Below are 56,874 nucleotides of genomic sequence, written 5' to 3' on the forward strand. Positions count from 1 at the left end.
GTACGACCGTGACCAGGATCGGCACCCGGTCGTCCAGCTCCCGGCGGATGTCCTCGGTGGCCCGCCGCAGATACGGATCGTCGGGCGTGAGCCCGGTGAGCTGGACGCTGACGTCCTTGCCCTCGTCCAGCAGCCGCCGCAGGACGCGCAGCACGGCGGCGCGCGGCACCCGGCGTTCGTGGAAGGCGTCGACGCTGGCCGCGAAGTGGTCCACCGCGTCGACGGCCCGCCGCACCGGTGCGGGCACCCGGCCCCGGGCCGCGAAGAACATCCCGGACAGCAGCTGGGTCCGGCCCCCCACCTCCCGTACCCGCTCCGCGATCTCCCGCACCAGCTCCGGCCGCAGCAGCGGTTCACCGCCCGTCAACAGGACGTACGCGGGGCGGTCGCCCGGGGTGAATGTCCCGACGAAACGCTTCAGCACGGCGGCGTCGATCTGCTCGCTCCCCATCGTGGAGGCGGTCGAGCAGTGCGCGCAGGCGAGCGGGCAGCGCCGGGTGACGGTCAGCAGGACCGCGGCCGCCGGTTCGGCACGGGCCGCGAGCAGATCGAGCAGATGCACGGGACCACTCCCCCCGGTTCCGGCCTGTGGTGTCTCCCCCGAAGACAGCTTGGGCCCGGTCGCTTGGGCGCCGGTTTGCGGGCGGTTGCACACCTCTTGCGCCCTCCGGTGCGGCCTCGGAGAGCCCCGATTCCTCAGACGTCTGAGGACTTCTGTTAGAGTCCACGACGCCATCGGACCTGATCAACAGCCCGCCGGGAGGGACGAGATGGCGAAAGCCCCACAGCTGCGGCACGGGCGCGTGGTGCCGCAGGTCGAAAGCGCCCTGCGCGCGATGCTCGCCGAGGGACGCTGGCGACCCGGCCGGCGTCTCCCCAGCGAGGTGACCCTCGCCGCCGAACTGGGCGTCGGCCGCTCCTCCGTGCGCGAGGCCGTCCGGCTGCTGGCCCACGACGGCCTGCTGGACGTACGCCACGGCTCGGGCACCTTCGCCGCCGAGGAGCCGCCGGAACCGCGCGACGTACGGCAACTGCTGCGCCGCGCCCGGCTGCTGGAGGTCTACGAGGTCCGCCGGGCCCTGGAGGTGGAGGCCGCCCGGCTGGCCGCGCGGCGGGTGCGCCCCGAGGACATCACCCGGCTCACCGAGGACCTGAAGCGCCGCCAGAAGGCCGCCGGAGCCGGGGCCGCCGCCTTCGTCGACGCCGATCTGGACTTCCACCGCACGGTCGTGGAGCTGTCCGGCAACGCCGTGCTGCTCGGCCTGTTCACCTCCGTCCTGCCGGTGCTGCGCGAGGAGCTGGTCGAGATGGTCGTCCACGAGACCGGGCTGCCCGATCTGACCTGCGCCCACACGGCGCTGCTCGACGCCCTGGCGGACGGCGACCCCGACGCCGCGATCGCCGCCACCGTGAAGAACCTCGAGTCCGTCATGACGCTCATCGCCGAGGAGGCACGATGACGACCGGCGCCCCCGTCCTGAGGGCCGACGACGTCGATGTGGTCCGCGACGGCACCCCGCTGCTGCGCTCGATCTCGCTGACCGTCCGCCAGGGCGAACACTGGGCCCTGCTCGGCCCCAACGGCGCGGGCAAATCGACTCTGCTCGGGCTGCTCGGCGCGCACGCCCACCCCACCCGGGGCACGGTGGAGGTGCTGGGCCGCACCCTGGGCCGGGTCGACCTGCGGGAGCTGCGCGCGTACGTGGGCCACGTGGACCCCCGGCATCCGCTGCGCTCCCCGCTGCGGGCGCGGGACGTCGTCCTGACCGGGCTCACCAACACCGTCGAGCCGGTCCCCCGCCGCCATCCCGGCCCCGCCCAGCGCGAGCGGGCCGAGCGGCTGCTGTACACCCTGGGCATGGCCGGCAAGCTCGACGCCCGCTGGCCGACCCTCTCCCAGGGGCAGCGCGGCCGGGTGCTGATCGCCCGGGCCCTGATGCCCCGCCCCCGGCTGCTGCTGCTCGACGAACCCGCCACCGGCCTCGACCTGGCCGCCCGCGAACAGCTGCTGGACAGCCTGGACGCCCTGCGGCTCGCCCACCCGGAACTGGCCACGGTCCTGGTGACCCACCACCTGGAGGAGCTGCCCGCGTCCACCACGCACGCGATGCTGCTGCGCGGCGGACAGTGCCTGGCGTCGGGCGACGTGGACGAGGTGGTGACCACCGACACGATCACCGCGTGCTTCGGCCACCCGGTCCGCATCACCCGCGCCGACGGCCGCTGGACGGCCCGTACCGTGCGGCCCCGCAGCGCACCGATGAGTTCGGGCACGGCCGGGAGTCGGTAAGGGTGAGCACTCCGCAGGCAACGAGAGGAAGGCCCTGTCATGGCGACATTCGTGACCATCGGATACGGGGACCAGGACGGCTACGACCGCACCGACCCGGCGGTACGGGACGAGGCACACGCGCATGACGCCCGCATGGCCGAGGCCGGGGCCGTCATGGGCATCGCCGGCTCGCCCGTGCGGGTGCGCAACCACGACGGCGCCCGCACGACCGTGGAGGGCGGTTCCTTCATGTCCTCGGCCCTCCCCGTGGCCGGGTTCGGGATCATCGAGGCCGCGACCCTCGAGGAGGCCGTCGAGCTCGTGTCGAAGACCCCGTGCGCGGTCGCCCAAGGCGTGGTCGAGGTCTGGCCGTTGCGGGAGACACCATCGCCTCGGTGATGCCCGTGCCGACGGGACGTCGTGGTGATGTTGCGGTGGCACCGGGCAGGCCATGGCCGGTCTGCCGTCCGGAGGGGACGGGGGCGGCAGACCGGCTTTGTGAGGTGCACCTGACAGATTGCGAGCGGATCAGGGGCACGCGGTCGGTGCTTCGGGGCGGGTCAGTGCACCATGCACACCGGGGCGGGCGCGGTGTCCGGGGAGCCGCCGCTGGCGGCGTAGCCGAAGGTGGTCGAGGCCCCGGCGGACAGGGAGCCGTTCCAGTCGGCGTTGGTGACCGAGGCCGCCGTGCCGCTGGTGGTCAGTTTGCCGTTCCAGGCGCTGTCGACCCGCTGTCCGGCGGGCAGGGTCCAGTCGACCATCCACGAGGAGATGGGCGTGGCGCCGGAGTTGGTCACCGTCACCTCCGCCTGGTAGCCGCCGTTCCAGGCGCTGGTGGTCTTCTGGGTCGCGGTGCACTTGGAGGTCGGCGGGTCGGTGGGGTCACTGCCGCCGGAGGTGGCGCCCGGGACCGTCACTTCGCCGTTGCCGCCGTCGAAGACCACGTCGGAGCAGCTGTAGAAGGTCTCCTGGCTGTCCGAGCGGGTCCAGACGGTGTAGATGATGTGGCGTCCGCTCTTGCCCGAGGGCAGGGTGGCGTTCCACGTGTACTTGCCGTCGACCGTGCCGACCGGGCCGGACTGCGGCGGGTTGGTCACCGTGTCGAACGGCTGGTCCTCCAGGTCGTTCCAGGTGAGCGGCTTCGTCGGGTCGATCGGGTTCTTGGTGACGTAGCTGCGGAACGAACCCGGGTGCGCGGCCCAGGCGTTGTACGAGAACTGCATGGTCTTGCCGGAGGTCAGATGGGTCACCGGCCAGTCCTTGCTGCCCAGGTCGAAGCCGGAGAAGTCGTAGACGGTGGCGGCGCCGCTGCACAGCTTGCCGTCGGGGATGAAGCCCTTGGTCCGGCCCGCGCCGTCCGAGCGGAGCACCGCGAACCAGTTGTAGAACGGGGTCGCGCCGCTCTTGTTGAACGCGGCCTTGCAGGCCGGGTTGGTCGGCTTGACCTCACCGCTGCTGGACAGGCTGTACTTCCAGCACAGATAGGTGCGGCTGCCGGGCGCCATGGGCGCGCCGTGGGCGGAGGCGCTGCCTCCGGAGAAGAAGACGAGGCCCAGGGCGGGCAGCACGGAGAGCAGTACCAGCAGGACGGATCTGCGGGCGCGAGGGCTGCCCGGCGGGCGTGGGGGGCGTGCGGGGGCCAGTAATCGTCGAGCCATTGCGCTGGTCTTCCCTTCGACGTGACCGGGTGAGGAACCGTCGGCATGGGAGCGCTCCCAATTTCCTTGTGAACGTAGCGCGCGGGGGTGTGACTGTAAATGCTTCAGGACACGAACACGCGCGCCCCGGCCTCAGTCACGGACCAGGAGGGCCACCGGGAGCCGGTCCAGCAGCTCGGCCAGCGGGGTCGCTCCACCGGCCGCCCGGCCGGTCAGCAGGTCCCGCCAGTGGCCCGGGGGCAGGGGCAGCCGGGTGCGCGGGTCCCAGCCGCCCGCCTCGGCCAGGCGCCGGGAGAGGCGGGTGGCGACGGTGATCGCGCCACCGCCCCCGCCGCTCGTGCCGTCGTGACGGAGGAAGGCCACGCAGTGGGGGGACGCCGGTCCGGCGGCGATCAGGGGGGTGTAGTCGCTTCCGGGGCCGAACCACGACGGGTGGTCCCGGCGCAGCCGCAGCGCGGCCCGGGTGAGCAGCAGCTTCTCGGCGGACAGCTCGTCAGCGGCGTGGCCGTCCAGCGCGGGCGGGCGGCGGTTGTCCGGGTCGACCAGCGCCCGGTAGGCGCGCTCGGTGTCCATGTACAGGTCGGGCACGCCCGGCATGGTCAGGTGCAGCAGGGCCGCGCCGAGCGTGTTGACCCGGGCGGGGGCGGCGATGTCGGACGCGAAGGCGTCCAGCGCCGCCCACGGCGCGGCCTCCAGGTAGGCCGTCACGGCGTCCTCGTAGGCGGCGTTCTGCTCGGTCCAGGTCGTGTGCAGCCCCGCCTCCCGTACCGCCTTGAGCATCGCCGGTACGAGCCGCTGGGCGTCCGCGGTGCCCAGGCCGAGCGCGGTCTGCCAGGCCGTCCAGGCGAGCTGCGGGTCGGGGGCCTGCGGCCGCGCCGGATCCGCCGCTTCCGCCAGCAGCCGGCCCCACCGGGCCGGGGACTCGGTGAGGGCGGCGATCCGGGCCCGTACGTCCGCGCTGCGTTTGGTGTCGTGGGTGGACAGCACGGTGCCGGTCGTGGGCCAGTCCCGTAAGAGGCGGGCGGCGAAGGCGTGGAACTCCTCGGGGGAGACGGCCGGGTGCCCGGGGTCGCCGCCGACCTCCGCCGCCGAGAGCAGCGGGGTGTAGCGGTAGAAGGCGGTGTCCTCGACGGACTTGGCGCGCAGCGCGGCGGCGGTCTGGGCGAAGCGGGCCAGGAAGTCGCGGTGGTCCGGGCCGTCGCCGAGCCTGCCGAGGGCCGCGTCCCGTACGGTGTCCACCGCCCGGGCCTCCGCCTCGACCGTGCGGGCCGTGGCCGTGAAGGCCGTACGGGCGTCCCGCGCGGCCCGGTGCAGCATCGCCGCGTCCGCCTCCGCCGCCGGGGCGCCGACCGTGGCGTACGGGCGGTAGACCGGCAGCCGTACCAGCAGCGCGCGGATCGCCGTGCGCAGCGCCCAGGGCGCGTGGTCGCGCAGCGGGGGCGAGGCGGCGCAGATCCGGGAGGCGGTGCGGGTCAGGCGCTCCACCTCGGCGGCCAGTTCGTGGCGGACGACGTGCCGGGCGGCGCTGCGGACCGTGGCCGCCCAGTCGCCGCCCTCGTCCGGCGGGGCGGCGGTGAAGGAGCGGTAGGTGGCGGTCAGCTTCTCCAGCCCGTCCGGGTCGACGAAGAGGCCGTCGATGTGGTGCAGCGCGTCGTAGCCGGTCGTTCCGGCGACGGGCCAGTGGGCGGGCAGCGGTTCGTCCCGGGCGAGGATCTTCTCCACGACGGTCCAGCGGCCGTCGCCGCCCGTCGCGGCCCGCACCGCCTCGTCCAGCGTCCGCAGATAGCCCTCGGGGTCGGCGAGGCCGTCCGGGTGGTCCACCCGCAGCCCGTCGAGCACCCCGTCGCGCACCAGGTCCAGCAGCGTGCGGTGGGTCGCGTCGAAGACCTCCGGGTCCTCGACGCGCACCGCGATCAGCTCGGAGATGGTGAAGAAGCGGCGGTAGTTCAGCTCGGTGCGGGCCAGCCGCCACCAGCCGAGCCGGTACCACTGGGCGTCCAGCAGTGCGGCCGGCGGCAGCCGCTCGGTGCCGGGCCGCAGCGGGAACTCGTGGTCGTAGTAGCGCAGCACCCCGTCGTCCCCGGGCCGCAGCCGCTCCCACTCCTCGCCGAGCGGCCCGCCGAGCACGGGCAGCAGCACCTTGCGGCCGTGCTCGGCCCAGTCGATGTCGAACCACCGCGCGTAAGGCGATTCGGGCCCGTCCCGCAGCACCTCCCACAGCGGCCCGTTGAGCCGTTCGGGCACGGGGACCGCCATGTGGTTCGGCACGATGTCGGCGATCAGCCCCAGGCCGTGCGCCCGGGCCGTGCGGGCGAGGGCGCGCAGCCCCCGCTCGCCGCCCAGCTCCGCCCGTACGGCGGTGTGGTCCACGATGTCGTAGCCGTGCGTCGACCCGGGGCGGGCCTCCAGCACGGGGGACAGATGCAGATGGGAGACGCCGAGCGAGGCCAGATACGGCACGGCCCGCTCGGCGGCCGCGAAGGGGAAGCCGGGCTGGAGCTGCAGCCGGTAGGTGGCGGTGGGCGCGGTGCGGTCAGCCGTCATATGAACGTACGTACCCACAAGGGGCCGCTCAAGAGATGCCGGACCCCCATCCGGGCGCACGCGCTCGCCGGCATGACAAGCCGACCGGGCCGGTGCGGCGGCTCGCCGGGGAGACGGCCGGTGGCCTCAGGCCGGGCGCTGGAGGACCATCAGGCTGCGGTCCACCAGGGTCAGCCGGTCGCCCGCGGCGACCTTCTGGCCGCTGCCGGGCTCCACGCCCTCGGGGACCGCCGTGTCCACGATGACCTGCCACTGCTTGCCGTGGTCGACGGGCACGACGAAGTCCAGCGGCTCGTGGTGGGCGTTGAAGAGCAGCAGGAACGAGTCGTCGGTGATGCGCTCGCCCCGCACGCCCGGCTCGGAGATCGCGCTGCCGTTGAGGAAGACCGCGAGGGACTTGGCGTGGGCGGCCTGCCAGTCGCGCTGGCGCATCTCCTCGCCCTCGTGGGTGAACCACGCGATGTCGGACAGCTCGTCGTGGGTGCCCTCCACCGGGCGGCCGTGGAAGAAGCGGCGGCGGCGGAAGACGGGGTGGTCGCGGCGCAGCCAGATCAGGGAGCGGGTGAAGCGCAGCAGCTCCTGGGCCTCCCGGTCCTCGTCGGTCGCGTCCTTGCCGGTCAGCGGCCACCGCACCCAGGAGGTCTCGTTGTCCTGGCAGTACGCGTTGTTGTTGCCGCCCTGGGTGCGGGCGAACTCGTCGCCGTGGCTGAGCATGGGCACGCCCTGGGAGAGCATCAGGGTGGCGATGAAGTTGCGCATCTGACGGCGGCGCAGGGCGCGGACCCCGGGGTCGTCGGTCTCGCCCTCGACGCCGCAGTTCCAGGAGCGGTTGTAGCTCTCGCCGTCCTGGTTGGACTCCCCGTTGGCCTCGTTGTGCTTCTCGTCGTAGCTCACCAGGTCGCGCAGGGTGAAGCCGTCGTGGCAGGTGACGAAGTTGACGGAGGCGAGCGGGCGGCGGCCGTCGTTCTGGTAGAGGTCGGAGGAGCCGGTGAGCCGGGAGGCGAATTCGGCCAGGGTGCGGGGTTCACCGCGCCACAGATCGCGCACGGTATCCCGGAACTTTCCGTTCCACTCGGTCCACAGCGGCGGGAAGTTCCCCACCTGGTAGCCGCCCTCGCCGACGTCCCACGGCTCGGCGATCAGCTTCACCTGGCTGACCACCGGGTCCTGCTGCACCAGGTCGAAGAACGACGACAGCCGGTCCACCTCGTGGAACTGACGGGCCAGGGTCGCCGCCAGATCGAAGCGGAAGCCGTCCACCCGCATCTCGGTCACCCAGTACCGCAGGGAGTCCATGATCAGCTGGAGGACGTGGGGGCTGCGCATCAGCAGGGAGTTTCCGGTGCCGGTGGTGTCCATGTAGTACCGCCGGTCATCGGTCAGCCGGTAGTACGAGGCGTTGTCCAGCCCCCGGAAGGAGAGCGTCGGCCCCAGGTGGTTGCCCTCGGCGGTGTGGTTGTAGACGACGTCGAGGATGACCTCGATGCCCGCCTGGTGCAGCGCCCGCACCGCCGACTTGAACTCCAGCACCTGCTGTCCCCGGTCGCCCCAGGACGCGTAGGCGTTGTGCGGGGCGAAGAAGCCGATGGTGTTGTAGCCCCAGTAGTTGGCGAGGCCCTCGTCGACCAGCCGGTGGTCGTGGACGAACTGGTGTACGGGCATCAGCTCCAGCGTGGTGACGCCCAGCTCCGTCAGATGCTCGATGATCGCCGGATGGGCCAGCGCCGCGTAGGTGCCGCGCAGCTCCTCCGGAAGCCGCGGATGGCGCATGGTCAGGCCCTTCACATGGGCCTCGTAGATGACCGTGCGGTGGTAGTCGGTGCGCGGCGGCCGGTCGTCGCCCCAGTCGAAGTACGGGTTGACCACGACCGAGGCCATCGTGTGGGGGGCCGAGTCCAGATCATTGCGCTTGTCCGGCCGGTGGAAGTGGTAGCCGTAGACCTCCTCGCCCCAGTCGATCTTCCCGCTCATGGCCCTGGCGTACGGGTCCAGCAGCAGCTTGGCGGAATTGCACCGGTCGCCGTTCTCCGGTGCGTACGGGCCGTGGACCCGGAAGCCATAGCGCTGGCCCGGCATGATGCCGGGCAGATAGGCGTGGCGCACGAACCCGTCCGTCTCGCGCAGCTCGACGGCCGTCTCCGAGCCGTCGTCGTGCAGCAGACACAGCTCGATGCGCGTGGCGGCCTCGGAGAACACCGCGAAGTTGGTTCCGGCGCCGTCGTACGTGGCGCCCAGGGGATAAGCGTGTCCCGGCCAGACCTGCATACGACGACTCTTCCACTTCTCCTCCCGGGGCCGCGAGCACCGCCCGCCCCGGACCGAACCGACCGACGACGCATCCTTTCCCAACTTCACTGGGAGAACGGCCGTTTCAGCGGAACTTCCTCAAACGGGAGGCAACCTACGGCCATATCGGTTCGTCCTACCGAGTGACCTTGACGTATGCGATATCCCGCTATGGCGGGGCATACAGCTGGATGGGATCGCCGGGGGGATTGGGGAAGAACGGTGCGCAAGTTGAACCATCGCCATCTGGGAAGAGTGATGGCGGGTGTGGCCGTGGCGGCCACGGCCACGGCGGTCATGGTCGGGGTGACGCTGCCGGACAGCGCCTCCGGCAAGGAGGGGCGCGGCGGCGGACCGCAGGGTTCCGCCGCGGAGCAGGGCCAGGCGGCCCGGCAGCTGCCCGGCGTCGTCGAGGACGCGCCCGTCCAGCGGAAGACCGGCACGGGCCGGGACCCCCTCACCGACGCCGAGCTGAAGCGCGCCCGGACGCTCGCACTCGGCCGCGGCCTCCGGGACAGCGGCAAGGACGTCACGGGCGGCAAGGGCCCGGAGCAGCTCTCCACCGACCTCGCCGAGCTGACCCCCGACGAGGTCGGCTCCGCCGACCCGCCCCGCCGGGCCGACGTCACGTACTACGACTACAGCGACAACACCTATGTGACGAAGACCGTCGACCTGGGCTCGGGCAAGGTCGAGCACACCGACACCCAGCGCGGCGTCCAGCCGCCGCCCAACCGGGACGAGGCGCGCGAGGCGGCCCGGCTGCTGATCGCCGACAAGCTCGGCGAGGGGCTGAAGAAGGACTTCAAGGACGCCACCGGCAAGACGCTGACCAGCCCCGACCAGCTGGTCGTCACCGGCTTCGTCTACCGCACGGGCGTGGACGCCCCGGGCCCCGCCGCCACCCGGGACTGCGGCAAGCACCGCTGCGTGCGGCTGTTCACCAGGGTGGCGGGCGGCCCCTGGATCGACACCCGGCAGCTGGTCATCGACCTGAGCGCCCGGTCCGTCGCCCGGCTGGGCTCGTAGGACACCCGCGTCCGCCCCTCCACCCCCTTTGTGACAGGAGCACACCTCCATGCGTGAAAGAAGGCTGGGCCGGGCCCGTACCCGGCTCGCGGCGGCCCTCGGCGCCTCGGCTCTGATCGGCTCGGTGGCGGTCGCCGCCGGACCGGCACAGGCCGCGCCGCAGGCACCGGCCAAGGCCCCGGCGGCCGCCGCCGACTGCAGCGCCGCGTACAAGATCCAGGAGACCCTGGACGGCGGCACCGTCTGGCGAATGTGCTGGCACTACGAGAGCAAGGCCGGGCTGGTGCTCGACGACATCTCGTACCAGCCCAAGGGCGAGGCCCGTCCCATCAAGGTGCTGACCTCGGCGAAAATCGGCCAGATCCACGTCCCGTACGACGACGGCAAGGCCGAGTACGACGACCTCACCGGACAGGGCTTCGCCCAGGGGCTGCAGCAGCTGGCTCCGGCCGAGTGCCCCGGCGGCACCATCAAGACCGTGCGGGTGCCGGACGCCTGGGACCCCACCCACCCGGACATCAAGGGGCTGTGCGCCACCACCCGGGCCCGCGGCCACGCCTACCGCATGAACGACGGCCAGAAGCTCTACCAGGCCCAGGGCAAGGACCTGCTGGTCTACACCGTCAACCAGGTCGGCTGGTACGAGTACATCACCGAGTGGCGGTTCGCGGGCGACGGCACCATGTCCATGCAGGTCGGCGCCACCGGCACGCTCTCCCCGATGGACTACGACGCGGGCGACGGCCGCGGCTGGCCGATCGGCAAGGGCGCCAAGGACTACGCCACCAGCCACGCCCACAACGTCTTCTGGCGGCTGAACTTCGGCCTCGACGGCTCGCCGAAGAGCAAAGTCGAGCAGTACGACTCCACGACCACGGCCGTCGCCGGCCGGATCCCCACGACCAAGACCACCCGCACCAAGGTCACCAAGGAGCTGGCGGGCGACGCGGCGGGGTCCCGGTGGTGGCGGGTGGTGAGCACGGCGGGCAAGAACAAGGACGGCCATCCGCGCAGCTACGAGATCGTGCCCGGCCACACCACCAAGTACCAGGGACGCAGCTTCACCAAGCACGACGTCTACTTCACGCAGTACAACAAATGTGAACAGTTTGCGAGCAACAACCTGGCGAACTGCGGCGCCCGGGCCGGTAAGAGCGTCGACACGTGGGTCAACGGCCAGACCCTCACCCACCCGGTCGTGTGGGTCAACATCGGGTTCCACCACATCGCCCGTGACGAGGACCAGGAACCGATGCCGCTGCACTGGCAGGGTTTCCAACTCGCACCCCGCGACGTGACCGCGATGAACCCGCTCACGCCTCCCGCACTCGCCGGTCACAACGGCCACACGGAAGATTAAGGTTGGCCCTCGGGCCGACCGGAGTGTCGCACCGCCCCCCGCCTGAGCAGTAGTCTGCGGTGATCGTTGGAGCGGGGGCGGAAGGCGGTGCACAGGTGAGCTCGGGCGGGCTGGAGCTGCCCCCTGGTGACGGAGGTCCCGGGGGTGACGGCTCCACCGAGGCACCCCCCGGTGCGGTGTCCCTGGTGCGTCCGATGGAGATCGGAGCGGAACTGGACTGGGGCGCGGACGCCTGGGACGAGGTGCGGACGCGCGCACGCCGGGCCGGGCGGGCCTACATCTGGCTGAATCTGGTCGAACAGCGGCTGCGCGCGGTCGTCGGCGCGGTGCTCCGGCCGATCTACGAACCGGTCCACGGCGACGACTGGGTCATCGCCGCCGCCGGACCGGCCGGCCAGGAGTGGGTGCAGCGGGCCGTGGCGGTCCGGGAGGTGAGCCGCCGCAAGGGCTATCTGCTCGACCCGGCCGACGACAACACCCTCAGCTTCCTCACCCTGCCCCAACTGCGCGAACTCCTCGTCCAGCACTGGCCGTGCTTCGAGCCCTACCTGGACGACCGGCGCGAGGTGGAGCTGGCCCTGGACGAGCTGGAGGTCGCCCGTAACGTCGTCTCCCGCAACCGCGCCCTGTCCGGGACCGTGCTGGCCCAGGCCGAGCGGGCCTCGGCCCGGCTGCTGGAGATCCTCGGCAGCGGCACCGGAAACCCCGCCACCGACCGGCTGCCCATCGACGCGGTCGAGGACCTGGTCGGCGACCGCTACGCGGACGTGGTCGGCGTCCACCCCGACCGGGTGCGGCTCCAGCGGCAGCTGCCCGTCGAGGACCTGTTCGGGGGCGCCCGGCGGCTGGACGCGGTCGGCATCGGGCTCAACCTCCTGGTCCAGAACTACTCCGGCCGCCGCCTGGTCCGCCTCGCCGAGGCCGGCTGCCGGGCCCGGCTGCTGTTCCTCAACCCCGCCAGCAGCGCGGTACGGCGCCGGGAGCGCGAGCTGGGTTTGAAGAAGGGCGAACTGAGCCGCTCGGTGGAGATGAACATCCTCCACATGCGCCGGGTGCGCGCCGCCCTGCGCGACCCGGGCGCCTTCGAGATCCACGTCTTCGACGAGACCCCCCGTTTCACCGCCTACCTGGTCAACGGCGACGGCTCGGACGGGCTCGCGGTCGTCCAGTCGTACCTGCGCAAGGCGCGCGGCATGGAGGCCCCCGTCCTGGTCCTGCGCGGCGGCGGCCGGGGGCGCGAGGTGGTGCGCGAGGGGCGCGACCCGAACGAGGGCGACGGCGGGCTCTTCGGCACCTACCGGGAGGAGTTCGAGAGCGTCTGGTCGGACTCCCGCCCGGTGTCCTGACCAGTCCGCCGACGCATCGCGTACCCGGGAGGATCACCATGACCGATCTGGTCATCCGCGCGCTCACCGAGAGCGACGCGCATCTGTTTCACGCCCTGCCCGGCCCCGCGCTCGTCGGCCGGGGCCGTTTCGGGCACACCTACGCCACCGTCGGCCAGGGCGGCGACTACCGGCCCGAGTGGTCGTGGGTGGCGCTGCGCGGGGAGCGGGTGGTGGCCCGTGCCGCGTGGTGGGGCGGGCCGGAGGACACCGCTCCGGTGGCGCTGGACTGGTTCGACTTCGCCGAGGGCGAGGGCGGGGCCGCCGCGGAGCTGCTGCGCGCCGCTCCCCTGCGCGCCGAGTACAGCCTCCTGGCGCCGCCCGGCTGGCGCGACCGGCCGGAGGAGAGCGCGGCGGTGCGGGCCCGGGTCGACGCGGCCGTGGCGGGCGGGCTCAACCCCCTGGTCGAGCGGTACCGCTACGAGTGGACGCCCGCCCTCGGGCTGCCCGAGCGGCCGGGGCGGCTGGAGTTCCGGCCGGAGCCGGACGACGCGGTGATCGCCGACGTACTGCGCCACGTCCACCGGGGCACGCTGGACGCACACGACCGGCGGACCATCGCCGAGAGCGGCATCGAGGCCGCGGTCGCCGAGAACCTGCGGCTGTTCCACTGGTTTCCTTCGCCCCGCGACTGGTGGCGGCTGGCGTGGACACCGGGCGGGGAGGTCGTCGGCATCCAGGTGCCCGCGCACAATCCGGCCGGGCCGTGCGTCGGCTTCATCGGGGTCGTCGCCGGGCAGCGCGGCCACGGCTACGCGTACGACCTGCTCGTGGAGTGCACCCACGACCTGGTGGAACGCGGCGCGACCAGGATCGCGGCCGCGACCGACCGGGACAACCGGCCGATGGCCGCGCACTTCGCCAAGGCGGGCTATCCCGTCACCCAGGAGCGCATCGACCTGGTGTGACACCGTCACCGGCCGGTACCGCCCTGCTGCGCGATCGGTGCTCCGTCCTCCAGCATGGTCCCGGACCCGGTTCGCATGACGAGGTGAGGAGAGGTCAGTGCTCTTCGAGGTGTGGGCGCCGCATGCCGAGCGGGTCGGGCTGCATGTCGCCGGATGCGGGCAGGGCCGTACGCGTCCCATGGAGCGCGATCCCGCGCGGGACGGATGGTGGCGGGCCGAGGCCGAGGCGGGGCACGGGACGGTTTACGGCTTCGCGCTCGACGACGGCCCGCCGCTGCCCGATCCGCGCTCCCGCCGCCAGCCGGACGGGCCGGAGGGGCTGAGCGCGGTGGTGGACCCCTCCCGCTTCGGGTGGGAGCGGGAGTGGTTCGGGCGGCCGCTGCCGGGCGCGGTGCTGTACGAGCTGCACATCGGGACGTTCACCCCGGAGGGCACCTTCGACGCGGCCGCGACGCGGCTGCCGCACCTGGCCGGTCTCGGCGTCACGCACGTGGAGCTGATGCCGGTGTGCCCGTTCCCGGGGACGCACGGCTGGGGGTACGACGGGGTCGCGCCATGGGCCGTGCACGAGCCGTACGGCGGGCCCGAGGGGCTGGCCCGGTTCGTGGCCGCCGCGCACCGGCACGGCCTCGGCGTCGTGCTGGACGTGGTGCACAACCACCTGGGGCCGTCCGGCAACCACCTGCCGGAGTTCGGGCCGTACTTCACCGACACCCACCACACCCCGTGGGGCGCCGCGGTCAACCTGGACGCGCCCGGCTCCGACGAGGTCCGCGCGTACTTCATCGGCAGCGCGCTCGCCTGGCTGCGCGACTACCGGCTGGACGGGCTGCGGCTGGACGCCGTGCACGCGCTGCACGACACCCGGGCCCGGCACTTCCTGGCCGAGCTGTCCGCCGCGGTGGACGCGCTGGCGGCCCGGGTCGGGCGGCCGCTGTTCCTGATCGGCGAGTCGGATCTGAACGACCCGCGCACCACGACGCCGCGCGAGGCGGGCGGCCACGGTCTGCACGCCCAGTGGAACGACGACTTCCACCACGCCCTGCACACGTACCTCACCGGCGAACGGCAGGGCTACTACGCCGACTTCGCCGACTTCGGCGCCGGGGGCCCCGGGGCCCTGGCGAAGACGCTGAGCGGCGGCTTCTTCCACGACGGCACGTACTCGGCCTTCCGCGGCCGCCGCCACGGCAGCCCGCTGCACCCGCCCACCACCCCGGCGCACCGGCTCCTCGGCTACGCCCAGACCCACGACCAGATCGGCAACCGGGCCACCGGCGACCGGCTGTCCGGGCGGCTGTCCCCCGGGCTGCTGGCCTGCGCGGCGGCCGTCGTGCTGTGCGCGCCGTTCACCCCCATGCTGTTCATGGGCGAGGAGTGGGGGGCGAGTACGCCCTGGCAGTACTTCACCGACCACCGGGACCCGGAGCTGGCCGAGGCCGTACGGCGCGGCCGCCGCCGGGAGTTCGCCGCCCACGGCTGGGCGGAGGCGGACATCCCGGACCCCCAGGACCCGGCGACCCGGCTGCGGTCCTGCCTGGACTGGACGGAGCCGGACCGGGAGCCGCACCGCGCGCTGCTGGACTGGCACCGGCGGCTGATCGCGCTGCGCCGCGCCGAGCCCGCCCTGACCGACCCCGCCTGGTCGTGCGCCGTGGCGCCGACCGGGCCGGGCGGCTGCTTCGCCTTTCGGCGGGGCCCGCTGTGCGTCGTCCTCAACCCGCACGGCCGCCCGGCGGACGCCCGGCTGGCGCCGAGCCCCGCCGGGGTCACCGAGGTGGTCGCCGCCTGGCGGCCGGTCGAGCCGCCGGGCCCGGACGGCACGCTGCGGCTGCCGCCGGAGACGGCCGTGGTGCTCAGGTCGGCCTGAGGGCCGGTCAGCCCTCCTGGGGGGCGAGCCGCAGCGAGATGGAGTTGATGCAGTACCGCTGGTCGGTCGGGGTCGGATAGCCCTCGCCCGCGAAGACATGGCCGAGGTGCGAGCCGCAGCGGGCGCACCGCACCTCGGTGCGGACCATGCCGTGCGAGCGGTCGTCGATCAGCTCGACCGCGGACGAGTCCGCCGGGTCGTAGAAGGACGGCCAGCCGCAGTGGCTCTCGAACTTCGTCTCGGAGCGGAACAGCTCCGCGCCGCACGCCCGGCAGGAGTAGACGCCGGTCGTCTTGGTGTCGGTGTATTCACCGGTGAAGGCGCGCTCGGTGCCCGCCTCGCGCAGGACGTGGTACTCCTGCGGGCTCAGCTCCGCGCGCCACTGCTCCTCCGGCTTGTCGATCTCGTACGCCATGGAAGGACCCTCCTCAGCTCTCCCGGCTCGCCGGGCTCCTCAGGGCGCTCCGGGCTCGCCGCGTCTGCAGACGGGCGAGGATCTCCGGACCGAGGTCGGTGACATCGCCCGCGCCCATGGTGAGAACAAGGTCACCGGGCTCGGCCATTCCGGCGATCAGCTTGGGGATCGCGGACCGGTCGTGCTCGGCGGTCACCTCGGCGCCGTGGCGGGCGGCGGCGTCGATCACCAGGGCGCTGGTGATGCCCGGGACCGGGTCCTCGCGGGCCGGGTAGATGTCGAGGACGACGGAGGCGTCGGCCAGCGCCAGGGCCTCGCCCATCTCGGCGCCCAGCTCCTGCGTACGGCTGAACAGATGCGGCTGGAAGACCACCAGGACCCGGCCGTCCCCGGCGCCGCCGCGGATGGCCTCCAGGTCGGCGGCGATCTCGGTGGGGTGGTGCGCGTAGGAGTCGATGACCTGCACCCCGGCCGCCGTGCCCTTGAGCTGGAGGCGCCGCTTGACGCCGGTGTACGAGGCGATCGCGGGGGCGAGCTCGCGGGCGGGCACGTCGAGGGCGGCGCCCGCGGTGAGGGCGGCGACGGCGTTGAGCGCGTAGTGGCGGCCGGGCACGGAGACGGTGAAGGTGATCTCACCGTCGTCGTCACCGCCGTCGATGCCCTTCGCGAGCTGGACGGTGACCTCGCTGGTCAGCCCGTTCGGGACGACGTCCAGGACCCGTACGTCGGCGTCGGCGGCCTCCCCGTAGGTGAGCACCCGCAGACCCTCGTGGCCGGCGACCATGCCGGTCAGCTCGCGCGCCCCGGGGTGGTCGGCGGAGATCACCAGGGTGCCGCCGGGGCGGACGCGCTCCACGAAGGTCCGGAACGAGTCGTAGATCTCCTCCATGGAGGCGTAGTTGGCGTGGTGGTCCAGCTCCACGTTGAGGATGATCGCGACCTCGGGCGCGTACTTGTGGAAGCTGCGGTCGCTCTCGTCGGCCTCCGCGACGAAGATCTCGCCGCCGCCGTGCTCGGCGCTGGAGCCCGGCACGTCCAGGTCCCCGCCGATCACGTACGACGGGTCGCGGCCGAGGGTGCGCAGCGAGACGGCGAGCATCGAGGTCGTGGTCGTCTTGCCGTGCGTACCGGCGACCGCGATCGGGCGGTGGCCGTCCATGAGGGCGGCCAGCGCGTCGGAGCGGTGCACGACGGGGATGCCGCGCTCGCGCGCGGTGACCAGTTCGAGGTTGTCGGGGCGGATGGCGCTGGAGACGACGACGCTGGTGGCGTCGGGCGCGACGTTCGCTGCGGCGTGGCCGAGGTGCACGGTCGCGCCCAGCTCGCGCAGCGCCGCCACGATCGGGGAGTCCTTGGAGTCACTGCCCGCGACCCGTGCGCCGCGCTGGACGAGGACCTTCGCGACGCCCGACATACCGGCGCCGCCGATGCCGATGAAGTGCGGACGGTCCAGCGCGTCGGGGGCAATGCCGGCCGGTGCCATGTACGGGTCTCCCCTGAGTGAGCGGTCTTCTCGGTTCTGTCGGCCCCGATTCTCGCACCCCGCCGGACCGCGCCCCTACGGTTCCCCCACCGGTGCTCAGCCGCCCGTGGGCGTCCGCCCCTCGCCGACCTCGTCATCGGTGTGCGAGAACAGCTTCAGCACCGGGACGCCGACCTTGTGGCGGGCCCGGGAGGCCCAGTCGCGGTGGAAGAACTCCTCCACGAAGTGCGGCGCGGTCAGGACGATCACCTCGTCGGCGCCGGTCTCCTCCACCACCCCGCGCAGGACGTCCAGGGGGCGCCGCTGCACGACCTGGCCGCGGGCCTCGCCGCCCGCCGCGCGCAGGGCCGCCACCGATTGGCTCAGGGCGCGCTCGGCGGGCTCCAGCGCCTCGCTGCCCTCCGGCTCCTCGCCTTCCTGGGCGGCCTGTTCCAGCTCGCCGAGGGCGATGTCGTCGATGGCGCGCAGCAGCCGGTCCTTGCTGCCCCGGGGTTGCATCAGCACGACGAACGAGACCGGGTCATCGCCGTGCAGGGTGGTGACGAACTCCACGTCGGCGGCGGTCAGCGGCTTTTCGATCATCAAAATGCTCGTGAACACGACGTGCGCCCTTCTCGTTCCGTCGAGGAAGCGGTGGAAAACAGGGGGAACAGGGTCCGTTTAGCGTAAAACTATGGGTAAATCCGACAGTAGCGGGTGAAAAGGAAACCGGCGTCCTCCAGCACGGAAGCGAGAGCGAACCGTTCCGGTTCCGCGGCCAGGGGCCCGTTCGCGATCCGTGCCGCGTCGCCCGCGACCATCAGCGGGGCCACCGCCAGGCACAGCTCGTCCAGCACCCCGGCGGTCGCGAACTGCGCCAGCAGCCTGGGGCCGCCCTCGGTCAGCAGCCGGGTGTAGCCCAGCTCGGCGAGGGCCGTCGGCACCGCCGCCACGTCGACCCGCCCCGAGGGCCCGGCCCCCGCGCGCACCACCTGGGCCCCGGCCGCCTTCGCCGCCGCGACCCGGTCCTCCGCGGCCTGGGCGCCGGTGATCACCACGGTCGGCACCAGGGGCTCGGTGAACAGCGGCAGCGAGAAATCCAGCTCCAGGCTCGCGCTGACCACGGCGATCGCGGGCGCCGGGGGCTGGCCGAGCGCCGCCCGCCGCGTCGAGAACGCCTCCCGGGCGCGGGCGGGCCGGTAGCCCTCCTTGCGCACGGTCCCGGCACCGACCACCACCGCGTCGGCGAGGCCGCGCAGCATCCCGAAGATCCGCATGTCGGTCTCGGACGACAGCGGCTTCGACCGGCCGTCGTGGTGCGCCGCGCCGTCCAGCGAGGACACCATGTTGGCCCGCAGATAGGCCCCCGACGCGCTCTGCGGCCGCTCCGGATAGGCGTACGCGTCGGCCAGCTCGTCGAGCCCCCACTCGCGGTCCCGGACGGGATCCGCGGCGGCCGGGGGCCGGGGGGACGGTTCGGTGGGCGAGGCGGGCAAGGGGAACAGGCGTCGCATGGCCGCAGTGTGACATGGCTCCCTCCGGGACGGTCCACTCGGAAAATGCGACTACCCTGGACACCCGTGTCCGCACCAATCACCACGTCCGGCTCGGCAGGCTCAATAGCCGCCGAAGCCCCCGTCGCCCTCACGGCCCGCGCGCCGCAGGTGCCCGCCGAGCGCCTGGTGGCCGAGATGGTGCCGCCGCCCCGGTTCGCCACGGTGAGCTTCGACAACTACATCCCGGACCGCGACCAGCCCAGCCAGGCCGAGGCCGTCACCGTGCTGCGCGGCTTCGCCGGGCGGCTGGGCTCCGGTGCGGGTACGGACAAGGGCGGCCGCAGACACTGGTTCCGCCGGGCGGCCAAGCCCGCCGCCCCCAGCGGCCCGCGCGGGGTGTACCTCGACGGCGGCTACGGCGTCGGCAAGACCCATCTGCTGGCCTCGCTGTGGCACGCCACCCCGGCCGCGCCCGAGCGGAAGGCGTTCGGCACCTTCGTGGAGCTGACGAACCTGGTCGGCGCGCTCGGCTTCCAGCAGACCGTGAAGACCCTGAGCGACCACCGGCTGCTGTGCATCGACGAATTCGAGCTGGACGACCCGGGCGACACCGTCCTCGTCTCGACCCTGCTGGGCAAGCTGGTCGAGGCGGGCGTGGCGCTCGCCGCCACGTCCAACACCCTCCCCGGCAAGCTCGGCGAGGGCCGGTTCGCCGCCGCCGACTTCCTGCGCGAGATCCAGGGCCTGTCCGCCCACTTCCAGCCGGTGCGCATCGACGGCGAGGACTACCGCCACCGCGGGCTGCCCGAGGCCCCCGCCCCGCACTCCGACGAGGTGGTCGCCCGCGCGGCCAAGCGCACGCCCGGCGCCTCCCTGGACGCCTTCCCCGCCCTGCTGGAGCACCTGTCCCGGGTGCACCCGAGCCGTTACGGCGCGATGTGCGACGGCGTCCAGGCCGTCTGCCTGACCGGGGTCGGGCCCGTGCCCGACCAGTCGACCGCGCTGCGGCTGGTGGTGCTCGCGGACCGGCTCTACGACCGCGAGGTGCCGGTGTTGGCCTCCGGGGTGCCGTTCGACCAGCTGTTCAGCGAGGAGATGCTGAACGGCGGCTACCGCAAGAAGTACTTCCGGGCGATCTCCCGCCTCACCGCGCTCGCCCGCGACGCGCGGCAGCTGGCCGAGGCGTAGGCCGGGGGCGCGGCCCCCGGCTGGGGGCGAGCCGAATGAGTGCCTATTGCGTTCGGGTGCCCCCATTTCTCCGGCGAGTGAGCCGAAGGGGCGCGCCGCTGTCGAAAGGGAGAGCGCGCGGAGGCCCTGAGGAACGAGGGGCCGAGCACGGTCGACCGTCGACAGCGGCTTTTGCGCCCCGGAGGCGAACCGAGCCTTCAATAAAAAGGGGATGGTTCCCGGGCGGCCCGGGCGCGTGATACACACGTGCGGTCATCTTTCCTGTCCGCCAGCAGGGAGTTACCGCATGTCAGCGACACGACGTCAGATCCTGGGCCGCACCGGCGCGCTGGGCGCCTCCATCGCCTTCACCGGCAGCGTCCAGGAGCTCTTCGCCGGTACGGCCACGGCCGACGCGCCGGACCGGGCCGCCCCCGACGCCGCCGGGCGCGGCGGCTACGGCCCGCTCGTACCCGATCCGGACGGGCTGCTCGACCTCCCCGAGGGCTTCCGCTACCGCGTGCTGTCCCGCGAGGGCGACGCGCTGCGCTCCGGTGAGGGCAAGGTCCCCAGCCACTGCGACGGCATGGCCGCCTTCCCCGGCCGGGCAAGCGGCCGGGACGGCCGTACGCACCTGGTCCGCAACCATGAGAACCGTAAGGACGCCGCGATCCGCGTCCCCGCCGTCAAGGGCCTCACCTACGACCCGATGGGCATGGGCGGCTGCACCGCCCTCGCGCTCGACTCCGCCAACCGGGTGCTGTCCGAACGGGTCGCCATCGCCGGTACGGCCGTCAACTGCGCCGGCGGCCCCACCCCCTGGCACACCTGGCTGACCTGCGAGGAGACCGAGGACAAGGCCGGTACGAACGGCTACACCAAGGACCACGGGTTCATCTTCGAGGTCGACCCCTACGATCCGCGCCGCACCGGCGCCGTGCCGCTCACCGCCATGGGCCGCTTCCAGCACGAGGCGATCGCCGTCGACCCGCGCAGCGGCGTCGTCTACGAGACCGAGGACGCCTTCGAGCGGCCCTTCGGCCTCTTCTACCGCTTCCTGCCCCGTAAACCCCTCGGCGGGACCGGTTCGCTGCGCGCGGGCGGCAAGCTCCAGGCCCTGCGGGTGCCGGGGGTGGCCGACCTGTCCACCGTCCAGGAGCCGGGGACGTCCTTCAGCGGCATCGAGTGGGTGACCGTCCCCGACCCACTCGCGACCGAAACCCCCATCCGCTTCCAGGACTTCGGCCCGGGCGGCATCACCCACGCACAGAAGCTGGAGGGCTGCTACTGGGGCGGGACGTCGGTCTACTTCGTCTCCAGCTTCGCCAAGAGCGCGGACGGCTCGGCCGCCGACCACTTCGGGCAGATCTGGCGCTACGACCCGCAGCGGCACCGGCTCACCCTGGTGATCGTCTTCGGCCCGGACACGGACGTGCAGCTGCCCGGCGAGTCACCGGACAACATCACGCTCGCGCCCAGCGGCGGGCTGATGGTCTGCGAGGACGGCGACGGCGCGCAGCACGTCTTCGGGGTGACCCGGCGCGGCGAGGTCTACGCCATGGCACGCAACCGCCAGGCTCTGACATCAGCCGCTACGGCGGCGGGCGGCACCGAGGCGGAGCCCGCGTGGGGTGAGTTCGCGGGCGTCACCTTCGCCCCGGACCGCCGCACGATGTACGTCAACTGCTACACCCCGGGCACCACCTTCGCGATCACCGGGCCCTGGCAGCACTGACGGGCCCCGCCGAGCCCCTGGCCGTACCGCCCGCTCACGGCCGGCGCGAGCTGAGCGCGCACGCGATCGCCGTCGCCCCGGCGGCGATCGCGACGGTCACGGCCAGGGGCAGCAGCGGCATGGTCACGGTGCCGCTGCGCGAGCCGTTGACCAGCCCCGATACGGCGGCGTTCGCGGGCGAGGCGCCGGCCACGGACGCCAGCAGCGCGACGAGCACGGTCGAGAGCACGGCCCAGCCGGGGCGGCGCAGCAGCGGCCGGTTGCACAGCGCGCCGACGGCCGTGCCCAGCAGCGCGCAGGCGAGCGCGGCCAGCAGCCCGGCGACCGTCGCCGGGCCCACAGGCACCTCGACCCGGCCGTCCGCGCTGCGCGGATCGCCGACCAGCGCGACCAACAGCGTCCCGGCCACCCCGAGAACGACCGCCGCGCCCAGCGCGGTCAGCACACCGGCCAGATGCACCCGGCCGGGGCTCTGCGCGGCGGCCGCGCAGGAGCGCGCCGCGGCGGGCTCGTTGGTGACGCACACCCGCACCAGCCAGGCGGCGATGGGCAGCACTCCGGCGGCGGCGAACCCGAAGGAGTCGAGGATCGGCTGCCCGGCCTGCACCCCGATGCCCATGAAGACGACGTAGAGGAGAAGCGGCGGCAGCCAGCGATGCGAACGGGCCAGCAGCGCGGCCTGATAGCGCAGCAGGGCGATCATGAGGTCTCCGGATCGGCGGGAACTTCGGTCACCGCGCGGATGTGCCAGGGCGGCCGGGCGGTGAGGAGGGCACGCAGCAGGGCGTCGGAGTACGCGGCCCCGACCGTGAGCCGCACGAGGTCGCCGTCCGGCGCGGGCTGCCCGGCCTCCGGCGGTGGGGCGGGGGCGGGCTCGTGGACCGGCGCGCCGGGGAGGTGCGCGGGGAGGGCCGCTCCCGGCGGGCGCTCGGCCTCCACGCGGATGAGCGGTCCGGCGGCGGCCGGGGGCCCGCCGGGGTCCGGCACCGGCACCGGGACCGGCTCCAGGCGGGCGTCCGCGACCCGGAGCACCGCGTCCGGCGCCCCGGCGAGCCGCCGCGGGTCGTGGTCGACGAAGACGACCGCGGCGCCGTCGGCGACCCGCTCGGCGACCGCCTCGTCCAGGACGCCGCGCGCGGTCCGGTCCAGCCCGGTCCACGCCTCGTCGAGGACGAGCAGGTCGGGCGCGGCCAGCAGCGCCTGGGCGACGGCGACCTTCTGGCTGGTGCCCTTGGACAGCTCGGCGAACGGGGTGGCCGCGTACGCCTGCGCCCCGAACCGCTCCAGCCACTCCCCCGCGCCGCGCGCCGCCCCGGCCCGGCCCAGGCCGTGGATACGGCCCAGGTGGGTGAGGTAGCCGAGGACGGAGAAGGGCAGTTCGGCCGGGAACCGCTCGGGGACGTACGCGGTGCGCGGGCGGCCGGTGATCCGGCCCGCGGTGGGGGCGTCGATTCCGGCGAGCAGCCGCAGCAGGGTGGATTTGCCGCTGCCGTTCGTCCCCTCGACCCGGGTCAGCGAGCCCGGCGGCACGTCGAGGTCGACGCCGCGCAGCACCCAGGGTCCGGCCAGCCCGTAGCGGCGCCCGACTCCTCGCAGTCTCATGCTGGTTGAGCATAGGCAGTCGGGCGGCGGCCCGCCGCCGCTGTCGGCGGGTGCTGGCAGACTGGAGCGGTGACCAGCTCAGACGCCATCCCCCACAGCGGCCCGTTCCGGCACACGGAGACGGACCGGGACGCCGCCCCGCAGTTCGTGCTGCCCCTGGTGGTGCGGATCGAGAAGACCGCGCCCCCGTCCCGTACGGACGCCCTGGAGACGGCGGCGCGGGCGGTGCTGGTGCTGCTGTCGGACGAGCGGTCGACGGCGGAGGACGGCGAGTGGGCCGAGGCGGTGCGGGACTGGCAGGACGCCCGCATCCGCAAGGTCGTACGGCGGGCGCGCGGCGCGGAGTGGCGGCGGGCCCAGACGCTGCCGGGCATCACGCTCACGGGCCGGGCGGCGGCCGAGGACGCGCCGGAAGCCGAGGGCGCTCCGGCGGCCGAGGTGCGGGTGTTCCCGCCGGTGCCGCTGGACGGCTGGCCCAAGGAGCTGGCCAAGCTCCAGGTCTCCGGCACCGACCTGGACGACCCCGCGCCCCCGCCGGGCCCGGCCGGTCCGGTGCTGTGGCTGAACCCGGAGGTCAAGATGTCGGCGGGCAAGGCGATGGCGCAGGCGGGGCACGGCGCGCAGCTGGCGTGGTGGGAGCTGGACGACGCGCGGCGGGCGGCGTGGCGCGAGGCCGGTTTCCCGCTGGCGGTGCGGATGGCGTCCCCCGAGCGGTGGGGCGCGCTCACCCGGAGCGGCCTGCCGGTCGTACGGGACGCGGGCTTCACCGAGATCGCCCCGGGTTCCTGCACGGTGGTGGCGGACCACCCGGCCCTGCGCCGGCCGTAAGCCGCCGCGGCGGGGCGTGCCCGACCGGCACGCCGCCCGCCGGGCGAGGGGCCCGGGCAGGGCGGCAGCCGGCCGGGCGGCCGCGCCAGGTCCCCGGGCTCCGGGCCGGGTCCTGCGGACCGGTCAGGCGCGGCGGCGCTTGCGGATCGCGCGGGTCACCACCGGGGGCAGCACGTCGGCGGCCAGCCGGCGGACCTGGCTGGGGCGGCGCGGCGCGCCCGCTGACGCCGGGGCGGCGGGCGCCCGGCCCGCCTTCGGGGCGGGGGCGGACGCGGGCGCGTCGTCGGCGTAGCGGGACCGCGGCGCCGCCGGGTTCTTCGGCTTCCCGGAGAACCGCAGCACCCGGCTGCCCGCGATTTCCTGCCGGCTGGTGTGCATGCCGCGGCGCCACGCGTCGTCCGCGAGCATCTCCTCCTGGATCGGGCCGGGGTCGCCCCACATGCCGTAGAGCTTCTGCGTGGTCAGGCAGATGGGCCGCAGGCCGCGGTTGAAGACCGCCTCCCACGCGGCGGCGGCCACGCCGGGGGTGTGCTCGGAGCGGAAGTCGTCGAGCACGACGATGCCGCCGGGCAGCAGGACGTCGCGCGCGGCGATGATGTCGCTCTCCACGTGCTCGTACAGGTGCGAGGCGTCGACGTGGACGAAGCGGCAGGTGTCGTCGTCCACGTGGCTGGGCACGATCGAGGTCGTTCCCTGGAGGATGTCGGGCAGGGTGTCGTGGAACGCCAGGTAGTTCTGCTCGAAGGCGGTGCGGGTGAGGGTGGAGTAGGACTTCCGGGCCTCCGCCGCGTTGTTCTCGTCCGGCGCGTCCTCGGCGTCGAAGAGGTCGCAGACCGTGAAGCGTTCACCGGCCCGCAGGTACGCGGCGGTGAAGATGGCGCTCTTCCCCATGTAGGCGCCCATCTCGAGGAGGTCGCCGTGCTCCCCGAGGCGCTCCTGACGCCTGAGGAAGAAGTCGAACAGCACTTGGTCAAGGCTGGGGAACCACCCCTTGACGTCATTGAGGCTGCGGGGACGCTGCGCTGCTTCGGCGGTGGTGGCCGTCATGGTGCTCTCTGTTCCTCGGAGGCGGGGGTCGGGAGAGACGTGAATCGCGGGCCACGCTGGCAGTGGCAGGCAACGCCGGGACGTCACGGTTGTGTGTTTTATGTGACCGGAACCCCGGGCGATCGGGCGACCACAGGAGGTAAGTGGACGGAAGGCGTCCGGACACAGGGCCTTACGGACCGATGACGTCACGGCGCGGACACGGGCCCGTGGCCGGTTGAACGCCTAGCGTCAGGTCCATGCGCGTACTGGTCACCGGAGGCGCGGGCTTCATCGGCTCGCACATCGTCACCGCTCTCGTCGACCGCGGCCATGAGCCGGTCGTTCTCGACGCCCTGCTGCCCGCCGCCCATCCGGCGCCGCCGCGGCCGTCCGGGGCCGACTGGGTCCACGCCGACGTGCGGGACCGGGCGGCGGTGGAGTCGGCGCTGCGCGGGGTGGACGCCGTGTGCCATCAGGCGGCGATGGTCGGCCTCGGCAAGGACTTCGCGGACGCGCCGGAGTACGTCGGATGCAACGACCTGGGCACGGCCGTCCTGCTGGCGGCCATGGCCGAGCGCGGGGTGCGCTCGCTGGTGCTGGCCGGGTCGATGGTGGTGTACGGGGAGGGGCGCTACGACTGCCCCCGGCACGGCCGGGTGCGCCCCGGCCCGCGTGCCGAGGCCGATCTGGCGGCCGGGCGGTTCGAACCCGGCTGCCCGGACTGCGGCACCCCGCTGCGGCCGGGCCTGGTCGACGAGGACGCGCCGGCCGACCCGCGCAACGTCTACGCCACCACGAAGCTGGCGCAGGAGCATCTCGCGGCGGCGTGGGCGCGAGCCGTGGACGGCCGCGCGGTCTCGCTGCGCTACCACAACGTCTACGGGCCGGGCATGCCGCGCGACACCCCCTACGCGGGCGTCGCCTCCTTCTTCCGCTCGGCCCTCGCCCGCGGCGAGGCGCCCACGGTCTACGAGGACGGCGGGCAGCGCCGCGACTTCATCCACGTACGGGACGTGGCCTCGGCCAACGTGGCCGCCCTGGAGGCGGCCGCCGCCGCGGCGGCCCCGGGCGGCCTCACCGCGTACAACACCGGCAGCGACGACCCCCATACGGTGGGCGAGATGGCGGAGGCGCTGGCCGAGGCGTGCGGCGGGCCCGCGCCGGTGGTCACGGGGGCGTACCGGCTGGGCGACGTACGGCACATCACGGCCTCGTCGCGCCGGATCCGCGAGCGGCTGGGCTGGCGGCCCGCGATCACGTTCGGCGAGGGCATGACCGAGTTCGCCCACGCGGCCCAGCGCCCGGGAGCCGCCCCGGCGCCGAGCCCGCGGCCTCGCACGGCCGGCGGGCTGCCGGGGTCTTCGCCCGACCCGGGCGCGCCCCCGGCTCCCGCACGGCGGCCGGCGAGCGCGTAGCCACGCCCGGGTGCCATGACGGCAGCCGGGGCGCCCCGGGGAACGCGGCCACGTGCCCCGGGCCCGGGCGCCTTCCGCCCCCCGGCGAACCGGAAGACACCCCCTACGCCCGGGCGGCGGGCAGGCGGACCTCGAAGCGGCAGCCGCCGGCCACGTTCGTCACGGCCGCGTGGCCGTCGTGGGCCTCGACGATGCCGCGCACGATGGCCAGGCCAAGCCCGGCGCCCGCCGGGGGCGTACGGGCGTGGCTGCCGCGCCAGCCGGTGTCGAACACGCGCGGCAGATCCTCCTCCGGTATGCCGCCGCAGCCGTCGGTGACGGACAGCACGACGGTGTCCGCCTCGCGCCGGGCGGCCACGGCGACCGTGCCGTCGGCCGGGGTGCGGCGGATGGCGTTGACGAGGAGGTTGCCCAGGACGCGCGTCATCTCCTTGCCGTCGACCTCGACCGGGACGGGGTCCACGCGGTCGCCGATCAGCTGGACGCCGAGCTGGCGGGCGAGGGGGTCGGCGCCCGCGAGGGCGTCGCCGATCAGGTCGTAGACGGAGATCCGGGCGGGGGCGAGGGACAGCGCCCCGGCGTGGATGCGGGAGAGTTCGAAGAGGTCGCCGACCATCGTGTTGAGCCGCTCCACCTCGGTGCGGATCTGGCGGTGGTAGCGGGCCGGGTCCTCCACCACGCCGTCCTCCAGCGCCTCGGACATGGCCCGCAGCCCGGCCAGCGGGGTGCGCAGATCGTGCGAGATCCAGGCGACCAGCTCGCGGCGGGAGGACTCCAGGGCCCGCTCGCGCTCCCGGGAATCGGCCAGCTTGGCGCTGGTCGCGGCCAGCTCGCGGCCGAGTTCGGCGAGTTCGGCGGTGGCCGCGCCGCCGGGGGCGGCGAAGCTGCCGCCGTCCCCGAAGGAGCGGGCGGCGAGGGTCAGTTCATGGCTGCGCGCCACCACCCAGCGGCCCAGCAGCAGCGCGGTGGCCAGGGACACCACCGCGGCCATGGCGCAGACGGTGGTGACGACCGTCAGGTCGTGCGGGGACAGGAACATCGCCCAGGCGACCGCGAGCGTCCCGGCGAGCATGGCCGTCACCGCGACGGTGGCCACGACGGCGAGGGACACCACGACGGACCGGCCGCGCAGCAGCCGCAGGGCGAACGCCCCGAGCAGCCCGGCCGCGGCGGCGCCGAGGAACGCGAACAGGGCCATCAGCAGGACGTCACGCACGGCGGTCCGGCTCCTCCGCCCTGTCGGCCCCGGCCGGGGCGTCCGGCGCGTCGAAGCGGTAGCCCACGCCCCAGACGGTCTGGATGAGGCGCGGCGCGGCCGGGTCGTCCTCGATCTTTCCGCGCAGCCGCCGCACATGGACGGTGACGGTGGACAGATCGCCGAAGTCCCAGCCCCAGACGTCCCGCATCAGCTCCTCGCGGGTGCAGGCGAGCCCGGGGTGGCGCAGCAGGAAGGCCAGCAGGTCGAACTCGCGGAGGGTCAGGGCGAGTTCGCGGCCGCCCTTGGTGGCACGGCGGGCCATCGGGTCGAGGGTGATCCCGGCGCGGCTGAGCAGGGCGCCGGTCGCGAGGCGAGCGGCGGGGGCGGCGGAGGCGCGCGGTCCGGTACGGCCGCGGCGCAGCACGGACTCCACCCGCAGCACCAGCTCGCGCGGGCTGAACGGCTTGGTGACGTAGTCGTCCGCGCCGATCTCGAGGCCGAGGATCCGGTCGTCCTCGTCGCCGCGGGCGGTCAGCATGATCACGGGCACTGGCCCCTTGCCGCGGAGCGCGCGGCACACGTCCAGGCCGTCCATGCCGGGCAGCATGAGGTCGAGGACGACCAGGTCGGGCCATTGGGCGTCGGCACGGGCGAGCGCGCCGGGGCCGTCGGCGGCCCGGTCGACGGCGAAGCCGGCGCGGGTGAGATACCCGGCGACGACCTCGGCGACGGTCGGATCGTCGTCCACGACGAGCACGCGGCCGGGGAGTGGGGTCTGCTGCATGCACTCCAGCCTGGCACCCGGTCGGGCGGACCGTCCCGCCCCCGGCCGGGGGACGGGGGCGACGTCCGCGTTTCGTAAGGACCTGAAGTCCGGAATGTGGCTTTTTCGTTCGTAGGGTGGGCCGGGTGACCAACTCGACCGCTCCTCGTGCGGACGTCGTCCTGCCGTGTCTGGACGAGGCCGCCGCCCTGCCCTGGGTGCTGGAACGCATCCCCGCCGGCTGGCGCGCCATCGTCGTCGACAACGGTTCGACGGACGGCTCGGCCGCGCTCGCCCGCTCCCTCGGCGCCACCGTCGTCCACGAGCCCCGCCGGGGCTTCGGGGCCGCCTGCCACGCCGGACTGCTCGCCGCCGACGCCGACTTCGTCTGCTTCTGCGACTGCGACGCCTCGCTCGACCCCGGGCTGCTGGCGGGCTTCGTACGCGGCGTCGCCGAGGGCGACGCCGATCTCGTCCTGGGGCGCCGCCGCCCCGAGGGGCGCGGCGCCTGGCCGGTGCACGCCCGGCTCGGCAACGCCGCCCTGTCCCGGATGGTGCGCCGGCGCACCGGAGCCGCGCTGCACGACCTCGGCCCCCTGCGCGCCGCCCGGCGCGAACCGCTGCTGGCCCTGGGCCTCACCGACCGCCGCAGCGGCTATCCGCTGCAGATGGTCGTGCGGGCCGCCGACGCGGGCTGGCGGATCGAGGAGCGCGACGTGCCGTACCGGCCGCGGACCGGAAGGTCGAAGGTCACCGGCACCTGGCGGGGCACCTGGCACGCGGTGCGCGACATGCGGGCGGTCCTGCGTCAGCCGCCGCCCGCGGCCACCTCCGCCGGCGACCGCGCGGGGGCCGCGCGGTGAGCCCGGAGAACACGGAGAGCCCGGAGAGCACGGTGATCGTCATCGCCAAGGAACCCGTGCCCGGGCGCGTGAAGACCCGGCTCACTCCCCCGTACACCCCGGCGGAGGCCGCGGCGCTGGCCGAGGCCGCCCTCGGCGACACCCTGCACGCCGTGCTCGGGATGCCCGCCCGGCGCAGGGTGCTGGCGCTCGACGGGCGCGCCGGACCATGGCTGCCGCCGGGCATCGAGGTCGTGCCGCAGGGCGACGGCGGCCTGGACGAGCGACTGGCCGCGGCCTTCGCCGGATGCCAGGGGCCCACGCTGCTCATCGGCATGGACACCCCGCAGGTCAGCCCCGCCCTGCTGGCGCCCGTCCTGGGCCGGGACGGCTGGCGGGACTGCGGCGCCTGGTTCGGCCCCGCCGCCGACGGCGGGTTCTGGGCCCTGGGCCTGGCGGAGCCCGATCCGGAGCTCCTGCGCGGCGTGCCGATGTCCACCCCCACCACGGGTGCCGCACAGCGGCGCCGTCTTGACGACGCCGGGCTGCGGGTGCGCGAACTGCCCGTACTGCGCGACGTCGACACGGCGGACGACGCCGCGTGGGTGGCGGCCCTCGCACCGGGCAGCCGGTTCGCCCGCACCCTCGCCGGACTGTCCCGGGCCGCCGCCCGATGAGCACGGCGATACGCGAAGACGCGGGCGGCGCCACATCCGGATCGTGGCGCGCCGACCCCTATACGCGGGCGCTGAGCGCGGGCCGGGGCCCGCTGTTCCTGCGCCGCGCGGACGGCTGGCTGCTCCCCCTGGAGGTCGAGCGCTGGTGCGCGGACGCCGACGCGGCGGACCGCACCGTGCTGCGCCGGTGCCAGGGGCCCGTCCTCGACATCGGCTGCGGCCCCGGTCGGCTGGTGGCCGCGCTCGCCCCGCACGGCCACCCTTGCCTCGGCATCGACGTGAGCCGGGCGGCGGTCGCCCGTACCGTCCGCACCGGCGGCCCGGCCCTGTGCCGCTCGGTGTTCGAACCGCTGCCGGACGAGGGGCGCTGGGGCACGGCGCTGCTGCTCGACGGCAACATCGGCATCGGCGGCGACCCCCCGGCCCTGCTGGCGCGCGTGGCGCAACTCCTCGCCCCCGAGGGGCTGCTCATCGCCGAGGCGGCCGCGGCCGACGTCGACGAACGGGTCCGGGTGCGGGTGGACGACGGACGCGGCCGGGCCGGTACGGCGTTCCCCTGGGCCCGGGTGGGCGCCCCCGCGCTGCTGCGCCACGCCCGGACGGCGGGCTGGACCGCCGCGGAGCGCTGGACGGCCCGGGGCCGCGACTTCATGACCCTGCGCCGCGCCGCCGTGCCCGGGTCCACGACACCGCCGCCCTGACGCCCAGCCACAGCGCGGAGGCGGCGAAGAGCCCGGCGGTGATCGACAGCCAGCGCTGCCAGAAGACATCGGCGGAAAGCCCGGTGGCACGCTCGTAGCGGCTCACTTGCGTCCCCGCGATCAGCGGGAACCACACCAGCAGCAACAGCCCCGAGACGAAGGCGGGCACCCGCACGTGGTTCCGGGAGACGGGAGTGGGAACGGCCGCCCGCAGCGCCCGGTCGGCGAGCCCGTACAGCGGCAGCAGCACCAGGTCGTGCAGGACGGCCGCGCCGACGAACCAGAGCACGATCCCGAACCAGTCGCCGCGCAGCAGCCGTACCCCCGCGTAGCCGGTCAGCGCGAACGAGCACAGCAGCAGGAGCAGATGCGAGGGCGAGTCGCCGTACCGCCGCCGGAATCCGGAGCGGGCCTTCACGCCATCTCCCCGAAGCTCAGCCGGGCGACCCACTTGGTGTTGTGCACGCCCGGGGCGCCCGGGACGATGACGCGCGCCGGGTAGCCGTGGTCCGGTGACAGGTCCGCGCCGTTTACCCGCAGGGCGAGCAGGGAGCGCGGATCGCGGACCTGGTTGTCGCGCAGCACGACCGAGCGGAACGAGCCGTGCCGCTGGAGCGATTCGACGAAGACGGCCGGCGGCCGCTCGCCCAGGCCGACGAGCCCGGCGAGGTCGGCCAGCCGCACCCCCTCCCACCGCTGGTCGGGGGTGGACCACCCCTCGACGCAGGCGATCGGCAGCGCCGCCCCGTGCCGCGGCAGCCGCAGCACCTGCTCACGGGTCAGGACGACCTCACGCCCCGGGCCGCGCACCACCAGCCGCCACCCGGGACCGATGTCACGGGCGCTGATACCCACGGCCGCGGCGGTCTTGTTGATCTGGAAGCCGTTCGGCCCCCGGCCCGGCTCCCGGCCGTGCGGGGCGAGCAGCGCGGTGTGCCGCAGCGGCCCGTCGAGGCTCTGCCCGGCCGTCACCACCAGCAGCGCGGCCGAACCGGTGCCCACCATCGCGAGCGCGCCCCGCCGCGACATGGTGGGCGGGGCGGGGTCCGGGCTGACCAGACCCGTCTCGTCGGGCGGTTCCGGCCGGGTACGGGAGAGGGGAGTGCGCAGCTCCGCCCGCAGGTCACGGCCGCGCAGCGCGCGCACCATGCGGGGGAGGCGGAGCGCCACATGGACGGCGAACGCGCCCATGAAGATCCACGCCCCGTAGAAGTGCAGCGGATAGAAGGACCCGGGGAAGGCGTACTCCAATTGGACGTTGAGCACCCCGGTCACGAACTCGAAGAGCCCGCCGCCGACCAGCGCGAGCAGCGACAGCCGCTCGAGACCGTGCCCGAGGGAGCGCACCGGAGGCCGCTCGAACAGCTTGGGGGCGACGGACCACAGCTTGGCCAGCAGCACCGGGACCAGCACGATGCCGAGCGTGACGTGCACCCCCTGGGTGACGCGGTAGAGCCAGACGGGGTGGGTCGGCCAGGAGAAGAGGTAGAAGCCGAGCAGCCCCTTGTCCGGCGTCTTGTCGTTGACCGGGGACAGATCCGGGTTGTACGCGGCGTACGACAGCAGCCCGGTGACGAACAGCACCGGAATCCCGAACAGCAGGATCAGACCGAACACGGACGTCAGCCAGGGGCCGCGCAGGGGGCTCCGCCAAGCGGGTGGGCTGGGGTTCATGGCACGACCGTATGGCCGCCGGAGCGGTCATCAGGGGCTGCGACCCATGACGAAACGCTGACGTCGGTCCGCTCGGCCGTATCCCGCGGCCGGGATCTGACGGTTCGGTGACGTAAGCCGCCACAAGCGGCCGATCCGGCAGGTCACCGGCTTAGCGTGAGGCCGTGAAGCTCCCCCTCCGCACCGATGACCAGACCCTTCGTACGCCGGACGGCGACGAGCGGACCGGCCGCCGCCGGGATGTGCTCGCCGCCGCTGCCGCCGCGCTCCTGTTCGCCGTCGCGGCCGCCGTCGGCACCCTGATCCAGCGGACCGACCACACCCTGTACGTCGACTGGGCGCCGCTGTACGCCGACTGGCTGCCCCACGTCGGCCCCGGCACGCCCGCCGCCGTCGCCCTCGCCGTGGCCGTCGTCGCCTACGGCCCACGGCTGGCGGCGACGCTGCCGTGGCGTCGGCTGCTGTGGGCGGGCTGGGCGGCGGCGATGGCCTGGACCTGGGCGCTGGCGCTCGTCGACGGCTGGGGGCGGGGCGTGGCCGGGCGGCTGACGCAGCGGCACGAGTATCTGCGCGGCGTCGACCGCTTCCAGGACATCGGCGCCGCGCTGCGCGGCTTCACCGGTCACATCCTGATCACCCAGCCCGACCACTGGCCCGCGCACATCGCCGGGCATCCGCCGGGCGCCGTGCTCACCTTCGTCGGACTCGACCGCCTGGGCCTCGGCGGCGGCGGATGGGCGGGGGCGTTCTGCGTCACCGTGGGAAGCTCGGCGGTGGCCGCCGTCCTGGTCACGCTGCGCGCGCTGGGGCAGGAACGGGCGGCGCGCACCGCCGCGCCCTTCCTCGTCCTGGCCCCGGCCGCGGTGTGGGTGGGGGCGTCGGCGGACGGCTACTTCACGGCGGTCGCGGCCTGGGGGATCGCGCTGCTCGCGCTGGCGGCGAGCCGTACGGCCCGGGCACCGGGCGCCGTCGCCCTGGCCGCCGGGCTGCTGCTCGGCCTCACCGGGTACGTCTCGTACGGGCTCACGCTCATGGCGCTGCCCGCCGCGGCCGTGCTCCTCCTCGCCCGTACGGTGCGGCCGCTGCCGTACGCCCTGGCCGGGGCGGCGGTGGTGGCGGGCGGCTTCACGCTGGCCGGTTTCGCCTGGTGGGAGGGGTACGAGCTGCTGGTCGAGCGCTACTACCAAGGGGTGGCGGCGGACCGCCCGTACGGCTACTGGGTGTGGGCCAACCTCGCCGCCACGTCGGTCGCGGCCGGTCTCGCGTCCGTCGCCGGGGTCCGCCGGGCGGTCGGGGCCGCGCCGGGGGTGGTACGGCGGCTGCGCCACGGCGATCAGGTCGGGCACAGCGGCCGGGGCGGGCACAGCGGTCACGGCGGCGCGGACGCGCTCGTGGTGCTCGTCCTCGCCGCGCTGCTCGCGCTGGCCGTCGCGGATCTCTCCGGGATGAGCAAGGCCGAGACGGAGCGCATCTGGCTGCCGTTCGTGCTCTGGCTGCTGCCCTCCGCCGCGCTGCTGCCCGCCCGGGACCTGCGCCGATGGCTGGCGGCGCAGGCCGGTCTCGCGCTGCTGGTGAACCACCTGCTGCTGACCGGCTGGTGACTGACGGTCGATGAGTGGCCGATGTGAAGAGCAGGTGATACTTCTGTGATACTGAGCGGGGCACACAACTGAACCGTTGCCAGGGGGCGGGACCCGTTGAAGGCGTTGAAGACCTTGAAGGCATCGCAGTCCTTGAAGGCGTTGAAGGCATTATCGGCGCGGAACGCCTATGGCGTGGCCGCGCCCCTGGGGGCGCTCGCGGCCGTGGCCGTGGTGGTGGCGCTGCTCATCGCCCTGACCTCGCCGGGGGATACGAGCGGCGCGGTGGACGGCAGCGTCCAGGCCGCCGCGCCCGTACCGCGAGCCGACAAGATCCCCAAGGGCGCCAAGAAGAAGAACAAGTACGCCGACTGGGACGGCGTGGTGAAGGTGATCGGGGACGGTTCCACGGCCTACACCGGCCCCCAGCCCCACCAGCCGAAGATCAAGAAACTGAAGCCCGGGGAGAAGCCCCCGCAGTTCGTGGTCTTCTCCTGGGACGGCGCGCTGGAGAACAACGACCACCTGTTCTCCCGCTTCCGCAAGGTCGCCGAGGAAACCGACGCCAATATGACGTTCTTCCTCAGCGGCATGTATCTGCTGCCCAAGTACAAGAGCGACCTCTATCGGCCGCCGATGCACAAGCGGGGCTCGGCCGCCATATCCTTCCCCACCGACGAGCACATTCGCGAGACGCTGGAGCAGCTGCGCGAGGCGTGGCGGGAAGGCAATGAGATCGGCTCGCACTTCAACGGGCACTTCTGCGGGCCCAAGGGCGGCGGCGAGTGGACCACCGAGCAGTGGAAGAGCGAGGCCGAGCAGGCGTACTCGTTCGTGGAGCACTGGAAGACCAATACGGGTTTCACCGACGTCGAGCCGCTGCCCTTCGACTACGACGAGGAACTGGTCGGCGGCCGCGCCCCCTGTCTCGAAGGACAGAAGAACCTGATCCCGGCCATCAAGGCGCTGGGCTGGCGCTACGACGCGAGTTCTCCGGGTGACTTCCAGATATGGCCGTCCAAAATCGACGGAATCTGGAACTTCCCGCTGCAGCTGGTGCCGTATCCGGAGACCGAGAAGCAGGTCCTCTCCATGGACTTCAACTTCCTCTACAACCAGTCCGGTGACAGCACCGAGGGCGATCCGGCGAAATACGCCGAATGGGAGCGGCTGACCCGCGAGGGCTATCTGAACGGTTTCGAGCGCGTCTACAACGGCAGCCGGGCCCCGCTGTTCATCGGCAACCACTTCGAGACCTGGAACGGCGGCATCTACATGCAGGCCATCGAAGACGTGATGCGCAGCGTGTGCAAGCGCCAGGGTGTGCAGTGCGTATCGTTCAAGCAGCTCGCCGACTGGCTGGACGCCCAGGACCCGAAGGTCCTGGAGAAGCTGCGGATGCTCGACCCGGCGGAATCGCCGGACTGGTCGACGTACACGAAGTAGTTATACGCAGGTAACAGCGGGCCCGGCCCGGTCGCGTTCCGTCGACGCGACCGGGCCGGGCCTTTGCCCTGTCCCCGGCTACTTCTTCCCGGCGCCCGCCATGTAGCGCGTCCAGATGTCCAGGGGATAGGTGTCGCTCGCTTTTCCGGTGGTGTCCCCGCCCATTCCCTTGAGCGGCAGCAATTCCTGGGTCTTGGGGTCCACCCGCGACAGCGACACCGCCGTGGACACCTCGTCGGTGTAACCCACGAACCAGGACGAGGTGCCGTCCTGCGCCGTGCCCGTCTTGCCGGCCGTATCGGTCCCGACCGCGGCCGCTTCCTGCCCGGTGCCGCTCTGGACCGCGCCGTGCAGCGCGTCGTCCACCTGCGCCGCGACCTCGGCGGTGAACGCCTGCTTGGCGCGGTCCTTGCGCAGGGCGAACTTCTCGCCGTTACGGGTCAGTCCGCTCACCGAGTACGGCGGCACATGGGTGCCGTCCGCGGTGAACGTGGCATAGGCGCTGGCCATGCGGATGGAGCTGGGGGTCGCGGTGCCGAGCGAGAACATGGGCACCCGGGCGCCGAAGCTGCTGGGCAGCAGGCCCGCGTCGATGGCGGCCTGGCGGACCCGGTCGAGGCCGACGTCCATGCCGAGCTGCATCATCGGGGTGTTGATGGACTGCACGATCGCCTGGCGCAGGCTGACCTGCCCATAGGACCGCTCGCCGTCGTTCTCGCCCCGCACGATCTTGCCGCCGCGGTCCCAGTAGGGCCCCTCGGGGGTCTTCACGGCGACCTTGTTGTTGCCGTCGTAGAGCGTGGTGGGGGCGACGGGCGTGCGGGGGCTGTTGCGCTCCTTGAGCACGCCGTCACGCAGGGCCGCCGCGTAGACGAAGGGCGTGAAGGCGGTGCCCGCCGGGACGGTGGAGGCGTTCGCGTCGTTGAAGCCCTGTTCCAGATAGCCGGGGCCGCCGTACAGCGCCTCGATGCGTCCCTTGGGTGTCACGGAGGCGGCGCCGATGCGCACGTACCGGTCCTCCCGGCGGTTCTTGGGGTCGAGACCGTCGCGGGTCTTCTTCACCGAGGCGGCGAGCGCCTTGACCTTCGCCTTCTCGAAGGTGGTGTGAATCTGATAGCCGCCGAGGTCGAAGTCGGCGTCGGAGATGGCGGTATGGGAACTCACATACGCCTTCGCGGTCTCCACCAGATAGCCGACCTGGCCGGTGAGCCCCGCCGGCCGGGGCGCCTGCTGGGGCTGGGGGAACGTGGTGTACTTCGCCCGCTCGGCCTTGGAGAGCTTTCCGATGTCGACCATCCGGTCCAGCACCCATTTCCAGCGCTCCACCGCCCGTTTGTGGTTCTTCGCGCTGAGCGTCGGGTCGAAGGTTCCGGCGCCCTTGAGCAGCGAGGCGAGCATCGCGCCCTCGCTCGCGTCGAGCCGGGAGACATCCTTGCCGTAGTACGCGTAGGAGGCCCGCTGAATGCCGTAGGTGCCGCGCCCGAACCAGCTGGTGTTCAGATAGCGCTGGAGAATCTCCTGCTTGCTCATCCGGTCGTCGAGCTTGATGGCCATGAACATCTCGGTGAGCTTGCGGGAGAACGTCTGGCGCTGATTCAGATAGGCGTTCTTCACATACTGCTGGGTGATGGTCGAGCCGCCCTGGGTCTCACCGCCCGTCACCATCCGGGTCACGGCGCGCATCAGACCGCTCGGGGAGACACCGCTGTCCGAGTAGAAACTCGCGTTCTCGGCGGCGAGGATCGCCCACTGGACCTTTTCCGGCACCTTGGACAACGGCACCTCCTGACGGTTCACCGGACCCGTGCGGGCCATCTCGGAACCGTCGGCCCAGTAGTAGACGTTGTCCTGCTGGGTGGCGAAGTCGTTGAGGTTCTTGGGGATGTCGGTCTGCATGTAGAGATAGCTCAGGACACCGGTGAGACTCCCGAGGCAGAACACGAAGAGGAGGCCCACCTGACGCCACGACGGCAGCCACCTCCGCGCACCCTGCCTCCCCGCCCTGGGGTAGTCGAGCCGTATATGACGGGCCGCCCAGCGACGTATCTGCATCCCCCGGCCGACCGACGACGGCGGCGGCTTACGGTGTGCGTTACGGCGGTGCTTCCCCATGGCATTGTTGCTGCTGCCCAGCACGTGTGTTCCCCCACGCTCGCTCCGCGCGCGGGCGCGGCACAAAGGTGTGATCTTCCATCCCCCCAGACCACACGACCTTATTCTCCCTTCCGAACATCTGTCGCCACAGGGCCCCAAAATTTTGTAACAGTGCTGATATTCCGCAACTCACCGCCCCGCCATGGCCGTCGAGGGGACCAGGGCGGCCCGGCACAGCGGGGCGCAGCGTGACACCCTGAAGCTCAAATGAACCTCTGAACCGCGAGTGCCGTGGATTCGTCCTTCTTCCCGCGGGTCATGACCAGCACGACGGCACAAGAAGGGGGAGCCATGACGCACCTCGGTACCGGAATCGGCTGGCGACCGGAAATCGCCGAGGACATCGCGCGCCTGCCCGGCATCGACTGGGTGGAGGTCGTGGCCGAAAACGTCTGCCCCGGGCATGTGCCCGACGCGCTGCTGCGGCTGCGCGAGCGCGGCACGACGGTGGTTCCGCACGGCGTCTCCCTCGGCCTCGGCGGCGCCGAGCGGCCGGACCCCGAGCGGCTGTCGGCCCTCGCCGAGCGGGCGGAGGCGCTGGGTTCGCCCCTGGTCACCGAGCACATCGCGTTCGTACGGGCCGGAGGGCCGCTCACCGGCTCGCCCGCCATCGAGGCAGGCCACCTGCTGCCCGTGCCGCGCACCCGGGACGCGCTGGACGTGCTGTGCGAGAACGTGCGGATCGCCCAGGAGGCGCTGCCGGTGCCGCTCGCGCTGGAGAACATCGCGGCGCTGATCTCCTGGCCCGGCGAGGAGATGACCGAGGGGCGGTTTCTGGCCGAGCTGGTCGAGCGGACCGGCGTACGGCTGCTCATCGACGTCGCCAATCTGCACACCAACCACGTCAACCGGGGCGAGGACCCGGCCGAGGCGCTGGACCAGCTGCCGACCTCCGCCATCGCGTACGTCCATGTGGCCGGCGGCGTCGAGCGGGACGGGGTGTGGCACGACAGCCACGCCCATCCGGTGACGCGACCGGTGCTCGACGTGCTCGCCGAGCTGTGCGCCCGTACGACGCCGCCCGGGGTGCTGCTGGAGCGGGACGAGGACTTCCCGGCGGCCGAGGAGCTGGCCGCCGAGCTGGAGGCGATCCGCGCGGTGACGGCCGCCGGGGCGGCGGCCACCGAGCCCGTGCCCGCACCGGAGCACACTCCGGACGGACCGGGCATATCCGGTACCGATGCCGCCCGGGAGCGGCTGGCGCGCGCCCAGACCGCCCTGCTGTCGGCGCTCGTGGCGGGCGCCCCGGCGCCGGAGGGCTTCGACCGGCAGCGGCTCGGGGTCCAGAGCCGGGCGCTGACGGCCAAGCGGGCCGGGGTGGTCGCCAAGGTCGCCCCCGAACTGCCGGAGATCCTGGGCGACGGCTACCGCCGGGTGTTCGAGCGGTACGCCGAGGGCCGCCCCATGACCGGCGGCTACCGCCGCGACGCGATGGCGTTCGTCGAGCAGCTGCTGGCGGCCGACGACGTGCGGGACACCGCGACGCGGCGACGGCTGACGCTGTGGTGGCAGGAGCGCTCCGGGCCCGCCCCGCTGTCCTCGCACCCGCTGGCGCGCTTCGCCCGCCGGGCCCGGCTCGTGCTGAGCGGAGGATGAGCGCGCCGTGACGTCATGGCCGCAACAGGCCCTCGAATCGCGCATTTCGCGAAATCTCTGGTGCGGAACCGGTCGGGTCCAGTAGAACTCGGCCATGTTGTGGGTCCTGTTCCTGCTCGTCGCATGGTGCTCGGCGGTGGTCAGCTGCGCCCGCCTGTGCCTCGCCGCGGTCGCGGCCGCCCAGCCGATGGACGCCGGTCCGGAGCCGGAGGGGCGGGCCCTGACCCTGTACGAGGCGGCGTTCCTGGCCGGAGGGCCGCGGCGGGTCGCCGATCTCGCCCTGGTGTCGATGTCCCGTGAGCGCCGGCTGCTGCTCGCCCACACCGGCTGGGTCACCGTCGTGGACCCGGACGGCCGGGACGACGTCGAACGCTCGGCCATCGCCGCGATAGGCCCGCTGGGCCAGTCCCCCGTGCCGCCGGTACGCACCGCGCTGGCCGACGCCGGCCCGGTGCGGGCGCTGGCCGACCGGCTGGTGGCGGCGGGGCTCGCGGTGCCCGCGGGGGCGCGGGCGAACGTGGCGGCCGCGGTGCGGCAGGTGCGGCTGGCGTGCGTCGTGGTCCTGCTGACCGGGGTGGTCGCGCTGCTGATGGTGCCGCCCGCGTCGGGCCCGGGGCCGGCGCTGGCGTGGTTCGCGCTGCCGCTGCTCCTCACGACGGGCTGTCTGGTCATCGCGCGGGTCGAGGTGCACCCGTACTCGCCCTGGGCCTCCCCCACCGGTCAGCGGCTGCTGGGCCGGATCGATGTGCCGCCGCGGCGGCCCGTCGCCCAGCGGGCCGGGGGCGGGGCCGACGAGGAGCACGACGACGGGGAGTTACTCACCGCGCTCGCCGTCCACGGCACCGTCGCCCTGCCCGATCCGGCGCTGCGCGCGGCACTGAGGGCGCATTGGGGTCATTGACCCCGACACCGAGGCCCGGTGCTTTACATGGCCAACCGCCGCACCAAGTATCCCCTGTATCGCGCGATGTGCGGAGGGACGGCTTGTGAGAGCAGCAGCGCTGTACGGCATCCTCGGCCCGCTGTCCCTGTCCCTGGCCATGACCGCGCTGTTCGCCACCCCCGCCACCGGCAGACCGCTCGCCGCGCCGCCCGCACGCCCCGCCACGGCGGTCGCCGCCGGGGGCCCGGCGGTGACCGCCGTCGCGGCGGCCGCGCCCGCCTGGTCCGCCTCGCCCGCCTCCGCCGTGCTGGCCTCCCCCGCGCTGGCCGTGCCCCGGGGCGGCGCCGCCGAGGCCCGCGGGGTGGCGGTGGCGGCCCGGAAGGCGGCCGCCCGGGGCATCGCCTTCGGCCACTGCCCGCGCGTCGAGGAGCTGTCGTCCGGCGTCCGCTGCGGCACCGTCTCCGTACCGCTGGACTACGCGCGGCCGCACGGCAAGCACATCCGCCTCACCGTCAGCCGGATCCGCGCCTCCGGCCCCGCGGCCCGGCGGCAGGGCGCACTGGTCTACAACCCGGGCGGGCCGGGCGCGTCCAGCATGACGTTCCCCGAGTACGCCGCCGAGGACGCCTTCCACAAGACGGCCGCGGTCTACGACTTCGTCGGCTACGCGCCCCGCGGAGTCGGCCGCTCCGCTCCGGTGTCCTGCCGGCCCCCGGCGGACTTCGCCAAGACGCCGACCAGCTCACCGCAGCACCCCTCCACGGCGTATCTGCGGGCGATGGTGACACGGGCGCGCGCCTACGCCCGGGGCTGTGCGCGCCGTACGGGGGCGGCCCTGCGGCACATCACCACGCTCAACAACGCCCGTGACCTGGATGTGCTGCGCGCCGCGCTCGGCGAGAAGCGGCTGACGTTCGTGGGCGCCTCGTACGGCACGTACTACGGCGCCGTCTACGCGACGCTCTTCCCCCGCCATGTGCGCCGCATGGTGTTCGACAGCGTGGTCAACCCCGGCCCCTGGCAGATCTGGTACCGCAACAACCTCGACCAGTCCCTGGCCTTCGAGCGGCGCTGGGCGGACTGGCGCCGCTGGGCCGCCCGGCACCACGCCGTCTACCACCTCGGCACGACCCCCGCCCGGGTGCTCGCGGCGTACCGGAAGGCGGCCCACCGCCTGGCGCGGAAACCCGCGGGCGGCCGCGTCGGCACCGGCGAGCTGCAGGACGCGTTCGTGCGGGCGGGCTACAACGACGCCTACTGGGATCCCAGCGCGCGGGCCCTCTCCGCCTATCTGCGCGGCGATTCCCGGCCGCTGATCGAACTGGCCGCGTCCGAGTCCGGGGACGCGGTGGCCGACGAGAACGGCAACGCCGTCTACACCGCCGTGGAGTGCAACGACGCGCCCTGGCCGCGCGACTGGGCGAGCTGGAAGCGGGAGAACACCGCCCTCGCGCGCCGCGCGCCCTTCGAGACCTGGGACAACGTGGCGATGAACCTGCCCTGCGCCTACTGGCCGCTGGGGCACGACACCCCCCTGGACGTGACCGCCCGGCCGGGGCTGCCGCCGGTGCTGCTGCTGGCGGCCGAACGGGACGCGGCCACCCCGTACGCGGGCGCCAAGGAGCTGTGGCGCAGGCTCCCCACCGCCTCCCTGGTGACCGAGCGCAAGGCCGGTACGCACGGCCTGTGGGGCGGGCCGAACGCCTGCGTCAACCGCAAGGTCGACACGTACCTGCTGACCGGGAGGACACCGGGCCGGACGGCCTACTGCGCGCCGCGCCCGGCGCCGGAGCCGCGCCCGGCGCCGGTGCCCGAGTCCGGCAAGCAGCCCGCGCTGCCCGGCGCCCCGGGAGGGTCCGGGGTGCCGGGGATGCCGTGACCGTCAGGCCAGACCGGCGACCAGCTCGGAGACCGGCTTGCGCCGCCCGGTGTAGAACGGCACCTCCTCGCGCACATGACGGCGCGCCTCGGAGGCGCGCAGATGGCGCATCAGGTCGACGATCCGGTGCAGCTCGTCCGCCTCGAAGGCCAGGATCCACTCGTAGTCGCCGAGGGAGAACGACGCGACGGTGTTGGCGCGCACATCCGGGAAGCCGCGCGCCATCTTGCCGTGGTCCGCGAGCATCGTGCGGCGCTCCTCGTCGGGGAGGAGATACCAGTCGTAGGACCGCACGAAGGGGTAGACGCTGACGTAGTCGCGCGCGTGCTCGTCCGCGAGGAACGCGGGGATGTGCGACTTGTTGAACTCCGCCGGGCGGTGCAGCGCCATGTTCGACCAGACCGGCTCCAGGGCGCGGCCGAGCCGGGTGCGGCGGAAGAGGTTGTACGCCTCCTGCAGGGCGTCGGAGGTCTCCGAGTGCCACCAGATCATGACGTCCGCGTCCGCCCGCAGCCCGGAGAGGTCGTAGGTGCCGCGCACGGTGACGTCCTTGGCGGCGAGCTGCGCGAACAGCTGCTCGACCTCGTCGGCGTAGCCGGTGCGGTCCTCCGGCAGCACATCGCGCAGCCGGAACACCGACCACAGGGTGTAGCGGATGACCTCGTTGAGGTCCTTGGCCTTCTTCCCGGCGTTGGGGGCCTTCGGAGACGGGGTGGTCTCGGGCGTGTCGGGGGTCTCGGGAACAGCAGCAGTCATGGCTCCTATTCTCGCTCTCCGCCTTACGAGCCCGCCGCCAGGGTCGCCGTGAGCGGCCCTAGCAGCTCATCGGCGGCCGTGCGGGCGGATCCGACGCACGCGGGGATGCCGACGCCGTCGTAGAGGGCACCGCACACCCGCAGTCCGGGCAGCTTGGCGACCTCCGCGCGGATCCGGGCGACCCGGTCGAGATGGCCGACCGGGTACTGGGGCAGTCCGCCGTCCCAGCGGGTCACCCGGGTCGCCACCGGCTCGGCGGCCAGGCCGGTGGCCGCGCCGAGATCGGCGAGCGACATCCCTACCAGATCGGCGTCGTCGCGCTTCAGATGTTCCTCGTCCTCGAACCGCCCGATCGAGGTACGCAGCACGAAGAGATCGGGCGCGGAATCGCGGAGCCAGCCCCATTTGCGGCTGGAGAACGTGGCCGCCTTGATCGTGTGGCCGTCGACCGGCGGGACCAGGAAGCCGCTGCCCTCGGCCAGCGACGCCACGTCCTCGCGGCGGAAGGCCATGGTGATCAGCGCCATGGAGGCGTAGTCGACGGTGGCCAGCTCGGCGGAGGCGGCCGGGGAGTCCGCCGCCAGGAGCCGGGCGGCGGCGGGCGCGGGGACCGCCAGCACGACCGCGTCGGCCCGCAGCACGGTGCCGTCGTCGGTGACGACGGTCCAGCCGTCGGCGGCCCGCCGCAGCTCCCGTACGGGCGCGTCGGTGCGGATCTCGCCGCCCGCGGCCCGTACGGCGTCGGCCACGGCGAGCGGCAGGCGGCCGATGCCGCCGTCGATGCCCATGAACACCGGCCCGTCCGGCCGCTGGGCCGACCGCCCGGCCAGCGCCCGGACCCCCTCGGACAGCGGTCGGTCCGCCTTGGCCAGTTCGAAGAGGGCCGGCACCGCGGCCCGCATCGAGGTGCGGTACACATCCCCCGCGTACACCCCGCCGAGCAGTGGCTCGACCAGCCGGTCCACGACCTCCCGGCCGAGCCGCTCCGCGATGAACCCGCCCAGCGCCACGTCCTCGCCGACCGGCGTGGGCGGCAGCTCCGCCTCGCGGGCGATGCGGGCCAGCCCCTCGTCCGAGATCACCCCGGACGCGGCGAGCGGCGCCAGGTCGCCGGGCACGCCCATCACATGGCCCTTGGGCATCGGCCGCAGGGCGCCGCGCGTCCACAGGGCGGCGGTCGCGGTCGCGGGCGGCTGCAGCCGCTCGCCGAGGCCGACGGCGCGGGCCAGCTCCACCGCCTCCGGGCGCCGGGCGAGCATCGATTCGGCGCCCAGGTCCACGGTCACGCCCTCGATCTCGCCCGAGCGCAGCTTGCCGCCCAGCCGCCCCGACGCCTCCAGCACGGTCACCCGCGCCCCGCCGGTCCGCAGCCGGTGGGCGGCCGCGAGGCCCGAGATCCCGCCGCCGATGACGACGGCGTGGCCGGTGTGCCGGGGGTGCGGGGAGGTCGCTGCGCTCATGCCCCCACTCTCTCACCCGCCCCCAGGGGGTGATGGGCGGAGGCCGTGGCGAGGTCGGCCTCGATGCGGGCGGCGGCGGTCCGCAGCGCCGGAAGCAGCTCCTCCCGGGTGGCCTCCGCGCTGCCGCGGCCCGCGTGGGTGGCGATGTTGAGCGCGGCCACCACCTGGCCGTCCGCGCCCCGTACGGGCACGGCCAGGGAGCGCAGCCCCTCCTCCAACTCCTCGTCCACCAAGGCGTACCCGTCCCTCGCGGTGCGCTCCAGGACGCGGGCCAGCTCGGGCACGGCGGTCACGGTGTGCCGGGTCAGCGGCTTCGGGGCGAGCCCGGCGAGACGGGCGGCGCGCGCCTCCGGGTCGAGCCCGGCGAGCAACACCCGGCCCATGGACGTCGCGTAGGCGGGGAAGCGGGTGCCGATGGTGATGTTGACGCTCATGATCCGCACGGTGGGCACCCGCGCCACATACCGGATGTCGTCGCCGTCGAGGACCGCCAGGGACGCCGACTCGTGGACGGTGCGGACGAGTTCGCGCAGATGGGGCTGGGCCAGTTCGGTGAACGACAGGTCGCCCAGCGGCGCGTAGCCCAGCTCCAGCACGCGCGGCAGCGGGCGGAAGGCCCGGCCGTCGGCGGCCGCGTACTCGGCGTATCCCAATTCGACGAGGGTGAGCAGGGAGCGGCGCGCGGTGGCCCGGGGCAGCCCGGTGGCCTCGGCGACGGCGGTGAGCGTGAGCCCGTGCCGCGCGCCCTCGCCCTCCGCCGTCTCCCCCGGCGTGCCCAGCGCCCGCAGCACGGTGAGGCCGCGCGCGAGCGACTGCAGATACCCGGCCCCCAGCTCCCGCTTGGCCACCCGCGCCGGATCCTCGGCCGACGCTTCCGGAGCGACGGGCGTCTTTGGCGGGCGGCGCGTGGGCGGGGCGGCCAACGCGGCCTCCATCTCCGGGATCAGCGCGCGCAGTGGGTCCAGCACGGCGGCCCGCAGCGAGGCCACGTCATGGCGGCTGGTGTGACTGACGACGTTCACCGCGCACGCGGTACGGCCCGAGGCGTCCCGGACGGGGACGGACACCGCCACCAGGCCGGGCTCGATCAGCTGGTCGTCGGCCGCCCAGCCGGTCCGGGCGGCCTCCCGCACGCGCGCCTCGAAGCCGGTGCCGTCGGCGGGCCGGTGGCGCGGCGGAACGGCGGGGAAGGTGAGGTCGAGGGGGTCGGCGGCGCGGCGGGCGCGCCAGGCCGCCCAGGCCGGCTCGTCCCACTCGGCGGCGAAGAGCGCGCCCGGGGCGCAGCGCTCGGCGGGGAGCAGATCGCCGATGCGGAAGGCGAGGGACATGGTGCGGCGGCGGGTGGCCTGGACGACGAAGCGCGCCCCGTCGCCGTCCGGCACGGCGACCGAGACCGATTCGTCGAGCCCGTCGGCCAGCCGCTCGGCGAACGGACCGAGCGCGTCCGGCAGGCCGCTGGCGGCGAGGTAGGCGTTGCCCAGCTCCATGAGCCGGGCCGCGAGGCTGACGTCGCGCCCGTCGAGCCGCACATATCCGAGCTGTTCGAGCGTGCCCACGACGCGGTCGACGACGGACCGGGCGAGCCCGGTGCCGCGCACGAGGTCGCCGGGCCGGACCGTGGCATGGCCCTGGTGCGCGGCCAGCCGGGTCAGCTCGCAGAGCACGGCGAGACCGCGCTCGAGAGGGCCGACGGGGCCATTGACAGGTGGGGACACCGGACCGAGACTCATCACGATCCCAGATTATGAACGAAGTTTCACTCCGCGAACAAGTGGGGATCCTCATCGCACCCGGCCCGGACGGCCGGCCCGGACGAAGGGACGTTTCGATGCGCACGACCGTCGGGATCATCGGTGGAGGACCCGCCGGCCTGCTGCTCGCCCGTCTGCTGCACCGCGCCGGGGTGGACTGCGTGGTGCTGGAGAGCCGGGACCGGGCCTATGTCGAGCGGCGGCAGCGGGCCGGGATCCTGGAGCAGGGCACCGTGGACGTGCTGCGGGAGTGCGGCGCCGCCGAGCGCCTGGACCGCGAGGGGCTGCCGCACCAGGGCATCGAGCTGCGCTTCGAGGGCCGAAGCCACCGCGTCGACTTCCCCGCCGCCACCGGCGGCAAGGCGGTGACGGTCTATGCCCAGACGGAGATCGTCAAGGATCTGGTCCGGCTCCAGCTCGCCGCCCCCGGGGGACCTCCGCTGCTGTTCGAGGCCGAGGCCCTGGCGATCGAGAAGGCGGACTCCGGGGCCCCGGTCGTCCGCTTCCGCCACGAGGGCCGGGAGCAGACGCTGAGCTGCGATTTCGTGGCGGGCTGCGACGGCTTCCACGGCATCGCCCGGCGCGCGGTCCCGGCCGGTGTGGTCCGCACCTTCGAGCGCACCTATCCCTATTCCTGGCTGGGGGTGCTGGCCGATGTGCCGCCGTCCTGCGAGGAGCTGATCTACGCCCGCCATCAGCGCGGCTTCGCGCTGCACAGCATGCGCTCCCCGCAGGTCTCCCGGCTCTATCTCCAGGTGCCGAACGGCACCGATCCCGCCGACTGGTCCGACGAGCGGATCTGGGGCGAGCTGTCCACCCGCTTCGCCCTCGACACCGGCGGGTGGAGACTGGAGCGCGGTCCGATCACCGCCAAGTCCGTGACCCCGATGCGCAGTTTCGTGCAGGAGCCGATGCGCCACGGCAGGCTCTTCCTCGCGGGCGACGCGGCGCATATCGTGCCGCCGACCGGGGCCAAGGGGCTCAACCTCGCCGTCGGCGACGTGGTCACCCTGGCCCGCGCGCTCGCCCATCACCACACCACGGGCTCGACCGAGCTGCTGGACGGCTATTCGGCGACCTGCCTCGCCCGGGTGTGGCAGGCCGAGCGCTTCTCCTTCTTCATGACGGACACCCTGCACCGGCGCCCGGAGCAGAGCCCGTTCGAGGACCGGCTGCAGATCGCCCAGCTGGACCGGATCGCCACCTCCCGCACCGCTTCCGCCGAGCTGGCCGAGAACTACGTCGGCCTCCCGCTGTCATGACGGCCCCGGCGAGCCCCCCGGTGCGTCCCACCGCGGGTCAGCGCCCGGACGCCGGGCGGTCGGTCGCGGGCCGGGTGCTGGCCGTGCTGGACGCGTTCGACGCCTCGCACCGGTCGCTGTCGCTCACCGCCCTCGCCCGGCGCGCCGGGCTGCCGCTGGCCACCGCGCACCGGCTGGTCGCCTCGCTCACCCGCTGGGGCGCCCTGGAGCGCGACACCTCGGGGGCGTACCACATCGGGCTGCGGCTGTGGGAGGTGGCGACGCTGTCGCCGCGCGGGGTCGGGGTGCGCGAGGCGGCGCTGCCGTTCATGGAGGACCTGTACGAGGCCACCCATGAGAACGTCCAGCTGGCGGTGCGGGACGGCCTGGAAGTGGTCTTCGTCGAGCTGATCTCCGGCCGCTCCGCCGTCCATGTGCGCACCCGGGTCGGCAGCCGCTGGCCGCTGCACGCCACCGGCGTCGGCCTGGTGCTGCTCGCGTACGGGCCGCCGGGTCTTGGCGAGCGGGTGTGCGCCCGGCCGATGCGCCGGTTCACCGAGCGGACCATCCAGGACCCGGCGCGGCTGCGGGCCACGCTCGCCGAGGTGCGGCGCACCGGGATCGCGGTCAGCGACCGTCAGATCACCATGGACGGGCTGTCCATCGCCGCCCCGGTGCGGGGTCCGCGCGGGGAGGTGGTGGCCTCGCTGTCGGTGGTGGTCCCGGCCGCGGAGGGGCGGGCACCGGGGCTGATACCCGCGGTGCGGGTCGCCGCCCACGGCATCTCCCGTACTCTCGCGGCCGCCTGGGATCAAGAGTCACTCGCCGAGGCTTCCGGCTGACGGAAGACCTGGGTCCGCCCCTTGCCGGGGGTGTCTCCACGTCACATCCTGTGGGCCGCACCGCGCTCCGAGCTGGAACGCCCAACGCCCAAGGGGGCCGCCCGAAGTGACCACCGAGGACACCGCAGCGCGGGAGCCGACCGCCCGGCGCACCGGCTGGCAGCCGTACCACACGCTGTGGGCCATGCTGCTCGGCGGCTGGCTCTTCTCCTATGCCGATCGCACCCTCACCGGACCGGTGGTCACCTGGCTGATCGACAACGACCACGGCATGCTGGGCTCCGCCGGCCATCCGCATGCCCTCGGCGGACTGATCGGCAGCCTCTTCTTCGCGGGCTACATGCTCACCCAGTTCCCCGGCGGCTATCTCGGGGACCGCTTCGGGCACCGCACCATGCTCGCCGTCTCGCTGCTGTGGGCCGGGGTGGCGACCCTGGCCAGCGGGCTGGTGAGCGGGCTGATCGCGTTCGTCGTGCTGCGGGTGCTGACCGGTCTGGGCGAGGGCGTCTTCTACTCCAACGACCGCGCGCTGATCGCCCAGCGCACCCCGCCCGCGAAGACCAGTTTCGGCATGGGCGTGGCCATCACCGGGCTGTCCATCGGGCTGACGATCGCGACCATCAGCACGCCCTATCTGATCGACTGGGGCGCCGAGGCGTTCGGCCGGGAGGACGCCTGGCGGATGCCGTTCCTGGTGCTGGGCGGTGCCACGCTCGCGTTCGGCTGGATCACCACGGTCTATATGCGCCGCATCGGCGGCCCGCTGAAGGCCACCGGCTCCACCCTGCGGCTGCTGGGGATCTCGGGAGTGCTGTGCGCGGCCGTCATGGCGGTCTATCTGATCGCCGACGGGGCGGGGATGCCGAGCTGGGGCGTGGCCGTCCTGGAGTGCGTGCTCGCGTTCGTGCTGATCGGGGCCATCCTCGCCAGGCGCGGGTCGCGGCTCGGCGCCATCTCCCGGAACCGCGATGTGCTGCTGCTCAGCTTCGCCTTCATCGCGGTCATGTGGAACCTGTGGTTCTTCAGTTTCTGGTCGGTGTCGATCGTCGCCGACGCCGCCCACAGCTCCTTCCAGAACGCGGCGCTGGTCGCGACGTTCAACGCGGGCGCGGGCATCCTCGGCTTCCCGGCCGGCGGCCGGCTGTCGGACCTGGCGAAGGACCGGGGGTGGGGGCGGCGGCCGCTGCTGATCGCGTTCACCCTGGTCCAGGGGGTGCTGGTGCTGGTCTTCGCGGCCTATCTCCAGGCCCAGGAGAAGCCGTCCCTGCTGGTGATGTCGATCCTGCTGTTCGTCACCAGCCTGTTCTTCAACGCCCTCCAGCCGATGGCGCACGCCCTGCTGAACGATGTGGTCGACGCGTCCGAGCGCGGCGCCGCCTTCGGCCTGTTCAACCTGGTCGGGGAGATCGGCGCGGTGATCAGCCCGGCGCTGAGCGGCACCCTCTTCGACACGTACGGCAGCTGGACGTCCGCCGTCTACATCGACGGCGCGCTGATGCTCACGAGTGCCGTTCTGTACGTCCTGGTCCGCGAACCCATGGCGCGCTCGTAGCGTGGTACCCGACGGACCACGGCATACGGCGACGAAGGGGCGGACGCGATGGCGGCAGCACGGCGGATGGTGGTCATCGGGGGCGACGCGGCGGGGATGTCCGCCGCCTCCCGGGCGCGCAGGCTCGGCACACCGGGCGAGCTGGAGATCATCGCCTTCGAGCGCGGCCACTTCACGTCGTACTCGGCCTGCGGCATCCCGTACTGGGCCGGAGGTCTGGTGGACGGCCCCGACGACCTCGTCGCCCGCACCCCGGAGGCCCACCGCGCGCGCGGTATCGACGTCCGCCTCCGCAGCGAGGTGACCGAGATCGACGTCGCCGGGCAGCGGGTCCGGGTCCGGGAGCTGGACGCGCCCGGCGGCGCCGAGCGCTGGCACGGCTTCGACGACCTGGTCATCGCCACCGGCGCCCGCCCCCGCCGCCCCGGCATGCCCGGCATCGACACGCCCGGGGTGCACGGGGTGCAGACCCTGGACGACGGGCGGGCGCTGCTGGAGACCCTGGAGGGCCGGACGGTCGAGCGGGCCGTCGTGGTCGGCGCCGGATACATCGGGGTGGAGATGGCCGAGGCGCTGACCCGCCGTGGCTGCCGGGTCACCGTCCTGGAGCGCGGCGAGCAGCCGATGGCCACCCTCGACCCCGACATGGGGCGGCTGGTGCGGGACGCGATGAGCGGGCTCGGCATCGACACCGTGACCGGCGCGGAGGTCGCCGAGGTGCTGACCGGCGAGGACGGCCGGGTGCGCGGGGTGGCCACCAAGGGCGGCGAATACCCCGCCGAGCTGGTGGTGCTGGGCCTCGGGGTGGCCCCGGAGACCCGGCTCGCCCGGGAGGCGGGTCTGCCGCTGGGCGAGTCGGGCGGGCTGCTCACCGACCTGGCCATGCGGGTGCGCGGCCACGCCAACATCTGGGCGGGCGGCGACTGCGTCGAGGTCCTGGACCTGATGTCCGGCCGCACCCGGCACATCCCGCTGGGCACCCATGCCAACAAGCAGGGCCAGGTCATCGGCACCAACATCGGTGGCGGCTATGCGACGTTCCCCGGCGTGGTCGGCACCGCGGTCAGCAAGGTCTGCGATCTGGAGATCGCCCGCACCGGACTGCTGGAGGCCCAGGCGGAGTCGGTGGGGCTGCGCTTCCACACCGTCACCGCCGAGTCCACCAGCCGCGCCGGGTACTACCCCGACGCCCGCCCGATGACGGTGAAGATGCTCGCCGAGCGCCGCACGGGGCGGCTGCTCGGGGTGCAGATCGTCGGCCGGGAGGGCGCGGGCAAGCGCGTGGACACCGCGGCGGTCGCGCTCACCGCCGGGATGACGGTCGAGCAGGTCGCGTCGCTGGACCTGGGGTACGCCCCGCCGTTCTCCCCGGTGTGGGACCCGGTGCAGGTGGCGGCGCGCAAGGCGGCGGCCGTCGTACGGGAGGCCACCGGCCGGTAGCGGTCCGGCGCCGCCGGACGCGTCAGCGCTCGGTGCGGGTGTGGACGTACTCGACGAGCCGGGTCAGGGCGTCCGGGTCGGTGGTGGGCAGCACGCCGTGGCCGAGGTTGAAGATGTGCCCCTCAAGCCCCTGGGCCGCGTCCAGCACCTCGGCCGCCTTGGCCTCCACGGCCTCGCGCGGCGCGAACAGCACGGCGGGGTCGAGGTTGCCCTGCAGCGCCTTGCCGGGGCCCACCCGCCGGGCGGCCTCGTCCAGCGGCACCCGCCAGTCGGCGCCGACGACGTCCGCCCCGGCCTCGCCGAGCAGGCCGAGCAGCTCACCGGTGCCGGCACCGAAGTGGATGCGCGGCACGCCGTAGCCGGCGACGGCCTCGAAGACCTTCGCGGAGGCGGGCATCACGCTGCGCCGGTAGTCGGACGGGGCCAGGGCGCCGACCCAGGAGTCGAAGAGCTGCACGGCCGAGGCGCCCGCCTCGATCTGCACCTTCAGGAAGGTGGCGGTGATGTCCGCGAGCCGGTCCAGCAGATCGGCCCACAGCTCCGGGTCGCCGTACATGAGCGCCTTGGTGTGCTCGTGGTTGCGCGACGGGCCGCCCTCGACCAGATAGCTGGCGAGCGTGAAGGGCGCGCCCGCGAAGCCGATGAGGGGGGTGGCGCCCAGCTCCCCGACGAGCATCCCGACGGCCTCGGTGACGTACTTCACATCATCGGGGTCGAGCGGACGCAGCCGCTCCAGATCCGCCCGGCTGCGGATCGGACGCTCCACGACGGGGCCGACCCCCGGCTTGATGTCGAGGTCGATCCCGATCGCCTTGAGCGGCACCACGATGTCGCTGAAGTAGATCGCGGCGTCCACCCGGTGACGGCGCACCGGCTGCAGCGTGATCTCCGTGACCAGGTCGGGCCGCGTGCAGGAGTCCAGCATGGCGATGCCCTGACGGACCTTGTGGTACTCCGGCAGCGAGCGCCCCGCCTGCCGCATGAACCACACCGGGGTGTGCGGCACCGGCTCGCGTCGACAGGCCCGGAGGAAGGCCGAATCGGCGCAGGGGTTCGCCGCCGGACGGCCGGTCTGCTGCTGGCCCGAGGGCCGCTCTGTGGCGCTCATGCACCAAATCTTCGCACGGGCCGAACGAGTGACCCGCCAACCCGGGTGTTCCTCCCCGGTTGGAGCCCTCGGTGCGCCTAGTCTTCCGGGCATGGCAGCGGTTCAAGGACACCTCTCGAACGGTGCTGACGGTGCTGACGGCCCGGACGCGGGCGGGGAGGGCACCCCGCTCGCCTTCCGGCGTGCGGTCGCCGGTCTGCGCGCGGTACGGGTGCGGCCGGAGGTGGAGCTCGATCCGACCCCACCGCCGCGCCGGCTGGCGCCGTTCTCCTACGCACTCGAAGCGGTGGTCACGGACGCCACCGCCGCCGACGACGACGAGGACGAGCTGGCCGAGGGCCGGCTCATCCTGCTGCACGATCCGGCGGGCCACGACGCCTGGCGCGGCACCTTCCGGCTGGTCACGCTCATCCACGCCGACCTGGAGCCGGAGATCGCGGCGGATCCCCTGCTGCCCGAGGTGTGCTGGTCGTGGCTCACCGGAGCGCTGGACGCGCGCGGCCTCGGCTGCGTGGAGCCCAGCGGCACGGTCACGCGCGCCAGCTCGCACTACTTCGGCGGGATCGGGGAGCGGGAGCCCTCGACCCGGATCGAGATCCGCGCCTCCTGGACGCCGTCGGACCGCCCCTCCCCCGAGCCGGCCCGCCCGGAGCGGGCGGACGAGGCGGCCGCGGAGCCGCTGGGCGTCCCCGACACCGGGGCGCACCTGGCGGCCTGGTGCGATCTGCTGTGCCAGATCGCCGGGCTGCCGCCGGCCGGGACCACGGAGGCGGGTGTGGTCTCACTCCCCCAGCGCCGCGGCCCCCAGCCCCGCTGACCCTCCGTATCCGCCCCGCCGCCCGGTCGCGCTGTGCGCTTCCGGGCGCTCAGGCAACCCCGTCTGACCGAGATTGCCCGAATTGTTACTCACCAAATCGTGATCATTCCCTAAAGCTGGACCGTATCGGTGCCGAAGGAGTGGTGACCCGTCCCACCACTTTCCAGGAGGCCTGGTGTCTGTTCTCCTCGAGCAACCGTCCAGCCTGGTCGCCTATCGCCCGAACAAGCCGACGGCCATGGTCGTCGTCGCCGACCCCCGCGTTCGTTCCACCGTCACCCGTCACCTGTGGGCCCTCGGGGTGCGCGACGTCATCGAGGCGTCGTCCGTCGCGGAGGCCCGCCCCCGTATCGGCAACCCGCGCGACATCTGCGTCGCCGAGGTCCACCTCCCCGACGGCTCCGGCCTCACCCTGCTGTCCGAGACCCGCGCCGCGGGCTGGCCGAACGGGCTGGCCCTCTCCGCCGCCGACGACATCGGCGCGGTGCGCAACGCGCTGGCCGGTGGCGTCAAGGGCTACGTCGTCACCGGCACCCGCACCAACCTGGGCATCCCCGGACGCCCCGGCGCCGCCCCCATCGGCGCCGCCGCCGCCCGGATGCACCGCCGCCCGCCGGGCGCCCCCGGTCACCCGGGTGGCTACCGGGAGCTGTCGGGACGCGAGGTCGAGGTGCTGAGGCTGGTTGCGGAGGGCCAGTCCAACAAGGCCATCGGCGTCTCGATGGGCCTGTCCGCACTCACCGTCAAGAGCCACCTCGCCCGCATCGCCCGCAAGCTCGGCACCGGCGACCGGGCCGGCATGGTCGCGGTCGCGCTGCGTACCGGCATCATCCACTGAAGTCCTGCGGCGGGGATCGCCCCGTCCGGCACCGCCCCCGCGCCCGTCGACGGAACGTTCCGTCGACGGGCGCCCTGTGTACTCCCCGTACACAGCTACCCTTGACAGGTGACCGACGCCCAAGAGACCGCAGCAGAGACGACACTGCGAACCACCGGGGGCGCTCCTCCGGACGACCTCCCCCCGGCGCCGGTCCCCTTGCTGGAGCCGCGTGAGGGCATTCCGCCCGTCACCGCCGACCCGGACGCGCTCGCCGACGTCGTCGCGGCCTTCGCCGCGGGCCACGGCCCCGTGGCCGTCGACGCCGAGCGCGCCTCCGGCTACCGCTACGGACAGCGGGCCTATCTGGTCCAGCTGCGCCGGGCCGGAGCGGGGACCGCACTGATCGACCCCATCGGCTGCCCCGACCTGTCGGGCCTGGGGGCCGCCATCGCCGACGCCGAGTGGGTGCTGCATGCCGCGACCCAGGACCTGCCGTGCCTGCGTGACATAGGCATGGTCCCGGACCGGCTCTTCGACACCGAACTCGCGGGCCGGCTGGCCGGGTTCGCCCGGGTGGGGCTCGGCGCCATGGTCGAGAACATCCTCGGCTACGCGCTGGAGAAGGGTCATTCGGCCGTCGACTGGTCGACCCGCCCGCTCCCCGAGCCGTGGCTGCACTACGCCGCGCTCGATGTGGAGCTGCTGGTCGACCTGCGGGACGCGCTGGAGGAGGAGCTGACCCGGCAGGGGAAGCTGGAGTGGGCCCACCAGGAGTTCGCGGCCATCGCCGCGGCCCCGCCCGCCCCGCCCCGCAAGGACCCCTGGCGGCGTACGTCGGGGATGCACAAGGTGAGACGACGACGGCAGATGGCCGTGGTGCGGGAGCTGTGGACGGCCCGGGACCGGATCGCCCAGCGCCGCGACGTCTCGCCCGGCAAGGTGCTGGGGGACGCGGCGATCGTGGAGGCCGCGCTCGCGCTGCCGGTGAACGCCCGGGCGCTGTCCGCGCTCAGCGGCTTCGGCCACCGGATGAGCCGCCGCCAGCTGGAGCAGTGGCAGGCCGCGGTGGACCGGGCCCGGGCCCTGCCGGAGGCCGAGCTCCCGCAGCCCGGCCAGCCGGTGGCCGGTCCGCCCCCGCCGCGCGCGTGGGCCGACAAGGACCCGGCCGCGGCGGCCCGGCTCTCGGCGGCCCGCACGGCGGTGACGGCGCTCGCCGAACGGCTGAATCTGCCGCAGGAGAACCTGATCGCCCCGGATACGGTCCGGCGGCTGTGCTGGGAGCCCCCGGCGGAGCCGACGACGGACGCGGTGGCGGACGTTCTCGCCGCTCACGGCGCCCGCCCCTGGCAGATCGACCAGGTGTCCACGGTCCTGACCGGCGCCCTGCGGACGGAGACCGCGTGAGTCCGGAGCGACGTCCGGCGTGATGTGACGCGCGTGGACCGGCGGCCTCGGCCGCCGGTCCTTTTCGCGCTGTGACCTGTGACCTTCGACGCTACGGCGGCGAAGACTGGGCAGCGTGGTTACTCATAAGTAGCATGAGGGTGTGGAGGCGCGCCGATGGCGTGCCCGCAGCAGTGCCATCCCGCACCTGGAGGAGAGCCAACGTGCCTCGTACCGCTAGGGACGTCGTCTTCGTCGACGGCGTCCGTACCCCGTTCGGCAAGGCGGGCCCGAAGGGCATCTACCACGAGACCCGCGCCGACGACCTGGTCGTCAAGTGCATCCGGGAGCTGCTGCGACGCAACCCGGATCTGCCGCCGGAGCGCATCGACGAGGTGGCCGTCGCCGCGACCACCCAGATCGGGGACCAGGGCCTGACCATCGGCCGCACGGCGGGCATCCTGGCCGGGCTGCCGCAGTCGGTCCCCGGCTACTCGATCGACCGGATGTGCGCCGGTGCCATGACCGCCGTCACCACGACCGCGGGCTCCATCGCCTTCGGCGCGTACGACGCCGTCGTCGCGGGCGGCGTGGAGCACATGGGCCGCCACCCGATGGGCGAGGGCGTCGACCCGAACCCGCGGTTCGTCTCCGAGAAGCTGGTCGACGAGTCGGCCCTCTTCATGGGCATGACGGCGGAGAACCTGCACGACCGGCTGCCGCACCTCACCAAGCAGCGCGCCGACGAGTTCGCGGTGCGCAGCCAGGAGAAGGCCGCCAAGGCGTACGCCAACGGCAAGATCCAGCAGGACCTGGTGCCGGTCTCGGTGCGCCGCACCACCCCCGAGGGCGGGGAGACCGGCTGGGGGCTGGCGACCGCCGACGAGCCGATGCGCCCGGGCACCACGCTGGAGAACCTGGCCACGCTGAAGACCCCGTTCCGGCCCCACGGCCGGGTCACCGCGGGCAACTCCGCGGGGCTCAACGACGGCGCCACCGCCTCCTTGATCGCCTCCGAGGACTTCGCCCGGGAGCTGGAGCTGCCGGTCCGGATGCGCCTGGTGTCGTTCGCCTTCGCGGGCGTCGAGCCCGAGGTGATGGGCTACGGCCCGGTCCCGGCCACCAAGAAGGCCCTGTCCAAGGCCGGGCTGACGATCGATGACATCGGCCTGTTCGAGATCAACGAGGCGTTCGCCGTCCAGGTGCTGTCGTTCCTGGACCACTACGGCATCGCGGACGACGACCCGCGCGTCAACCAGTACGGCGGCGCGATCGCCTTCGGCCACCCGCTCGCCTCCTCCGGCGTCCGCCTGATGACGCAGCTGGCGCGGCAGTTCGAGGAGCAGCCGGAGGTCCGCTACGGCATCACCACCATGTGCATCGGTTTCGGCATGGGGGGCACCGTGATCTGGGAGAACCCGCACTTCGAGGGGAACAAGTGACTACCACCGCAGAGCTTCTCAAGGGAGCGGCCGAGCTGTTCCCGGACGAGGTCGTGACGCAGGCGCACGTCCGCCACCTCGACCTCCCCCAGGACGCGGGCCGCTTCGCGCTCATCACCCTGGACAACGGGCTCGACCACACCAAGCCCACCACCTTCGGCCCGGCCTCGCTGGCGAACCTGGGAGCGGCGATCGACCAGGTGGAGAAGGAGGCCGCGGACGGCGCGATCACCGGCGTCGGCATCACCGGCAAGCCGTTCATCTTCGCCGTCGGCGCCGACCTCAAGGGCGTGGAGCTGCTGAAGCGCCACGAGGACGCGCTCGCCATCGGCAAGGGCGGCCACGACGTCTTCAAGCGGCTGTCCGCGCTCTCCGTGCCCACCTTCGCCTACTACAACGGCGCGGCGA

Annotated in this window: 49 protein-coding genes (2 of these 49 running past the window's edge); 29 read left to right on the forward strand and 20 right to left on the reverse strand. The window is 73.6% G+C overall.

Annotated features, from left to right (window positions below; genetic code table 11):
- Positions 1–562, reverse strand: the 5' portion of a protein-coding gene (locus ABZ562_RS28275) for a radical SAM protein (protein WP_361484885.1). 530 nt of this gene lie to the left of the window's left edge; 562 of the gene's 1,092 nt are visible here — the first part of the coding sequence; it begins with the start codon at positions 560–562; the stop codon falls past the left edge of the window.
- Between the two features lie 208 nt (positions 563–770).
- Between ABZ562_RS28275 and ABZ562_RS28280 the strand changes: the two genes are divergently transcribed.
- From ABZ562_RS28280 to ABZ562_RS28290, 3 genes are read left to right on the forward strand one after another with little or no spacing between them, the layout of a single operon-like run.
- Entirely contained in the window at positions 771–1,460 is a 690-nt protein-coding gene (locus ABZ562_RS28280; protein ID WP_361484887.1) for an FCD domain-containing protein, read from the forward strand.
- Positions 1,457–2,290: an ATP-binding cassette domain-containing protein gene (locus ABZ562_RS28285; protein WP_361484889.1), complete on the forward strand. Its 834-nt coding sequence runs from the start codon at positions 1,457–1,459 to the stop codon at positions 2,288–2,290. The genes ABZ562_RS28280 and ABZ562_RS28285 overlap by 4 nt, the downstream gene beginning before the upstream one ends.
- 39 nt (positions 2,291–2,329) lie before the next feature.
- Positions 2,330–2,671, forward strand: a complete 342-nt coding sequence (locus ABZ562_RS28290) for a YciI family protein (RefSeq protein WP_361484891.1) — start codon at positions 2,330–2,332, stop codon at positions 2,669–2,671.
- A 161-nt stretch (positions 2,672–2,832) separates the two neighbouring features.
- Here the strand turns inward: ABZ562_RS28290 and ABZ562_RS28295 are convergent, their stop codons facing one another.
- The 3 genes from ABZ562_RS28295 to glgX all read right to left on the reverse strand — a co-directional run bounded on the left by ABZ562_RS28295 (position 2,833) and on the right by glgX (position 8,739).
- A complete protein-coding gene (locus ABZ562_RS28295) occupies positions 2,833–3,930 on the reverse strand; it encodes a lytic polysaccharide monooxygenase (RefSeq protein WP_361484893.1) in 1,098 nt (365 codons plus the stop codon).
- A 132-nt stretch (positions 3,931–4,062) separates the two neighbouring features.
- On the reverse strand, positions 4,063–6,474 hold the full coding sequence (gene treY, locus ABZ562_RS28300; protein WP_361484895.1) for a malto-oligosyltrehalose synthase: 2,412 nt from the start codon (positions 6,472–6,474) through the stop codon (positions 4,063–4,065).
- A gap of 126 nt (positions 6,475–6,600) precedes the next feature.
- Entirely contained in the window at positions 6,601–8,739 is a 2,139-nt protein-coding gene (gene glgX / locus ABZ562_RS28305; RefSeq protein ID WP_361484897.1) for a glycogen debranching protein GlgX, read from the reverse strand.
- Between the two features lie 279 nt (positions 8,740–9,018).
- Here glgX and ABZ562_RS28310 point away from each other — a divergent pair, with 279 nt between their 5' ends.
- The 5 genes from ABZ562_RS28310 to treZ all read left to right on the forward strand — a co-directional run bounded on the left by ABZ562_RS28310 (position 9,019) and on the right by treZ (position 15,312).
- Positions 9,019–9,789 (forward strand): Tat pathway signal sequence domain protein, encoded by a 771-nt coding sequence (locus tag ABZ562_RS28310; protein WP_361484899.1) that lies wholly within the window; start codon positions 9,019–9,021, stop codon positions 9,787–9,789.
- 49 nt (positions 9,790–9,838) lie between these two features.
- A complete protein-coding gene (locus ABZ562_RS28315) occupies positions 9,839–11,149 on the forward strand; it encodes a copper amine oxidase (RefSeq protein WP_361484901.1) in 1,311 nt (436 codons plus the stop codon).
- 95 nt (positions 11,150–11,244) lie between these two features.
- On the forward strand, positions 11,245–12,495 hold the full coding sequence (locus tag ABZ562_RS28320; RefSeq protein ID WP_361484903.1) for an SAV2148 family HEPN domain-containing protein: 1,251 nt from the start codon (positions 11,245–11,247) through the stop codon (positions 12,493–12,495).
- Between the two features lie 38 nt (positions 12,496–12,533).
- Complete coding sequence (locus ABZ562_RS28325) at positions 12,534–13,442, forward strand: GNAT family N-acetyltransferase (RefSeq protein WP_361484905.1); 909 nt, start codon at positions 12,534–12,536, stop codon at positions 13,440–13,442.
- A gap of 97 nt (positions 13,443–13,539) precedes the next feature.
- Complete coding sequence (gene treZ / locus ABZ562_RS28330; RefSeq protein WP_361484907.1) at positions 13,540–15,312, forward strand: malto-oligosyltrehalose trehalohydrolase; 1,773 nt, start codon at positions 13,540–13,542, stop codon at positions 15,310–15,312.
- A gap of 7 nt (positions 15,313–15,319) precedes the next feature.
- Here the strand turns inward: treZ and msrB are convergent, their stop codons facing one another.
- The 4 genes from msrB to ABZ562_RS28350 all read right to left on the reverse strand — a co-directional run bounded on the left by msrB (position 15,320) and on the right by ABZ562_RS28350 (position 18,703).
- Positions 15,320–15,727, reverse strand: coding sequence for a peptide-methionine (R)-S-oxide reductase MsrB (msrB, locus tag ABZ562_RS28335; RefSeq protein ID WP_055549538.1), 408 nt, complete (start codon positions 15,725–15,727; stop codon positions 15,320–15,322).
- Between the two features lie 13 nt (positions 15,728–15,740).
- Positions 15,741–17,210: a UDP-N-acetylmuramate--L-alanine ligase gene (murC, locus tag ABZ562_RS28340; protein ID WP_361484909.1), complete on the reverse strand. Its 1,470-nt coding sequence runs from the start codon at positions 17,208–17,210 to the stop codon at positions 15,741–15,743.
- 96 nt (positions 17,211–17,306) lie between these two features.
- Entirely contained in the window at positions 17,307–17,792 is a 486-nt protein-coding gene (locus tag ABZ562_RS28345) for an indole-3-glycerol phosphate synthase (protein ID WP_361484911.1), read from the reverse strand.
- 89 nt (positions 17,793–17,881) lie between these two features.
- A complete protein-coding gene (locus tag ABZ562_RS28350) occupies positions 17,882–18,703 on the reverse strand; it encodes a pyrimidine reductase family protein (RefSeq protein ID WP_361484913.1) in 822 nt (273 codons plus the stop codon).
- Between the two features lie 66 nt (positions 18,704–18,769).
- On the opposite strand from ABZ562_RS28350, the gene zapE reads away from it, so the two are divergent.
- On the forward strand, positions 18,770–19,873 hold the full coding sequence (gene zapE, locus ABZ562_RS28355) for a cell division protein ZapE (protein ID WP_361484915.1): 1,104 nt from the start codon (positions 18,770–18,772) through the stop codon (positions 19,871–19,873).
- A 286-nt stretch (positions 19,874–20,159) separates the two neighbouring features.
- Positions 20,160–21,587, forward strand: a complete 1,428-nt coding sequence (locus ABZ562_RS28360) for an alkaline phosphatase PhoX (RefSeq protein ID WP_361484917.1) — start codon at positions 20,160–20,162, stop codon at positions 21,585–21,587.
- Positions 21,588–21,621: 34 nt separating this feature from the next.
- Here ABZ562_RS28360 and ABZ562_RS28365 read toward each other — a convergent pair whose 3' ends face one another.
- Entirely contained in the window at positions 21,622–22,290 is a 669-nt protein-coding gene (locus ABZ562_RS28365) for an ABC transporter (RefSeq protein WP_361484919.1), read from the reverse strand.
- A complete protein-coding gene (locus tag ABZ562_RS28370) occupies positions 22,287–23,189 on the reverse strand; it encodes an ATP-binding cassette domain-containing protein (protein WP_361484921.1) in 903 nt (300 codons plus the stop codon). Before ABZ562_RS28370 ends, ABZ562_RS28365 begins: the two co-directional genes overlap by 4 nt.
- A 69-nt stretch (positions 23,190–23,258) precedes the next feature.
- Here ABZ562_RS28370 and ABZ562_RS28375 point away from each other — a divergent pair, with 69 nt between their 5' ends.
- Positions 23,259–24,017, forward strand: a complete 759-nt coding sequence (locus ABZ562_RS28375) for a peptidyl-tRNA hydrolase (RefSeq protein WP_361484923.1) — start codon at positions 23,259–23,261, stop codon at positions 24,015–24,017.
- A 123-nt stretch (positions 24,018–24,140) separates the two neighbouring features.
- Here ABZ562_RS28375 and ABZ562_RS28380 read toward each other — a convergent pair whose 3' ends face one another.
- On the reverse strand, positions 24,141–25,064 hold the full coding sequence (locus ABZ562_RS28380) for a class I SAM-dependent methyltransferase (protein WP_361484925.1): 924 nt from the start codon (positions 25,062–25,064) through the stop codon (positions 24,141–24,143).
- A 239-nt stretch (positions 25,065–25,303) separates the two neighbouring features.
- On the opposite strand from ABZ562_RS28380, the gene ABZ562_RS28385 reads away from it, so the two are divergent.
- Positions 25,304–26,461 carry an NAD-dependent epimerase/dehydratase family protein gene (locus tag ABZ562_RS28385; RefSeq protein ID WP_361484927.1) on the forward strand — a complete coding sequence of 386 codons (1,158 nt, stop codon included), beginning with the start codon at positions 25,304–25,306 and terminating at the stop codon, positions 26,459–26,461.
- A gap of 103 nt (positions 26,462–26,564) precedes the next feature.
- On the opposite strand, the gene ABZ562_RS28390 is transcribed toward ABZ562_RS28385, so the two are convergent.
- Both ABZ562_RS28390 and ABZ562_RS28395 read right to left on the reverse strand, forming a co-directional pair.
- Positions 26,565–27,677 (reverse strand): HAMP domain-containing sensor histidine kinase, encoded by a 1,113-nt coding sequence (locus tag ABZ562_RS28390; RefSeq protein ID WP_361484929.1) that lies wholly within the window; start codon positions 27,675–27,677, stop codon positions 26,565–26,567.
- A complete protein-coding gene (locus ABZ562_RS28395) occupies positions 27,670–28,443 on the reverse strand; it encodes a response regulator transcription factor (protein ID WP_361484931.1) in 774 nt (257 codons plus the stop codon). The genes ABZ562_RS28390 and ABZ562_RS28395 overlap by 8 nt, the downstream gene beginning before the upstream one ends.
- 116 nt (positions 28,444–28,559) lie before the next feature.
- Here ABZ562_RS28395 and ABZ562_RS28400 point away from each other — a divergent pair, with 116 nt between their 5' ends.
- The 3 genes from ABZ562_RS28400 to ABZ562_RS28410 are packed head-to-tail and all read left to right on the forward strand — an operon-like array spanning position 28,560 to position 30,642.
- Entirely contained in the window at positions 28,560–29,285 is a 726-nt protein-coding gene (locus ABZ562_RS28400; protein WP_361484933.1) for a glycosyltransferase family 2 protein, read from the forward strand.
- On the forward strand, positions 29,282–29,941 hold the full coding sequence (locus ABZ562_RS28405; protein WP_361484935.1) for a DUF2064 domain-containing protein: 660 nt from the start codon (positions 29,282–29,284) through the stop codon (positions 29,939–29,941). Before ABZ562_RS28400 ends, ABZ562_RS28405 begins: the two co-directional genes overlap by 4 nt.
- Positions 29,938–30,642: a methyltransferase domain-containing protein gene (locus ABZ562_RS28410; RefSeq protein ID WP_361484937.1), complete on the forward strand. Its 705-nt coding sequence runs from the start codon at positions 29,938–29,940 to the stop codon at positions 30,640–30,642. Before ABZ562_RS28405 ends, ABZ562_RS28410 begins: the two co-directional genes overlap by 4 nt.
- Here the strand turns inward: ABZ562_RS28410 and ABZ562_RS28415 are convergent.
- Positions 30,590–31,060: a hypothetical protein gene (locus ABZ562_RS28415; RefSeq protein ID WP_361484939.1), complete on the reverse strand. Its 471-nt coding sequence runs from the start codon at positions 31,058–31,060 to the stop codon at positions 30,590–30,592. The two genes, ABZ562_RS28410 and ABZ562_RS28415, sit on opposite strands and share 53 nt — an antisense overlap.
- On the reverse strand, positions 31,057–32,316 hold the full coding sequence (locus ABZ562_RS28420; protein WP_361484941.1) for a molybdopterin-dependent oxidoreductase: 1,260 nt from the start codon (positions 32,314–32,316) through the stop codon (positions 31,057–31,059). Before ABZ562_RS28420 ends, ABZ562_RS28415 begins: the two co-directional genes overlap by 4 nt.
- 164 nt (positions 32,317–32,480) lie before the next feature.
- On the opposite strand from ABZ562_RS28420, the gene ABZ562_RS28425 reads away from it, so the two are divergent.
- Positions 32,481–33,917 (forward strand): hypothetical protein, encoded by a 1,437-nt coding sequence (locus tag ABZ562_RS28425; RefSeq protein WP_361484943.1) that lies wholly within the window; start codon positions 32,481–32,483, stop codon positions 33,915–33,917.
- Between the two features lie 174 nt (positions 33,918–34,091).
- The gene (locus ABZ562_RS28430; RefSeq protein WP_361484945.1) at positions 34,092–35,342 is read left to right on the forward strand and encodes a hypothetical protein; all 1,251 of its coding nucleotides are present in this window, start codon (positions 34,092–34,094) and stop codon (positions 35,340–35,342) included.
- Between the two features lie 78 nt (positions 35,343–35,420).
- Here the strand turns inward: ABZ562_RS28430 and ABZ562_RS28435 are convergent, their stop codons facing one another.
- Entirely contained in the window at positions 35,421–37,394 is a 1,974-nt protein-coding gene (locus ABZ562_RS28435; RefSeq protein ID WP_361484988.1) for a transglycosylase domain-containing protein, read from the reverse strand.
- A gap of 393 nt (positions 37,395–37,787) precedes the next feature.
- On the opposite strand from ABZ562_RS28435, the gene ABZ562_RS28440 reads away from it, so the two are divergent.
- From ABZ562_RS28440 to ABZ562_RS28450, 3 genes are all read left to right on the forward strand, one after another.
- The gene (locus tag ABZ562_RS28440) at positions 37,788–39,092 is read left to right on the forward strand and encodes a DUF692 domain-containing protein (protein ID WP_361484947.1); all 1,305 of its coding nucleotides are present in this window, start codon (positions 37,788–37,790) and stop codon (positions 39,090–39,092) included.
- 94 nt (positions 39,093–39,186) lie between these two features.
- The gene (locus ABZ562_RS28445; RefSeq protein WP_361484949.1) at positions 39,187–39,993 is read left to right on the forward strand and encodes a TIGR04222 domain-containing membrane protein; all 807 of its coding nucleotides are present in this window, start codon (positions 39,187–39,189) and stop codon (positions 39,991–39,993) included.
- A gap of 85 nt (positions 39,994–40,078) precedes the next feature.
- A complete protein-coding gene (locus tag ABZ562_RS28450) occupies positions 40,079–41,854 on the forward strand; it encodes an alpha/beta hydrolase (RefSeq protein ID WP_361484951.1) in 1,776 nt (591 codons plus the stop codon).
- 3 nt (positions 41,855–41,857) lie between these two features.
- Here ABZ562_RS28450 and hemQ read toward each other — a convergent pair whose 3' ends face one another.
- From hemQ to ABZ562_RS28465, 3 genes are read right to left on the reverse strand one after another with little or no spacing between them, the layout of a single operon-like run.
- A complete protein-coding gene (hemQ, locus tag ABZ562_RS28455) occupies positions 41,858–42,610 on the reverse strand; it encodes a hydrogen peroxide-dependent heme synthase (RefSeq protein WP_361484953.1) in 753 nt (250 codons plus the stop codon).
- 23 nt (positions 42,611–42,633) lie between these two features.
- The gene (hemG, locus tag ABZ562_RS28460) at positions 42,634–44,070 is read right to left on the reverse strand and encodes a protoporphyrinogen oxidase (RefSeq protein WP_361484955.1); all 1,437 of its coding nucleotides are present in this window, start codon (positions 44,068–44,070) and stop codon (positions 42,634–42,636) included.
- Positions 44,067–45,800, reverse strand: a complete 1,734-nt coding sequence (locus ABZ562_RS28465; protein WP_361484990.1) for an IclR family transcriptional regulator C-terminal domain-containing protein — start codon at positions 45,798–45,800, stop codon at positions 44,067–44,069. Before ABZ562_RS28465 ends, hemG begins: the two co-directional genes overlap by 4 nt.
- A 98-nt stretch (positions 45,801–45,898) precedes the next feature.
- On the opposite strand from ABZ562_RS28465, the gene ABZ562_RS28470 reads away from it, so the two are divergent.
- The 4 genes from ABZ562_RS28470 to ABZ562_RS28485 all read left to right on the forward strand — a co-directional run bounded on the left by ABZ562_RS28470 (position 45,899) and on the right by ABZ562_RS28485 (position 50,896).
- Positions 45,899–47,083 carry a 4-hydroxybenzoate 3-monooxygenase gene (locus tag ABZ562_RS28470; protein ID WP_361484957.1) on the forward strand — a complete coding sequence of 395 codons (1,185 nt, stop codon included), beginning with the start codon at positions 45,899–45,901 and terminating at the stop codon, positions 47,081–47,083.
- Positions 47,080–47,904: an IclR family transcriptional regulator gene (locus ABZ562_RS28475; protein ID WP_361484959.1), complete on the forward strand. Its 825-nt coding sequence runs from the start codon at positions 47,080–47,082 to the stop codon at positions 47,902–47,904. Before ABZ562_RS28470 ends, ABZ562_RS28475 begins: the two co-directional genes overlap by 4 nt.
- A gap of 106 nt (positions 47,905–48,010) precedes the next feature.
- Positions 48,011–49,456 (forward strand): MFS transporter, encoded by a 1,446-nt coding sequence (locus tag ABZ562_RS28480; RefSeq protein ID WP_361484961.1) that lies wholly within the window; start codon positions 48,011–48,013, stop codon positions 49,454–49,456.
- Positions 49,457–49,504: 48 nt separating this feature from the next.
- Complete coding sequence (locus ABZ562_RS28485; protein WP_361484963.1) at positions 49,505–50,896, forward strand: FAD-dependent oxidoreductase; 1,392 nt, start codon at positions 49,505–49,507, stop codon at positions 50,894–50,896.
- Between the two features lie 22 nt (positions 50,897–50,918).
- On the opposite strand, the gene hemE is transcribed toward ABZ562_RS28485, so the two are convergent.
- Positions 50,919–52,004, reverse strand: a complete 1,086-nt coding sequence (hemE, locus tag ABZ562_RS28490) for a uroporphyrinogen decarboxylase (protein WP_361484965.1) — start codon at positions 52,002–52,004, stop codon at positions 50,919–50,921.
- A gap of 91 nt (positions 52,005–52,095) precedes the next feature.
- Between hemE and ABZ562_RS28495 the strand changes: the two genes are divergently transcribed.
- The 5 genes from ABZ562_RS28495 to ABZ562_RS28515 all read left to right on the forward strand — a co-directional run.
- Positions 52,096–52,821, forward strand: coding sequence for a DUF3000 domain-containing protein (locus ABZ562_RS28495; protein ID WP_361484967.1), 726 nt, complete (start codon positions 52,096–52,098; stop codon positions 52,819–52,821).
- A gap of 175 nt (positions 52,822–52,996) precedes the next feature.
- Positions 52,997–53,659, forward strand: coding sequence for a LuxR C-terminal-related transcriptional regulator (locus ABZ562_RS28500; RefSeq protein ID WP_055549586.1), 663 nt, complete (start codon positions 52,997–52,999; stop codon positions 53,657–53,659).
- A gap of 108 nt (positions 53,660–53,767) precedes the next feature.
- Positions 53,768–55,045 carry a ribonuclease D gene (locus ABZ562_RS28505; protein WP_361484969.1) on the forward strand — a complete coding sequence of 426 codons (1,278 nt, stop codon included), beginning with the start codon at positions 53,768–53,770 and terminating at the stop codon, positions 55,043–55,045.
- 203 nt (positions 55,046–55,248) lie between these two features.
- Positions 55,249–56,466 carry an acetyl-CoA C-acyltransferase gene (locus ABZ562_RS28510; protein ID WP_361484971.1) on the forward strand — a complete coding sequence of 406 codons (1,218 nt, stop codon included), beginning with the start codon at positions 55,249–55,251 and terminating at the stop codon, positions 56,464–56,466.
- Positions 56,463–56,874: the 5' portion of a 3-hydroxyacyl-CoA dehydrogenase NAD-binding domain-containing protein gene (locus ABZ562_RS28515; RefSeq protein WP_361484973.1), read on the forward strand. It continues 1,718 nt past the right edge of the window; only the first 412 of its 2,130 coding nucleotides appear in the window; it begins with the start codon at positions 56,463–56,465; the stop codon falls past the right edge of the window. The genes ABZ562_RS28510 and ABZ562_RS28515 overlap by 4 nt, the downstream gene beginning before the upstream one ends.

This window comes from Streptomyces sp. NPDC019937, assembly GCF_040631655.1.
GTDB lineage: Bacteria > Actinomycetota > Actinomycetes > Streptomycetales > Streptomycetaceae > Streptomyces.

Coding starts and splice junctions, on each gene's coding strand:
- ABZ562_RS28280 (WP_361484887.1), top strand. CDS start 771: ATGGCGAAAGCCCCACAGCTGCGGCACGGGCGCGTGGTGCCGCAGGTC.
- ABZ562_RS28285 (WP_361484889.1), top strand. CDS start 1,457: ATGACGACCGGCGCCCCCGTCCTGAGGGCCGACGACGTCGATGTGGTC.
- ABZ562_RS28290 (WP_361484891.1), top strand. CDS start 2,330: ATGGCGACATTCGTGACCATCGGATACGGGGACCAGGACGGCTACGAC.
- ABZ562_RS28295 (WP_361484893.1), bottom strand. CDS start 3,930: ATGGCTCGACGATTACTGGCCCCCGCACGCCCCCCACGCCCGCCGGGC.
- treY (WP_361484895.1), bottom strand. CDS start 6,474: ATGACGGCTGACCGCACCGCGCCCACCGCCACCTACCGGCTGCAGCTC.
- glgX (WP_361484897.1), bottom strand. CDS start 8,739: ATGCAGGTCTGGCCGGGACACGCTTATCCCCTGGGCGCCACGTACGAC.
- ABZ562_RS28310 (WP_361484899.1), top strand. CDS start 9,019: ATGGCGGGTGTGGCCGTGGCGGCCACGGCCACGGCGGTCATGGTCGGG.
- ABZ562_RS28315 (WP_361484901.1), top strand. CDS start 9,839: ATGCGTGAAAGAAGGCTGGGCCGGGCCCGTACCCGGCTCGCGGCGGCC.
- ABZ562_RS28325 (WP_361484905.1), top strand. CDS start 12,534: ATGACCGATCTGGTCATCCGCGCGCTCACCGAGAGCGACGCGCATCTG.
- msrB (WP_055549538.1), bottom strand. CDS start 15,727: ATGGCGTACGAGATCGACAAGCCGGAGGAGCAGTGGCGCGCGGAGCTG.
- murC (WP_361484909.1), bottom strand. CDS start 17,210: ATGGCACCGGCCGGCATTGCCCCCGACGCGCTGGACCGTCCGCACTTC.
- ABZ562_RS28345 (WP_361484911.1), bottom strand. CDS start 17,792: ATGATCGAAAAGCCGCTGACCGCCGCCGACGTGGAGTTCGTCACCACC.
- ABZ562_RS28350 (WP_361484913.1), bottom strand. CDS start 18,703: ATGCGACGCCTGTTCCCCTTGCCCGCCTCGCCCACCGAACCGTCCCCC.
- ABZ562_RS28360 (WP_361484917.1), top strand. CDS start 20,160: ATGTCAGCGACACGACGTCAGATCCTGGGCCGCACCGGCGCGCTGGGC.
- ABZ562_RS28365 (WP_361484919.1), bottom strand. CDS start 22,290: ATGATCGCCCTGCTGCGCTATCAGGCCGCGCTGCTGGCCCGTTCGCAT.
- ABZ562_RS28370 (WP_361484921.1), bottom strand. CDS start 23,189: ATGAGACTGCGAGGAGTCGGGCGCCGCTACGGGCTGGCCGGACCCTGG.
- ABZ562_RS28380 (WP_361484925.1), bottom strand. CDS start 25,064: ATGACGGCCACCACCGCCGAAGCAGCGCAGCGTCCCCGCAGCCTCAAT.
- ABZ562_RS28385 (WP_361484927.1), top strand. CDS start 25,304: ATGCGCGTACTGGTCACCGGAGGCGCGGGCTTCATCGGCTCGCACATC.
- ABZ562_RS28395 (WP_361484931.1), bottom strand. CDS start 28,443: ATGCAGCAGACCCCACTCCCCGGCCGCGTGCTCGTCGTGGACGACGAT.
- ABZ562_RS28410 (WP_361484937.1), top strand. CDS start 29,938: ATGAGCACGGCGATACGCGAAGACGCGGGCGGCGCCACATCCGGATCG.
- ABZ562_RS28420 (WP_361484941.1), bottom strand. CDS start 32,316: ATGAACCCCAGCCCACCCGCTTGGCGGAGCCCCCTGCGCGGCCCCTGG.
- ABZ562_RS28435 (WP_361484988.1), bottom strand. CDS start 37,394: ATGCAGATACGTCGCTGGGCGGCCCGTCATATACGGCTCGACTACCCC.
- ABZ562_RS28440 (WP_361484947.1), top strand. CDS start 37,788: ATGACGCACCTCGGTACCGGAATCGGCTGGCGACCGGAAATCGCCGAG.
- ABZ562_RS28445 (WP_361484949.1), top strand. CDS start 39,187: ATGTTGTGGGTCCTGTTCCTGCTCGTCGCATGGTGCTCGGCGGTGGTC.
- hemQ (WP_361484953.1), bottom strand. CDS start 42,610: ATGACTGCTGCTGTTCCCGAGACCCCCGACACGCCCGAGACCACCCCG.
- hemG (WP_361484955.1), bottom strand. CDS start 44,070: ATGAGCGCAGCGACCTCCCCGCACCCCCGGCACACCGGCCACGCCGTC.
- ABZ562_RS28465 (WP_361484990.1), bottom strand. CDS start 45,800: ATGAGTCTCGGTCCGGTGTCCCCACCTGTCAATGGCCCCGTCGGCCCT.
- ABZ562_RS28470 (WP_361484957.1), top strand. CDS start 45,899: ATGCGCACGACCGTCGGGATCATCGGTGGAGGACCCGCCGGCCTGCTG.
- ABZ562_RS28475 (WP_361484959.1), top strand. CDS start 47,080: ATGACGGCCCCGGCGAGCCCCCCGGTGCGTCCCACCGCGGGTCAGCGC.
- ABZ562_RS28485 (WP_361484963.1), top strand. CDS start 49,505: ATGGCGGCAGCACGGCGGATGGTGGTCATCGGGGGCGACGCGGCGGGG.
- hemE (WP_361484965.1), bottom strand. CDS start 52,004: ATGAGCGCCACAGAGCGGCCCTCGGGCCAGCAGCAGACCGGCCGTCCG.
- ABZ562_RS28495 (WP_361484967.1), top strand. CDS start 52,096: ATGGCAGCGGTTCAAGGACACCTCTCGAACGGTGCTGACGGTGCTGAC.